The organism is Shewanella sp. KJ2020 (assembly GCF_024197625.1).
In the GTDB taxonomy this organism is placed as follows: Bacteria; Pseudomonadota; Gammaproteobacteria; order Enterobacterales; family Shewanellaceae; genus Shewanella.
In genome coordinates this window covers 115,344-173,014 of sequence record NZ_JAKUKD010000015.1, presented here as the reverse complement: position 1 = coordinate 173,014, position 57,671 = coordinate 115,344, and the positions used below count along the sequence as shown (strand labels likewise).

The window sequence follows — 57,671 nt, the reverse complement described above, 5'->3', positions numbered from 1 at the left end:
CAGTTTGAGGAACGCCCTTAAACAAAATGAATTTAAAGTTTATTACCAAGCCCAAGTGGATTCTCAAACCCATCAGATGGTGGGGATGGAAGCGCTAATCCGCTGGCTGCATCCTGTCGATGGCCTGATTTCTCCTGAGCAGTTTCTGCCCATTGCCGAAGAGATTGGCTTAATGGAGGACATAGATGATTGGGTATTGATTGAGGCCTGTAGGCAAGCGCAGGAATGGTTAACTCAGTTACAACCCCTCGGATACCAGTTCACTATTGCCGTTAATTTATCGGCTGCACAAATAGGCCATATTGATTTATATCAGAAAATTGTTAATGCACTTGAGGTGACCCATTTACCGGCAACGGCGCTGGAATTAGAAATTACCGAAAATTGCTTAATTGAAGAACCCCACGAGCATGCAAAAGTACTAGATCAAATCGCCGCCTTAGGAGTACGTTTTGCGCTCGATGATTTTGGGACAGGCTTTTCCTCCCTAGAGCACATAAAGCTATTTCCTATCAGTGTATTGAAGATAGATAAAAGCTTTGTGGCCTCCTATGATAAGGATGAGAAAGATGCCAGGTTACTTGCCGCTTTATTAAATTTTGCTTACGGTTTTAATGTGATATCCGTGGCCGAAGGTGTTGAAACCCTTGAACAGGCTGAGTTTTGTACTACGCGAAACTGTAATGTACTACAAGGGTACCTGTTTTCCCGTCCTTTAGAGGCGAGAGACTTCGAAACAAAATACATTGCCCCTTTACTCGCACAATTGTGAACATTATCTTACCCTCAATACAGGCAGTGGTTTTCATCTGGTGAGGAGTTTTTTCTTGCTTTACACTGAGCAATAGACAAATATCTGCCCTCCCTTCTCTGGTGTGTTTTTTACCTCAGAATTCCCATTCACAGTGCTTAATTTGGTCAGTTCGTAATGAAAATAGGTATCTTATCTCAGTATCCCCAGTTGTATTCGACACAACGTCTTGTCGCCGCCTGTGAGGCGCGTGGCCATGAAGCGGTCGTGATCAATACCTTAAACTGTTATATGAATATCAATTCCATTAAACCCAGCATTCATTATGAGGGGGAGGAGTTGGTGGGGTTTGATGCGATTATTCCGCGGATCCATGCGAGTGTGACTTTTTACGGCTGTGCGGTTGTGCGTCAATTCGAAATGATGGGCGTATTTGTGGCCAATGACTCGATTTCGATAGCCCGATCCCGTGATAAGTTAAGGGCATTGCAGTTGCTTTCTCGTAAAGGGATTGGTATGCCAATTACGGGGTTTGCGAATAAACCTAACGATATTCCAGACCTTATTAATATGGTCGGTGGCGCCCCTTTAGTGATTAAGCTGCTTGAGGGAACACAAGGTATTGGCGTGGTGTTAGCCGAGACGAAAACGGCTGCCGAGAGCGTTATCGAGGCATTTTTAGGGCTAAAGGCCAATATATTGGTCCAAGAATATATTAAAGAATCCAATGGCAGCGATATCCGTTGTTTTGTGGTGGGCGATAAAGTGGTTGCCTCAATGAAGCGCCAAGGTCCCGAGGGCGATTTTCGCTCAAACCTGCATTTGGGGGGCTGTGGTGAAAAAATCAAAATTACCCCAGAAGAACGTAAAATGGCGGTCGCCGCCGTTAAGGCGATGGGACTGGTTGTCGCTGGGGTGGATATACTGCGCTCCCATCGTGGTCCATTGATCCTTGAGGTTAATTCTGCTCCTGGTATTGAGGGCATTGAACAAACAACGGGGATTTCAGTCACCGAGCCTATTGTTGAATATATTGAGAAAATGGTGGCAGCACGTAAATCGAATCGTCCGATTATTGCTTAGCCTTGAATTTAAAATATTAGGCTTGAATTTAAAGACAAAACGCCACTTAAAGTGGCGTTTTTACGGGGGCTGCAGAATGGCTGTTAAAGGTCAAAGCTGTAGGAGTAACCTAAGGTAATTTTAGCGTCATCTTGGGTTAAATCTGTATCTGACACCATAAAAGAGACTGTGCCCATACTCGTATCTGCGCTGAGTGTTACATTGTAGTCAGCATAGTTTTCCTCACCAAACCAAGCTTCTACAACGTCACCGCTTGAGTAACCATAATGCACAGATAAGTTGAGTTTCTCTGTCAGCGGCACAGAAACGGTTGCGGCAAGGTAGCTTAAATCTTTATTGTCTAAAGGGTCTGCGGCTACATCGTCACCGGCATTGACGACCTGTGAATAGCTCACCTCAAGCCATTTCCATGTGATTGCCCCATGGAGTTCACCAAAGTCGATACTGCCTTCGGCGTCGGGATAAGCATAGTAGAGGTAACCTAGGTCATAGCTGATGTCCTCGGTAATGCTGCCACCATAGCCCGCATAGAGATCCAGCTCGTAACTGGTATCGTCACCAAAGTCTACATTCGATGCCCAAGTGCCCGCATAGAATCCAGAATCGTGGCTGTAGTCGATACCACCTTGGATAGCGACGGCGTCGTTAGTTTGGGTAACGCCACGCCATAGGTAGTTTGAAGTACCACCAATATTGCCCGACACGGCCGCAAAGGCATTTGATGTCAGCAACAGCCCCGTCGATAATGCCAAAACGCTGTACAGTGATTTTTTCATGTTCATCCCCTCGATTGACTTATTTATCGATTCACTCATGTCCCCATTTGGGGTGGTGACATTGGTGCATCTTGGTTTTTTCTGAAGAGGGAATTGCTAATCACATGCCATTATTTCAATCTTTTAAAAAACAGTTAGTTATAATTTTCTGTGTTAATAATTTGTTTAAATGTGCTAGAAAATAGAGCAGTGACGCACTGTTGTTGTGCAAAAAACAGCCTTTATAGATTTGATTTTAAGCAAAAAAAACGCCCCACAATGGAGGCGTTTTATCGAAATTTAGCTTAGCTGTGACTTAGTTTACGCTATCACGCAGAGTCTTACCGGCTTTAAACTTAGGCACAGTTGCCTCGGCAATTTGGATTTCTTTACCTGTTTGTGGGTTACGTCCCGTACGTGCTGCACGAGTCGTAGTTTCGAAAGAGCCAAATCCGACGATGGAAATTTTGTCACCGTTTTTCATTGATTCGGTAATAGCCGCTTCGAAAGATTTTAATGCGCGCGCTGCTTCAACTTTAGTTAGATCGGCATTTTCGGCAATCTTGGCGATAAGTTCAGTTTTATTCATCTTTGTTGTCTCTTCTTTCCATAGATTTATTAAGTAAGCGTGCCTAACATGCCATAAGGTTTAACCATTGGAAAGTCTTTTGCTGCAAGCTTTCCCAATCAAAGTGGCAGAATTGGAGAATATTTGTGCGGTTCGTGACTTAGGTTTTATTCTTCCAATAGTTGATAAAGGAGTTGTTTAACTAATTTAGGTTCAAAGGGCTTATCGCACAGCGCATTTACGCCGGCCTGTGACACATTGCTTAAGTGGGTATCATTGGCTTCGGAGGAAACCATAAGAATCGGGATGTGGGATTGTTGGCTCTCATTACGAATAAATTGTGTTAACGCTAGCCCATCGACACTGGGCATATTGTAATCGGTGATCACAAGATCGAACATGTTATGTCGCATTAACTCAATCGCTTGGGCACCATCTTCGGCTTCGGTGATCAACTTAATCCCTAAATTGCCTATGGTACGTTTAATGACGTTTCTTGCCATCCGGCTATCATCGACCACTAAGACGCGCACATCGTGTACATCAAAATGACTTAAATCGAGTTCATCGTGGCTCAATAAATCGATAGTCGCATTGAGGGCTTTACCTAAGTGCTCGGCATTAAAGGGTTTAGGTAATATGGCGACCACACCCGATTGGCGAAATATTTCTAATTGCTCACGGCGACATTCGCTCGATACCAACATAAATTGAATGTCGCGGCAGTCGCTATTGTTGCGTAAATAACTGAGCAAGTCGTTGGCTGTGCCATCGTCAAAGTGCATGGCGCTGACGATCAAGTCCGGTTTATGCCGTGTAATCACCTCTTTTGAATCCGCAAGGTTGGCCGCGGTTTGGATGCTGACAATCCCTTCCTGCTGTAAACGCTGGATAATGATCCTGCGTTGGGTTTCAGAAGGTTCCACTAGCAGGATGGAAAGTTCGCTGGGCGATAAATGGCTCATAATCTCTGTCAGTCTTGGCTATGGGTATTTTATGGGGTCGTTAAGCTACGCTATAAGTAACAGCTTAGCAACAAATCGACTATGACTGTGTTTTTCCACTCAAATAGTGATAAGTCACCTTAGAAAACGCGACCCAATATTGCACTAATAAAAGGCTAATAACACTAATAACAAGGGGTTGCATGGGAATGTTATGGCCAGCAAAGACGACTTTAACGTCCTCTGGTGTAATCCGATAGGCGATAATGGCCGTGATCCCAAGCGCCGAAAAGCCTAAGGTTTGCATACCAAGATAGATTTTTAGCACTAGGCTAGACCAAGGTGCACGCATAATGATCCCCGCCAGCACAGGTAATACTCCTAAGGTAAATAAATCAAAGGATTGAGTCGCTATGGCGCGCCATAAAGCGGCGATGCTGATAAGACAATAAAGCACGACCAATAGGATAAGACGTTTAGGCATAGAGTCGATTCTATTTAGGTGATGTGGGAGATGAGCAAGTGTAGGAAAAGCCCAGATCTGAGTCCAGCATAACCTGATTATCGTGTAGAATATTGCCTTTGCTCAGGCACAATGAATAGGTTTAGGTTATGACAGAAGTTGAATTTTGGGACTTAGTGACACGTACAGAAGCGACGCAATCACAGGAGTCGCTCGCGCAGTCACTAAAGCAAAAACTGACCGAATTGAGCCATGATGAGTTGAAGGCCTTCGACAAAATCTTTGGTCAACAGATGCGCCGCAGTTACCTATGGTCGGTTTGGGGCGCGGCTTATATCATCACTGGTTGTGATTCTGAGTATGCATTTGCGGAATTTAGATGTTTTCTCATCTCTCTTGGTAAAACCACTTACGAAGCGGTTATCACTCATCCAGACAGCCTAGCGCAATTACCAGCGTGGCCGGAGAAGGACGGTTATGCCTATCCATTTGTGGACGAGTATGATTTGATTGCAGGGCAGTTGTACGAAGATAGAACGGGCGAAGAGTTACCCTTTATGCCATCGGGCAAGGCGACACCTGTTGGCAAGAAATTTAGCACTAAGCCCAAGGAACTCAAGCAACAATATCCTGAGCTTAGCGCACGTTTTCCCTTTTAACGCTCTGGGCGATTAAGGGCGTAAACAGGCATTGGTTCTTGTATCGAACGTCATACCATACTTAGGGCAAGTTTGGCGCATTAATCGATATTCTTCTTCGGTGAGTTTCTGGCTAAACTCGCGATCGAGCTGCTCTGTCATGCGCTTTTCCGCGGCATATTGCGACTGGGCTAGCTTATTGAAATGTGAGTTTACCACTTGCTGTTGTTTTGTCGACAGCTGGGCCGCATGGCTAGGGAGACTGAGTGCCGCTCCCACAGTGACGATGACGGCGGCTAAAGCAAGCTTGCGTGAATACAGACCCGATAGGGCGAAAGTTGTTAAGTTCATAGATAAGCTCCAAATTAAAAAATCACGTTCAATACGTCAGTTTCTAAAGCGTGCATCCTTGACAAACAAAACCTGTGGTACTGATGAAGCCGCTAGCATACGGGGGGCAACTTGAACCTTTGCTGAACCATTTGCTTAAGGTTCGTTACGCATTTCTTGGCATTGGAAACCTTGCTTACGGGCATCAAACGCACAGTTTGAGCCGCATTCCCACGGTACATCATCGTAGAAAGATGATTGTTCTCGGGCAAAGTCTTTGCAGGAGTCATAGTTGTTAAAATTGTCTGTTTTCTTATATTTACCAGAATCATAGCCATGGGTATAAATAAAAGCAGACCAAGTTTCTGGCTGATTTTGTTTATCTTTGGGGGAAATGAACCAAATTGCACTCACAAAACAAGTCAACAGGATTAAAACGAACACAGGTACAACGGGGAATTTCATTTTTTTTTCGTAGTCGTAAAACATTGGGCGAAGGATAACGCGTTTTTAATCGAGATGCGCGCTAAATGATCACAAATTAATAACTCAGTGCTTACTTTACACACCATTGATACAAAATGATGCGTTTGAGTTTGGGTTGTTATTGTTATTTACCTTTTTATACAGAAGCTTACCTAGGCTGATCTATACTTATTTCAGTTTTGCATTAAGCTTTAGTTCAGGTTAGATTTTGTACGGTATAGCGTAGAGATGATTAGGCCTAGGAGGCAAGCATGAAAGTTAAGTTCCTTTTACTCGCAGGTGTTCTCAGTTGCAGTGCAGTGTGGGCCGCAGATGAAGTGAAAACCGATCCTGTTACTGAAGATGGCATAGTTAAAATCCTCTGGCAGAGTCCAAAGGATTTTCGTGATATTGAATCATCGGGGGAAATCCAATCCCGTTACGAGACGCGATTATTTGATACCTTAACCAAAAATATCAATAAAGAAGCCTCGAAAATTTTAAAACCAAATCAAAAGCTTGAGATGACTGTCACCGATGTTGATCTCGCTGGTGATATGCGCCCTACCTTTGGGGCAACCGCCGATGATTTGCGTGTGGTTAAAGACATTTATCCACCGCGTATGACCTTCAGTTATCAAGTGCTTGAGAGCGGTAAAGTGATTATCGCCGGGGATGAGAAACTCTCTGATATGGGGTTTTTATCTGGTATCCAATCGCAAACCGACAAACCATTTATGTACGAGACCCAAATGCTGACCGATTGGTTGAAAAAAGCCATCGCACCTCAGCTTTAGCGTAATTTAATATTCCACATCAATGAGTTGAAGTTTCAGTATTAAGCGATTAATGCCTGTGGATTAAGTTGGGGCTCTTCTAACAGGCAAAGTCCGTTGTGTGCGGACTTTGCCTGTTTTTTTGCCTTTGCGCTCAGGGTCGAAAGGCTATGTTCGTTACAGTTAAAGGTGTGTGCCGGTGTCAGTAAGCCAACACATAGGCTGATGAGTTTGTGGTAGCAGGCTTGACCTTGCCTATCATCTGCTAGCATTTCCTGCGCTTGCCAATGTTCAGCACTATAGAATAATTGTTTATGGGCTTCAAAATCGGCCAAAATCCGCTGGCAGCGGCCAATAATCTGCTCGCAGGTGCTGATAATCACAAAGTCATCGCCGCCGACATGGCCAATAAAACAGTTATCACTCTTATATTTCACCAATAGATTGGCCACTTCACAGATCACTTCATCCCCACGGCAAAATCCATAGATATCATTGTATGGCTTAAAGTGACACAGGTCGAAGTAGGCTAAATAAAAGGGCTTTTGTTGTAGCCGAAGTCGCTTAAGTTCTTCTTGTATTGGTACATTTCCCGGTAAATCCGTAAGAGGATTGGCATGGCGCGCCATTTTAATCCTGTGTTCGGTAATACGTTGCAATAAGTCTTTTGTGTGGCCAATGCCAAGGAGTTTGCCACGGCGTAAGATAATAAATTGCTGCGCGACCGTGTTGGCGCTTTCCGAGGTCAGCAATTGGCTCACTATCGACAGCGGTTCATTGGCTTCAATCTGTAAGACTTGTGGATCCATTACCTCTGACACCGCATGATTTTCATGCAGGGCGCGGCCGTAGGGGGTGCTAAAAAGTTCGAGCAAGGTCGCGCGGCTGATGATGCCTAGGGGAATGTGATCTTCAACGACTACCACTGCTTGTAACGCTGGCTGGGAACTGAAAGTATCGCTGAGATGCTTAAGTTTTAGGGTTGGAACCACAGTGATAGCGCTGCTGCAAAGGCTCTCTGCCGATTCGCTGTACCTTGGCTGGACTTGAGTATTATTGGGGACTAAGGTCGCTTTCATCGCTCGGCAGGGTTGAGCTTCTGGGCGGCCGAGTAAGTAACCCTGACAATAAACGATACCGAGTTGTTTGAGTACTGCGAGTTCTTCTTGGGTTTCAATACCTTCGGCAATTACTTTGCAGGTCAGGCTTTGGCAGAGTTCGACAATCGAGCGCACAAACTCTTGTTTTACTGGGGTTGAATCAATTTGGTGAATAAAGTGGCGATCAATTTTCACATAGTCAGGGGCCAGTTCTGACCAAAGCCTTAGGCCTGAATAGCCTGCGCCTAAGTCGTCTATCGCCGTCATAAATCCTTGGCTACGGTAATGATTTAAACAGGATTTTAGCAGGTCTATATCATCCGCTGGGTATTGCTCCGACAGCTCAATCACCACCTGGGAGGGGGAGATCCCCAGTTGTTGCAATAATTGCAGTGTCATCCCTTTTGGGTGGGCGGGATCTAACAGTGCCTTGGGCGAGATATTGATAAACAGCCTGCCCTGAAATTGCCGCAGTTTAAATTGCTCTAATGAGATGCGCCTACACAGGGTTTCGAGTTCGCTTAATTTTCCTTGGTGTTCTGCAGTTTGGAACAGGGGCACGGGCGAATAGAGGGGGCTGTGTTCTGGGCCACGGCTTAGGGCTTCAAAACCATGGATTTTATGTTCTAATATATTGAAAATAGGCTGAAAAAGTGGGTGTATCGCCCCTTTTGAAATTATCTTATCAAGCTCTTTTGCCAGATCTAAACTTGTCATTACTTCAGCCCCTTCATCAATGATTGCGGAGTCTATGACTTAGAAATGACAAAATGATGACACTTTATTGTTGGCCGGAGGGAATAAATGCAGTGCCATTAGGGGGAATAAACGCTGAAATATTATTCACTTCAGCGTTTAGGCAGATCAGCTTTGTTTCTTAAAGGCTTGCAGGGTTTTTAGTAAGGTTGCGAGTTGGCGCACATAGGTTTCAAGCGCAACGGGATCTAGGCTTGCCTGATCTTGTAGCTTAGTTAAATCATCAACGAGTTCTTGCACATAGGGCAAAAAACGATTGCTTGAAACGATAAAGCCCTGTTCGGCTGTGAAAATGCTAGTGAATTTTCCAAGGCCCGCTTTTTTCAATTCATCTAACTTAGCGTCTGCATCTATAGCTTGGCGATAGGCGGTTTGAAGGTTTTCTTTCAGTTGCTCTATAACCTTAGTGTGTGGCATAACAGCGTCTCATTGCAAAATTTGCAGGAATTATAAGGGGCAAAGGATATGGCAACAAGCCAATGGCGACTAATAGTCTCAATCTGTTGTGCCGCGATGTTTGGCAGCGCAGCAAGTTGGGCGGCTGTGGATGATAAGCCGCCATTTTATCGGCTAGAGTGGCAGGGTAAGAGCGCCTATTTACTGGGTTCTATTCATATTGGCAATGCCGATTTTTATCCTTTGCCCAGCCAAATTGAAGCGGCGTTCGACCGTGCGAAGGCGTTAGTGGTCGAAGTCGATATGAATAAAGTCGATAGCCGCGCCTTGTTACAAAAATATGGCATGGCAGATAAAGCAAGGGGTTTAGATTGGCAGAGCCGTGATCAGCAAACGGTCGCCGCTATGGTGCCCTATTGTGAGGCTCAAGTGAATTTATGCCAATCTATACAATCATTTGCCCCATGGTTGCAGGCATCTCAACTTAATCTCCTGCGTTATAATGACTTAGGCTATAGCACGGATTATGGCGTGGATATGCAACTACTTGGGCGCAGTACAAGGCGAACTGTGTTTGAGTTAGAAACGGCGGAGTCGCAGTTTCAATTATTGGCCTCATTCGATAGCCAGACTCAATGGTCCATGGTGCGCGAAGCCATTAGTGTTCCCGATGCCGAATTGTTGTCACTCATTACGGCTTGGCGCACGGGGGATGAAGCTGGCCTAGATAGGCTGATGCAGGAGCAGATGGGGGGCGAGGGGGAGACTCAAATGCTGGAAAAAATCCTCTGGCAGCGTAACCGTACTATGGCCGAGGGTATTATCAAGTTGATGAATGCCGATGGATCACCGGCGCCCTTATTTGTGGTGATAGGTGCTGGCCATGTGGTGGGCGATAGGAGTGTGGTGCAGCTTCTGAGGCAGGCGGGGGCGAAAGTCACCCCCTGTTGGCGTGAGGTGTGCCAGTAAGTTGGCCAGTAGGTAACTTGGCTAAACAGTGGTACCTAGTCGGCCCAATAGCTTGGGCCGTGGTTGATTCGGTGGTATTTCAAGTGGGTATTTGAGATAGGTGTTTACCTATCGGCCTTTTGTTGCAGGGCCTTGCCCTAAAAAATGTACGTAGCGGCCGAGTGAAATATAGGGCTCGCGCTGTGAGTATTGGAGTTCCATGGTGAGTAGCTTTTGATAATCAAAATCCGCCGCTTGGCTCTTTTTCAAATAGTCGTGGATCACCCGCACCCCAGATTGAGTCACTAGTGCCATATCCCACTCGCTAAACCACTGTTTAACCTCATGGATATAAAGTGGATGGGTGGGGGTTAGGCGCACTTTTTTCTTCACTTTGAGCTCGGCGGCCACATAGTCAAAATTCCCCGAGACTAAGGCGTGAAAACGCATGGCTTCCTTATTGTAAAACATCAACGAGAACAGACCATTAGGTCTGAGCATTGTCAATAGACCTTCCATTGTGGCTTTAGCATCGGCAAGCCATTCGACAACGGCATGGCAGAGGATAAGGTCGAATTCCCCATATTGTTCCATCGACAAATCTTGGATCGGGGCATGGACTAAGGTGATATTTAAGGGAAGGGTTGAGGCCGATATTTGCTCCTGTGCCTGCGCAAGCATTTCGGCGGAGATATCGCATAACACGACCTCATGGCCAAGGCGTGCCAGCTTTTGACTAAAGTAACCAAAGCCGCCGCCCGCATCTAATATGCGCAGTTTTTTATCACCCAATTGGGCCAAGGCGGGGGAGAGGTCGCGCCATAATACGGCGGCACGGATTTCTCCCTTAGGAGTACCGTATATATTTTTCGCGAATTTTTGCGCGAGCTTATCAAAATTCTTATCTTGCACGTTTGAACTAAGTTAAAGAGTGTGGGGCGATAGTGTGGCACAGGCGTAAAAATTTCGCACATTTGGAGGAGGGAACCTCAAAATAATTTCGGTATTTTTGTATCGTTAAATTATAACTAATTGATTTTATTGATGGTAAATAATCCTACTAAACTTAGGGATACACAGAACTGAGTGCTCTGGGGTATAATCTCGCCGTTTTCGACAAACCTGACTCTTTAATTGTCCATTCGGAGAGTCAGCATCAGCCCTTTTTAAGACGTAGTTTTGCCTGTTTTATACTCGTAATCAGTTTGATTTATCAGATGTTAGTCATCTGCGCGGGGTATTTCTGGCTATCGGCGCCGAGGGATAGTTAATTAAAAGGTACTCAGACTTGAATAATGCATATTGTGTTGAATTGAACGCGATGCCGTCGCTGTTTTCTCTTTATCGCAAGATCTTCTTTGGACGCAAACCCGGTTGGGACCAACAGCCTCTGCCCCATATTAAGGTCACTGCGTCTAATGTGACAGTGTCTGAAGCGAGCGTCAGCCAATACGCCCAAGTTTGCGGCTTTCAGTTTGATGGAAAAGTCCTACCGCCGACTTACCTTTATATCATGGCCTTTCGTCTACATGCGGTCATTTTTACCCACGATGGCATTACCTTTCCATTGCTGGGCATGATCCACCTTAAAAACCGCATCCAAGTGTATCGCCCTACGACAGTCGACGAGCAGTTTTCCTTAGAATGCGCACTCACAACGAGCCGTGAGACTGACTCAGGATTGGAATTTGAGTTTGTTTCAAAGGTATTTGTCGGGGAAGAGTTAGTGTGGGAATCGCTCTCGACCTATTTATATCGTATCGAAACCGCGGGTCGTAGAGTGCGTCCACCTAAGGCGCTTGAAATGGCGTGGGATGCACCACAGTGCTGGGAACTCAGTGAAGATCTTGGTCGCCGATATGCCAAAGCCTCCGGTGACTATAACCTGATCCATTTACACTCGGTACTTTCCAAACGCTTTGGTTTCGATCGCGTGCTGGCCCATGGCATGTGGTCTAAGGCTCGTTGCTTAGCTGAATTAATGCCCGAGATTGGCGAGCGTCCATTCGTTGTCGATGTGGCTTTTAAGTTGCCACTTTTAATGCCGGCCGAAGTGGGATTTGCCTATGAAAAGGGGGCCGATCGCTGGGTCTTTGAACTGCGGGATAGCAAAGGCCGTCGCCCCCATTTAAGTGGTGATGTGCAGTTTTAAACTTCCGCGGGTCCCGCATCTTAGGATCACTAGATATAACAATCACGGCGTAGTGAACGGCGTGATTGTTCCCTCGTATAGTTCAACCTAATCCCATTGAAACCCTGTTAAGGTACGCTGTGGCCCGTTGCAGCTTGCCAGATGCTAAACCATTGTTGGCTAATGTCTTGGGCATTCACTTCGTCGGCAATGACGGCTAATGTTTGATGCAGATTAAGGAATCGCTCATTAACCCCTACTATCGCTTTCTCATCACCTAATATTTGTGGTATTCAATCGGCCTATGTCGATATTGAACATTCATACTAACCCAGAATACCTTCGAGGGAGAAATCACCCATGCTGACCGATATGGCTATCTCAGGCCGTGCAAGTTTAAAAAACATCGCAGAATTGGGTGTCGAGTTTGGGCTATTACCCGAAGAAATGACCTTAGTTGGCAACACGAAAGCTAAGGTCGATTTAGGTGTGCAGCGGCGGCTAGCTGGGCAGAGTAAGGGTAAGCTGATTATCGTTACGGCCGTCACTCCTACGCCCTATGGTGAAGGTAAAACCGTGACCAGTATTGGCTTAACTCAATCGCTTAAGGCCATAGGCAAAAGGGCCTGCGCTTGTATTCGCCAGCCGAGTATGGGGCCGGTATTTGGGGTGAAAGGCGGTGCAGCCGGTGGTGGTTACGCACAAGTAGTGCCAATGCAGGAACTGAATTTACACCTCACCGGGGACATTCATGCAGTAGGGAGTGCCCACAATCTAGGTGCTGCGGCTATTGCTGCACGGCTGTTTCACGAGTCGCGCTTAGACAAAACCGAATTTGAGGCACAGTCTGGGCTGACATTTTTGGATATCGATCCCAGTGAGATCCGCTGGCATAGGGTGGTCGATCATAATGATCGCTGTCTGCGGCAAATCCAGGTGGGATTGGGTGAAAACAATGGGCCCGAATATGCATCACGCTTTGACATTAGCGCCGCCTCCGAGTTGATGGCTATTCTGGCCCTTAGTCAAAACTTAGCGGATATGCGTGCTCGTATCGGTCGCTTAGTATTGGCGCTCAATCGGCAGGGGGAAGTGATCAGCGCCGATGATTTAGGTGTTGCGGGTGCTATGGCGGCGATTATGGCCGATGCCATTAAACCGACTCTAATGCAGACTCTCAATGGGGCACCATGTCTTATCCACGCGGGGCCATTTGCCAATATTGCCCATGGCAATTCATCGATTATTGCCGATGATATCGCCTTAAAACTGGCCGATTTTGTGGTTACCGAAGGCGGGTTCGGTTCCGATATGGGCTTTGAGAAATTCTGTAATATCAAAGTGCGTCAGTCGTGGCAGGTGCCGAGTGCGGCGGTGTTAGTCACCACTCTAAAGGCTCTCAAAGCCAACAGCGGTGTGGAGTCTGATATGGATATCAATGCGCCCGATCAAACTCGTCTCGAGGCGGGATTTACTAATTTAAACTGGCATATCAACAATGTGGTTCGATATGGTATTCCGGTAGTGGTGGCCATTAACCGTTTTGCTACCGATACGGATGCCGAGCTGCAGTGGTTGACTGAGGCCGTGAGTCGTACTCAGGCCTTTGGTTGCGAGATAAGCGATGCCTTTACCAAGGGCGAGGCTGGCGCTATTGCTCTAGCGCAAACTGTGGTCCAAGCCGCTGAAACTGAAAGCCAGTTCAAGCTGTTATATTCAGATGAAGTCTCATTGGAAGCTAAATTATCCACTATAGCCGAGGTCGGTTATGGCGCGGCGAGCGTTAGCCTTTCTATCGAGGCCAAGCAGCAGCTGCAGCAACTGAATGCATTGGGTTATGGGCATTTGCCGATATGCATTGCCAAAACACCACTGTCGATCAGCCATGATCCTATGCTAAAAGGGGTGCCAAAGGGCTTTATCGTGCCTATTCGAGCCTTAAGTTTGAATGCGGGGGCGGGATTTATTACGGCACTGGTGGGCAATGTGATGACTATGCCAGGACTTGGGATCACGCCGGGTTATTTAAAGATCGATATCGATGAAGACGGCGAGATTATTGGATTAGGTTAACGGCTTTTACTGCGCTGTCGCTAAGCTCACATTCAGCACAGGCTAGCGCGCTATCCTACCTGGCATTATTTTACCGCAGTATGGATATGCACATCACGCTGAGGGAACGGGGTGCTAATGCCCTTAAGTGTGTTTATCGACATTTTTAGCTGTTGAGATCAATTTGGACCTTTGGGCTGCGCTGGGATCTGGTAAACTTGGGCCCCTTTATTTAGGAATCCTAGTGTTATGTTGTGCTCCCATTGCAACCAGTATATTAAAGTGAGTGAAATCAGCCATCAGCGGGGGAAGGGTTTCCATGCACAAGTTCAATGTCCCCATTGTGCTGCTTGGCTTGGGCGTAGTCCTACGCTCGCTAAACTTAAATTACTTGGATTTTATTTGAGCCTCTTCACTGGGCTTTACAGCTACTTTGATGCATCGGTCAGGCACTTTTTAATTCCTGTGATGATTTTTTCTTTAATGCTGTTGTTTGTAAGTCACTTTATGGATCAAGTGATTACGATAGAAGCGCCGGAAAAGGTCGATGATAGTGAGCAGCGGCAGAAATACCGTTAGGCACTTTAAAGTAGAGCCCAAGGACATGGGCTCTGTGGGCAGGCAAAGAGTGGTTATTGCACGACTTGCTCTTGGCTCTCTAATGAATGTTCAACATAATAAATACCGCCCAAAATCAAGGCGCCGAAAATCACTATACCTAAGATTAGCCCTAAGTTTTCACGAAAAAATGCTAGCATTTGGGTTACCTTTTGATAGATGGACAGGGGAATAATGCCAAGCGAATCTTGTGGATCTTCGCCTGCATAAAGACTCAGCACACTATAGTTATCCTGACTTAAGCTAATCTTAAATCCTCTTTTTAGCTAGCCTACGCTTTGTTTTTCATCTGTTTTATCTATAACAGCATCAAAGGTAAACATCTTGTAACCTATTGCGGGATCATTACCTTATTGCAACTTGCCTGGGGCCTGGCATAAACTTATGTACTTTTTTAACTATGGGAACGACTAGGTGAGACTTCAAAGTCACATAAGACGCACTCTCTCAATATGGCTCGCTGCCGTATTGGTCGTGCTGTCTTTTGCCGCCTCAGCCCATAGTGTGACCCACCTTGACGATGGTGTGCAGACCCACTGTACGCTCTGCTTTCATCAGCACCAACTCAACAAGATTTTATTGACTCAACCGCTGACGCTCAATTTAGCTGTGCAGCAGTTCGATGTGGTCGAATTTAATTTACCTTCCTTTATTTCAAAACACTTTAGTGTTTATCGCAGTCGTGCGCCTCCTTTTAGCCTCTAAATCAACTTAAATATTTTAACTTATTGTATTTCTTGATGGCTTAATATCAGCCATCGAGTGCTAGTTGTATTTTGGAGATATCATGACTGTGTTAAATACCCGAATTTCTTTGGTGGCTTTGGCGTGCGCTTTAGTTTCGCCGACACTCTTAGCGGAAGATTCGAGCCTGACTAATCCTGCGATCAGTGCCGTATTAAATGGCTATTATCAAACGGGCGAGCGTCCCTTGGCCGAGACCACCGATGGTTTTGGTTTAGGCGAAACCGAGCTGGCGCTGAGCGCCAACATTGACGATATGTTCTATGGCAAAGTCACCGCAGTGGTTGAGAGCCATGACGGTGAAACCGAGCTGAATCTTGAGGAAGCCTTTATTCAAACTATGGCGATGCCAGCGGGTTTTTCTATCCGTGGTGGCCGTTTTCTATCGGATATTGGTTACTTAAATAATCAACATTTACATACCGATGCCTTTACCGATCGTCCTATCGCCTACCGAGCGTTTCTAGGCGGCCATTACTTTGATGATGGGGTGCGTTTAAATTATGTTGCCCCAACGGATCTCTATTGGACCATGGGCATCGAAGCCTTTAAGGGCGACAGTTTACGTGCGGCCGATGAACATGGTGAGCGTGAATTTGAGACGGTTGGGGTTTATACCTTATATTCAAAAATCGGCGGTGATATCGGCGATAACAGTTCATGGCAGGCGGGCCTAAGTTACCTACGTAACGAAAATGGCCAAGTGACGGCCCATGAAGAGGGCGAAGATCACGAAGAAGAAGCCGCGGAGGAAGGCCATGATCATAGCCACGCGGCATCTTATACGGGTAAAAATACCTATGGTGCCGATTTTGTTTATAAGTGGGCGCCCAATGGTAATTATAAGTATCAAAATTTAACCCTGAGCGGTGAATATTTCCGTGTCAGTGATTTTACTCCCACTGAATTACATCCCGAGGATGCGCCGAGTAAAGATTATCACCAGGGTTGGTATTTGAGCGGTGTGTATCAATTTACCCCGAGTTGGTCCGCTGGGGTGCGTTATGGTGAGGTCGATACCCAGGAACTCCATGGAGATCATTTCCATGGGCAAAAGTTGAAGGAATCAGAGGCCACTCTGGCATGGCATTCTAGCCATTTCTCGACGGTTCGTTTCCAGTATACCCATCAAAAGGGTACTAACTTCGATGGAATAGAAGACGATAACATCTTTACTATCCAATACATTATGTCTCTGGGGGCCCACGGTGCGCATCAATTCTAATTTAGCTAAATTGGCCGCAGTGGCCTTATCTGTCGCTTATACCGGTTTGGCCCATGCCGAACTCAATGTATTTGCCTGTGAACCTGAATATGCGGCATTAACGAAGGAACTTGCTCCTACGGCTAGCATCTATTCGGCAACCACAGCCTTGCAGGACCCACACCAAGTGCAGGCGCGACCCAGTTTGATTGCTAAAATGCGTCAGGCGGATCTTGTGGTCTGCGCTGGCGCCGATCTTGAAGTGGGTTGGCTACCTATGCTGCAGATGAAGTCGGCGAATGCTAACGTGCGCTCGACCGAGAAGGGCTTATTTTTCGCTGCCGATCAAATTGACACCTTAGACAAACTGGCCAGTGTCGATCGCAGCATGGGTGATGTGCATGCTAAGGGGAATCCGCATCTGCATTTCGATCCGACCCGACTGCTTCAGGTCGCGACAGCGTTAACGGCTAAGATGGTCCAGCTTGACCCTGCGGGAGCGGCCGATTATCAAAAATCATTAGCCGACTTTAGTGCCCGTTGGCAAGCGGCAATTCCCCGCTGGGAGGAGCAAGCCAAAGGGTTACAGGGTAAAAAAGTGATCGCCTACCATTCTAGTTTTAAATATCTATTCAATTGGATTGGTATTGAGCAAGTCGCGGATTTAGAACCTAAGCCAGGGCTTGCTCCTACCAGCAGTCACTTAGCGAGTCTGTTGAGCCGAGCCGAACAGGGCGATATTTTGGCGGTTATCGTTGCCTCCTATCAGGATGAGCGCGGCGCCAAATGGCTCGGTGAAAAGGCAAACTTACCCGTTGTGATGTTGCCTATGTCCGTTGGAGGCAATGACAGTAGCCAAGATCTTTTTAGCCTATACGACAGCGTTATTTCCCTCTTAAATGGAGTGAAATAACGCCTATGTTTGATCTGGAGCTGATGTCGATTCTCTTGCCTGCACTGGCGGCGGGGATCTTAGTGTTGTCGACACATATTGTGCTGGGTAGGCAAGTGCTTAAGCGTGGCATTATCTTTATCGATTTAGCCATAGCGCAGGTTGCTGCCCTAGGTGCCATCGTTGCCCATATGGACCACAGATTAGAAGATATGCCATTTTCCCATGTGTGGATGCCAGCCCTGTTTGCCCTTGGGGGAGCGGGGTTTATCGCTTGGTTATCTAAGCGAATGGCGGGTGAGTTGGAGGCGATGATCGGCTGCTTTTATGTGCTGTCGGCGGTGGCAGCTATGCTGCTATTGGCGAACGATCCACACGGCGCTGAGCTGCTAAAGCAATTGATGTCGGGCCAGATCCTCTGGGTGAGTTGGTCGCAATTGGTGTTGCCAACACTGGTGTATTCGGCGGTGCTATTGGCGATATTTCTGCGGCCCAACATTCTCGATGGGGCTGGGTTCTATCTGCTATTTGCCTTGGTCATTACCCTGTCGGTTGAATTAGTGGGTGTTTATCTGGTGTTCAGTACCTTGATATTGCCCGCTTTGGCGCTGAACAAGTACCGCGGTAAAGGTCGGTTATTTTACGCTTACCTCGTTGGTTTACTTGGCTATGTTTTAGGGTTGATTCTATCGGCGACGTTAGATTTGCCTAGCGGCGCGGCGATTGTCGCCACGTTGGCCGTGAGCGCCTTAGTCTTCCGCTTGGTGTTAAGCCGAGTATTACCCCAAGCTGCTGAGACTGACGTTTTACCTAAACAGCACGTCTAGTTGGAGTATATATCCATATAACAGCCCATCGATATGCTGGAGGTTTAGCGTATCGGTGGGCTTTTTATTGGCTGTGTTTGAACTTTTTGTTGGCAGTGTTAGTCAGTCAGCTTACAGATGTAAACAATATATTGAGTCCCTAGGCCATGGTGGCTATACTGTCGCCACTTTTATCGTCGGAGTATGCCGTGCTGTTAATCGTCAGATCTATGTTGTTGGCGGTGTCATTGTTGCTTGCCTTTATTTTTGGTGGCTTAGTGTGCTTGTTGAAGCCGCGTCATCGTGACAATGTACATATGTTCGCCAAGATCTTCTCATCCGTTGCCCCGATCCTAGGGATTAAAGTCATAGTACGTCGCCATAAAGACGTACAGGACGGCCCTTATATTTTCCTTGCAAATCATCAAAATAACTTCGATCTTTTCACCCATACCAAGGCTGTGCCTAAGGGAACAGTGAGCTTAGGTAAGAAGAGTCTGGCGTGGATGCCCTTGTTTGGCCAAATTTATTGGCTATCGGGTAATATTTTGATCGATCGTAAAAATCGCCATAGCGCCTTCGATACTATGGCTAAGACGGTCGAAAAAATTAAGCAAAAAAGTTTATCTGTGTGGATTTTCCCCGAAGGCACGCGTTCACGTGGGCGAGGATTGTTACCCTTTAAAGCGGGCGCCTTTCATACGGCCTTTGCGGCAGGGGTGCCTGTGGTACCTGTGCTTGCCTCCTGCCAGAGCCATATTAATTTAAACCGTTGGGATAACGGGGTCGTTATCATTGAGATGATGGCGCCAGTACCTACGGCTGGGCTAGATAAGGCAGATGTGAAGGCCTTTTCGGCGCAAATCCATGCCAGCATGTCGGAAAAATTCGCTGAGATAAATCGAGAAGCGGCAACATTAATGGGTAAAACTCTTACGGATGATGACGTATAATACCCTCAATTTGAGCCAGATTTACCTTAACGGAGACAAATCCATGTCTATTGAAAGTCAGTTAAAAGCCCAACTTGCCGAGAATCGTGATATAGTGCAAGCCCTGCTTGACGATGGCTCAGAGCCAGATGCGGAATACATTATTGAGCATCATTTTTCATCCACTAATTTTGACCGTCTCGAAAAAGCGGCTGTGGATGCATTTAAACTCGGTTTCGAAGTCAATGATGCAGAGGAAATGGAGCTCGAAGATGGCTCAGTGATCTTCTGTTTCGATGCGATTGCCCACCATAAGCTGGATGTAGCACTGTTGGATAAAGCCGCCGAGCAATTACTGCAACTGGCCGCAAAACAAAAAGTGGATTACGACGGTTGGGGAACCTACTTCGTTGGTGATGATATGGACGACGAAGATGAGGATGAAGACGACGAAGATGACGGATTTCCGCATTAATCCGTGTTCAGTCTCTTGATTGTTGTTACGACAGGATTTTAATAAAAATGCCCATTTATATGGGCATTTTTATTGGGTTTATCTTTTTATAAATCACTCACTCGGGGCGCTGTGTAACACACTACAATTGCGGCCTTTTTGTTTAGCTTCATATAGCGCCTTATCCGAGCAGGAGATCCAAGCTGAGCTACTGCTGATATGTTTGCCTATCTCACACACGCCTAAACTGACGGTCACTTTGATTTTGAGCCCATCGTACACTACGGTTGAATCGGCAATTTTTTCCCGCAAACGCTCGGTAAAGTGCAGGGCATCTACTCCGCTAGTTTTAGGCATGACCACAGCAAACTCTTCGCCGCCATAACGGCCGACACAATCGGTTTCCCGTAGGGACTGGCTGAGCAGATGGGCGATATGTTGGATCACTTTATCCCCAGCGATGTGGCCATAAGTATCATTGATATTTTTAAAGTGGTCTATGTCTATCATGACTAAACTAGCCATCCCCGAATAACGGGCATATAAATCAAATTCATGCTCTAAGCATTGTTGCCAGTGGCGTCGATTATGCAGTTGGGTTAAGCCATCGGTTTGACTGAGGTGCTCAAGTTGTTCGTTTGCCGCCTTAAGTTGCAATTTGTTAACCGCAATATCGGTAACGTCATACACAATCACGCTGATATGGGTGATTTGCCCGGTTAAGGAGGCGAGCGGTAGCAGGGTCACGTTTTGATACATGAAGTCGGCGCGACCAGTGATAGGGCGGTAGTTTTTGAATTGGAACACATAGGGCCTTTGTTCCCAACTGATAAAGGCACGATTTTTAAGCATAAAAACCGATTCCATTTTCTGCTTTAACCAAGTCGCGGGCAGATCGGGAAAGCGAGTAAATAGATTTTGGCCCTTGATCGAATTAGGGGAAACGCCGCTATGGTTCTCCATAAAACCGTTCCACAGTTGGATATTGTAATGGCGATCTAGCACGACTAACCCTACTTCTATGGTTTGCACCATATCGATAAGCCAGTGTAGTTCGTTCATTGCGCTTTGGTCGTTTGACATAAAGTAAAATCCAACTGGTTAATCGAGCAAATAGCCGAGCTTATAGCTCAGAGTGGGGATGGAATCCTCGGTGAAAAGCAATAATAGATCACATTGAATATTATGGTTTTCAATCCGATAGTTGATCTCCATCGCCAAGGTTCGTTGCCATTTTTCCGAGTTATCGTGGATGAGATCGTTGACTGTGCAGTGGCGGCCAAGCACCACGGGATGTGCTTGGCTAAATTTCATATCGAGCTGCTCGGATATGCCATTGAGGAAAGCGCCAATCAGCACGTTTCCAGTATCGATCAGGACTTCAATCTCAGTATTTTTATCTTCTGGATTGGCGAGCCCCATGAGCTTGGCCATATCTTGAAAGCTAGAGTCATGGAATAGCAGCAAGGCTTCACCCGCGATCCCAGCCCCAATAAAACCTTGGCAAAGTGCTGAAACTGTTGAGCTTTCTTCCGTCGCTTTGAGCGCCATAGTCAATTCACTGACCTCAAGCACATTCACATTAGGGATGGGAAGCAGGACAAACACATCGAGTAACTTTGCCAATAAATCGGCCGCTCGCCCCATGGCAACGTTGGCTATCTCCTGGCAGGCGTCGCGCATATCGACTTTGATCATCGGCACTTCATCGGCCAGATCTTTTTGCGCTAGGGTGAGTATGCCGTATTCCTGCAAAATATTGCTGATGGCATCGGCACTGACGGGCTTTTGGATAAAGTCTAGGGCGCCTAATGCTTTGACGCGTTCATGGGCTTTGATTTGAATATCGCCGGAAACCACAATTATCAGCGCAGGCAGGTCGTTTTGCTGCACTGTTTGCAGCACTTCATAACCGTCCATCACGGGCATATTAAGATCGAGAAACACCACTTCACCTTTACCCGCGCGAATGGCATCTAATCCTTCGGCACCGTTGGTCGCGTAGGTAATGTCGACATCCCACTCTTTGGGCAGGGTGCGGGCCATTTGCTTGCGCGCCATGGCGGAATCGTCACAGATGAGTACAGATATTGTCATGCTGACTGGTGATCCTTAATTTGCCCATTTATTGAAGATAACACTAATTTTTTAAGTCTGACTGACGAATTGTGAGCTTCGGGCAAGTCTGATTTATCTTTTCTACGTGTAAACTGCAGATTTTATGTTGTTAAATTCCTTGCAGATACGATTTGATGTTGGTGTTATGGAACTCACGTTGCTTCACCAATTTTTGAACTCGAACGGCTTATCTTGCTGAAAGAGCTATTAATATTCTTAAGCTTAATCGTCACAGCCTAACATAGTTACCCTGTAATGTTTGGCTGTAATGACAATATTTTGACCAAAGTCAAAATTCGCGCTCATGTTATATCTTTTAGTTAATTATGCCAAATGTGTTAACATTTAATCTGGACTGACCAGTAACGGAATATTTCATGAGTGACCAATGTGTGCAAGTGACAATTGACGATGGCATTGCCTATGTGCTGCTTAATCGTCCAGAAAAGATGAATGCAATTAACTATTTAATGTTTAGTCAGTTGGATAGGGCCATTAAAAGTATTAAAAAAAATCGCCGTATCCGTGCGGTTATTCTTTCGGGTGCTGGTGGCAATTTTAGCGCGGGGCTGGATGTTAAAAGTGTGATGTCGGCACCGATGCAAGCGGTCAAACTGCTTTTTAAGTGGTTACCGGGCAATGCCAATCTTGCACAACGTGTTTCCCTCGGCTGGCAGCGTTTACCTGTGCCTGTTATTGCAGTGCTCGATGGTTGCTGTTTTGGGGGAGGAATGCAAATCGCCCTCGGCGCAGATATACGTATTGCCAACCGTGACAGTCAGTTATCGATTATGGAGGCCAAGTGGGGGCTGGTACCCGATATGGCGGGATTAGTGACCCTGAGGCAAATTATGCCCAAGGATCAGGCCATGTTATTGACCCTGACGGCTAAAGTGCTGGGCGGCGAAGAGGCCTTATCCCTTGGACTCGTTACGCAATTAAGTGAACAGCCTATGCTTGCTGCTAAAGAATTAGCCGCACAGTTATGTAAGACTTCCCCCGATGCGGCAGCGGCGATCAAGCTCAGTATTAACGCGAGTTGGACCGCGCCGCTACGTAGCCTATTAAGCCGTGAATCCTTAAGCCAAATTAAGCTGTTGCTGGGTAAAAACCGTACTATTGCCGCGGTGCGGCAGCTAAAAGATCCCGATAAACCCTATCACAATAGGCAATCGGGTTGGTGATAAGCATTAGCGTAAACTATAGATTTAAAAGGAATAAGTAACGCTCTTTGGGACAAAAAGCTAAGTAGCCATTTTATCTGCTCAGGGAGTTTATTGTTTCCCCAACGACACGCCGTGAATATGTCCTTATAGGCTCGACGGCGACATCTGTAGCACATGGAAGTGTAAATACCGCGTTCACATTGTTGCTCATTCATATCTGACCCATAGGGATATGAGAAATGTCACTATGATGTCTAGAACATTATTGGCCATGTGATCGCGATATTCGTACATCCTTTTACATCAGATGTCGTCGAGCCTGTAGGGGCACTTCTTGTGAAATAATTTTTTAAGTTACCACTACCAGTCACCAGTCATTTAATTACCTGTGCTCATGCGGGCGGCGAAGCCCTTGATGGTATTTAAACAATTCTGCCATGCGCTCTCATTATCTAAATTAAGCAGCAATTGGGATTGGCGGTAGTTTGGCGTCTCTAGGGTGACGGCCAAGGTCCTACGCTGCTCTGCGGTGCTGAGCGATGCGGGATGACCATCCGGCGATTGAATATCCAGAATGGGCATAGTGAGTTTGGCCAGTTTTTCGGCCAAGGCTTGATTGCGTTCTTCGTCCTCGCTGTAGGGATTGATCACTATCAGCACATCGGGGTTGGCAATTTTCTTTTGGCTTAAAAGGCTGATTAATAACTCGGCACTTTGGTCGGCGGTAATTAACACTCTCTTACCGGGATAATCGGCCCCAACTGTCTCTAGCTGAGACAGGCTTTTGATGAGAAAGTCCTCCTGTTCGAGCAAATGTTTATAGCTGTTTTCAGGGAGAATTTTGGGGCTGGGTTTATTGGATGGCGTGCTGAGTTGTGCTGCCCCTGGGGAGGCGACTTCCTCTGCTGCGGTGGCAAAGTTTGGGGCTGGTGGCTCAGTGGGGGGCGTGAGGCTCAGACTTGCCCAACCCGCGGGGTTAATATTACGCCGTACAAAGGCCATCAGCCCCGGCGAATCCGCCGTGCCATTAGTGGCGGGTAAAATAATGCTAGCACCCAATTTTTTTCTACCCTCCCATGGACGAACTAGGAGCTCAAAGGGTTGGTTGTCTATGGTGATTTGTTTGATTTCTTGGCTGGGTAAATAGCTTCTATTGGGTTTTACGGTAGGCGTTTCTGGCGCCGTTGCTGGTTTTGTATCTGGTTCTGTCTTTGGTTCAGTCCCAGGTTCTGCACTGAGGCAGGGTAAAGTGATAAGGCTAAGAGAAAGACCAAATACAATAAGGAAGATGTGCGCCATAGAATAGGTAACCACCTGTGTAGTCTTATAAATTCACTTAGGCTGAGTATAATCTTTTAGTTAAGTAAACGCCCAGTCTATTAGCTGGGCGTTTGGTAGAGCATCGAAGGGGCGATCCGCGTTATACGTGGCTCACTAATACCATTCGAATCGCATCGAGTTGTAGCTGAGTATCGTCGAGGTAGTTAGTGAGTTCCTGTATTTGGTTGCGCAGGTAGGCTAACTCTTCCTCTCGGATATTGGGGTTTACCGCCTTAAGGGACTCTAAACGATCTAACTCGCCCGTTAATTGTGTGGTCATTTTCTCACGGGCCTGGCTAATCAGATCATCCACCGCAAGCTGGGCATATTCCTCGCCCTTAGCAAATAATGGGTGCAGGATTGGCTGTGATGCCGTGACTAACTTACTGCCAATATGGCGATTCACTGCGCTCAGCTGTTTATCAAAGCTGGCGTAATCCACCTTAGCGGATAAGTCATTGCCATTTTTATCCAGCAAGATGCGCACGGGTGTCGGCGGCAAGTAACGGTATAACTGGCTCGATTTTGGCGCCGACGCATCGGCCATGTAGATGAGTTCTAAGAATAAGGTGCCCGCTGGCAGGGCTTTATTCTTCAGAATCGCCACGCTAGTGGTGCCGGTTTCTGAGCCTGTGATCAAATCTAAGCCCGTTTGCACCAGTGGGTGCTCTTGGGTGATCAGCGCAATATCATCGCGCGATAAAGCGGTGTCACGGTCAAAGGTCACAGTCACGCCATCTTCTGGCAAACCTGGGTAGGTGGGGAACATCATGTGTTCACTCGGACGCAGAATAATCGAGTTTTCGCCTCTATCTTCTTGATCGACACCGATAATATCCCATAAACGAATCACCGAACCTATCAGTTGGGTATCCTGATCACTCTGGGCTAAACGCTCGACAATAGCCTTGGCCTTCTCGCCGCCGTGGGAGTTGATTTCCAGCAGCTTATCGCGGCCTTGTTCCATGGCATGCTTGAGTTCTTTATAGCGGGTTTGGGTATGGTTGAGCAGGTTGGTCAGCTCGTCACTGTCGTCACCCACAAGCACGTTTAACAGATCTTCGGCAAATTCACTGTAAAGCACATGGCCGCTTGGGCAGGTCAGTTCAAAGGCATTTAGCCCTTGGTGATACCACTGCATTAGACGCTCTTGGGCCGTATCTACCAGATAAGGCAAGTGAATTTGAATATCATTTTTTTGGCCGATACGGTCTAAACGACCGATACGCTGCTCCAATAGATCTGGGTTTAATGGCAGATCGAACAGCACTAAGTGGCTGGCAAATTGGAAGTTACGTCCTTCAGAACCAATTTCAGAGCAGATTAGCGCCTGGGCGCCGCCTTCCTCTTGGGCGAAGTAAGCGCCGGCTTTATCGCGCTCGATAATCGACATGCCTTCGTGGAATACGGTCGCTTGAATCCCTTCGCGGGTGCGCAGTGCTTCCTCTAGGCTCAGTGCGGTTTCTGCGCCGCTGGCAATGATCAGCACTTTTTTGCTGCGGTGGGATTTTAAGAACTCGATCAACCAATCCACACGGGGATCGAAGCGCCACCAACTGGCACTGTTATCCTCAAACTCTTGATAGAGTTTTTCAGGGCTCAGGGCCTGGGCGGCTTTGGCTTCTAGGGTTTTATGGCCACCCATCATACCGCTCACGCGCATGGCGGTGAGGTATTGTTCTGGCATGGTCTGGGGATGCGGATTAAAGAAACGCTGTGGAAAACCTTTTACCGAGGCGCGGCTATTACGGTAAAGCACACGGCCAGTGCCGTGGCGGTCGAGTAATTCCTGCAGCAATTCACTGCGGGCGGCCTGCTGGGTCTCGCTGTCTATACCGTCGGCTTGGATTAAACGGATACTCGGCGCTATATCTTTCTCGCTGAGCAATTCGGTTAAGCTGTTGATGGCCGCATCGGGCAATTTTGCCTCGCCCGCTAAGGCTTCGGCGGCAAGTGCCACCTCTTTGTAGCTGTGTTCTTCGGTTAAGAAGGCATCGTAATCGTAGAAACGATCCGGATCGAGCAGGCGTAAGCGGGCGAAGTGGCTCTCATGGCCCAGTTGGTCCGGCGTTGCGGTTAATAGCAATACACCGGGGACAACTTCACTTAAGGCTTCAACCACTTGATAGGCGCGGCTCGGCGCCTCTTCGGTCCATTCTAAGTGGTGGGCTTCATCGACGACTAACAGATCCCAGTCGGCGTCTATGGCTTGATCTAGGCGTTTTTTCTTACGCAGTAATTCGAGTGAACAAATCACTAATTGCTCTGTGTAGAACGGGTTGTCATTGTCGGCGTAGGCCTCGACGCAGCGGTCTTCATCGAATACCGAGAAGCGCAGGTTAAAGCGGCGCAGCATTTCTACTAGCCACTGATGGCGTAGGGTGTCTGGGACTATGATCAGCACTCGCTCGGCGCGGCCAGTTAGCAGTTGCTGGTGAATAATCAGGCCGGCTTCAATGGTTTTACCTAAGCCGACTTCATCGGCCAGCAGTACCCGCGGCGCATAACGGCGGCCGACTTCATGGGCTATCCACATTTGATGTGGAATAAGCCCAACGCGAGGACCTTGCAGACCCAGTAAATCCGAAGTCGCCAGTTTGTGGCGCAGCATTTGGCATTGATAACGCACACCAAAACGGTCGAGGCGGTCAATTTGGCCTGCGAATAAACGGTCTTGGGGTTTATTGAAACGAATATTGTGGTTCAGCAGGGTTTCACGCAGGGTAGCTGGCTCGCCCGTTTCGCTATGGATGCCGTGGTAAATCACTATGCCGTCTTTTTCGGTCAATTCACTAACCGCAAGGCTCCAGCCTTCATGGCTTTCAACCGTATCGCCGGGATTGTATATAACGCGTGTCAGAGGGGCTTCTGCTCGGGAGAACATGCGGTTCTCACCGGTGGCAGGGAATAACACAGTGACCATACGGCCTTCTACTTGAACCACAGTTCCTAAACCAAGCTCTGACTCGGTATCACTTATCCAACGTTGACCTAAGGCGAACGGCATCTTAAATTCTCATTTCTAGGCGGACTCTAACAAAGGGCGCGTATGTTATACCAATACTAGGGATATTTAAATCGCCCTCTCACCCGTTAGAGCCTAATTCCCCGAGTGGTAGATTACAAATTGAACGACTAAGAAAATTGTTGAACCTGTGATAAGTCGCCTGTCATGCTAGTGTCATATTGGGGGCGATACACTGCCTTGGGTCTGGGAGGTAAACATAGGTTGCTGTATTGTTATCTATTGAGTTTAGTGCCAATATCAACTTAAGGTTAAAGTGTGAGTAAAGAGCTATCGACTTGAACCTTATGATCATTCTTTGCCATATTCTCAGCCAATAATAGGAGCCGTGTTACTTTTATCGAGACTCAAAAGTGTGTTTAAACTTTACTGAAGCACTCTGGAGGCGCCATGGAACAAGACGACAGAAAGTTGTTTGTACTGGATACCAATGTGTTATTACATGAACCTTTGGCGATCTATTCGTTTAAGGAGCACGACGTAGTCATTCCAATGACAGTGCTCGAAGAGTTAGACCAGATTAAAGATCGAAAGAGTGATGTGAGTCGGGATGCTAGGGTCGCCATTCGGGCATTGGAAGATACCCTAGGCGGTGATACCACACCGGAACAGATTATCAACGGTGTACCTTTGCCCAGCCGAGAGGGGCATGCCGATGCGATCGGTTCGCTCTCTATCTTCCCCGATCACCTCGTCGATTTTACCCTAGGCGCCCTGCCGGGGGATGGCAACGACAACCGCATTATCAACACTGCACTGCATCTACAAAACCTGCATCATCCACGGACCGTGGTATTAGTCACCAAAGATATCAATATGCGCCTCAAGGCCAAGGGCGCGGGCATTCAACTGGTTGAGGATTATCGCACCGACCAATTAATTGATGATATTCGCTTCCTCAGTAAAGGTTTTTATCAGTTTGAGGGTAATTTTTGGGAGCATTTAAACAAAGTGTCCACCGAGCGCCACGGCAGACATACTATCCATGAAGTGCCAATTAAAGACTTAGATAACGATCAATTTTATATTAACCAATATCTTATCGATACGGAGTCGGATTTTTGTGGTCGCGTTACCGAACGCAGTGACACTCATCTACATATTTTAGATTTAGGCCGCGAGCGGATGAAAAACCTCGAGGCATGGGGGGTTAAGCCTAAGAATGTTTACCAAGGGATGGCGCTGCAAGCCTTGCTCGATCCCGATATCGATTTGGTGATCTTAACTGGGCCTGCTGGTTGCGGTAAAACCTTACTCGCCATGGCCGCTGCGTTGGAATTGGTGGTTGAGCGTAACCGCTACGACAAAGTAATTGTTACCCGTAATACCCCTGAAATCGCCGAATCAATCGGTTTCTTGCCCGGCACCGAAGAAGAGAAAATGATGCCTTGGCTTGCGGCCATTACCGACACCTTAGAAGTGCTGCATAAGAATGATGTGAATCCCACGGGCAGCCTCAATTACATCATGGAGAAAGCCAACATTCAGTTTAAGTCGATTAACTTTATGCGCGGACGCTCGATCCAAAACTCCATCGTCCTATTGGATGAGTGTCAAAACCTCACCGCCTCGCAGATCAAAACCATGATCACCCGTATGGGCGAGGGTACAAAACTGATTTGTTGCGGTAACTTAGCACAGATTGACTCTAACTACCTGACCGCCGTGACTTCGGGGTTGACCTATATAGTCGAACGCTTTAAAGACTTTGAAGGCAGCGCCAATCTGTACCTCAACGGTGTCGTGCGTTCACGCCTCGCCGAATACGCCGAAGAGCACTTATAAGCCTATCGGTAAGCTTGTTACAAAAGGTCTCATCTTTGAGGCCTTTGTTTTTCGTCCTGCTTTTCTTTTTTAATCGACTTATCATGGGCATGGATGGCATTCGGCCAATAATTATTTGATGTGATTGAGGGTTTCTTCCTGCTAGTATATTAGCCCAATAGTTTTTGCCGCCGATGGCTAAAATCAAGCGCTGCAAGCAAGGGTAGTGGATGAAATCGAGTGAGCCGGATCTCCAACTAAAATCGCCGATCCAGAAGAATTACAACCGTGCCGTTTTTTATACGTACATTGGCGTTATTGTCATGTCGTTATTAACCGCATGGATGTTTTTCGATCGTCAGAAAACCCAACAAATGGAACAGCGTGAGGAACAGGTTGAGCGCCATGTGCTGCAAATTGACTTGTTACTCGAGTCGAGTATTCGGGCGGTAAAGAGTTTACGGGACGTTGCCGTCGATCATTTACGTTTAGGTGAGTTAGTCCGTAAAGATCGCTTACCTCAATATGGCAAATTTAACGAGAGTGGCCAGTATTTTACCTTAGAACCTAGCTACGCTAAGGGCGGCAAGCCTTTTACCAATATGGGGCGGATCACCGGCGCTGGGTCCCTCGATGGTCGCAGTGATAAGTTCTACCAAGAGCTTGAAATGCTGTTCGAGCTATCTTTGTCTTTCCCCGTCGCGAAGGAAGCTGCCCCCAAGGCCTCGGCGATTTACTATCTTTCCAGACAAAGGATAATGTCCTATTTCCCTTGGACCAATGACGATCAACGCTTTAGGGATGAGTTACTCAATAAGAAGCAGTTCCAATATGCCACTCCGGCAATGAACCCGCAGCGCAGTGTATTCTGGAGTGAGGCCTATGTGGACTCCACGGGCAAGGGGCTGCTGACAACCTTAGGTGTGCCCGTTTACCTTGAAGATGAATTTATGGGGTCAATCAATTTAGATATGACCTTGGCCTCGCTGGCGCGGCAAATTCGAGTCTATTTTAAGATGCCGGGCACTGTGATCTTGCTCGATCAGCAGAACAATATTTTATCCCATAGTGATTTTGATAATTCCGACATCAATCGGGTCTATCACATCAGTCAACGTATTCCCTCCGAACTGCATTCTTTGCCCGAGTCTGAATTATTCGATGCCCATGAAGGTATTAGCCGCAATGGCTACTATATCCACTCTGTTGCCCTGCATAACGCGCCGTGGCGTTTGCTGTACCTGCAGGATGAGGACGATTTATTCCAAGACTCGTGGGAAAAGTTACAGCTGACCTTTATTTTGGTGGTGATCGCCCTTTCAGTGCTAGTGACCATAGTGCATTGGCAGACTCGTCGCTCCTTTGTGAGCCCAGCATCGCGCCTGTTATCCCACCTTGAGGGCTGCTCCCAAGAGCCCCGTAAGCCTCCCGAGAAAATTACCCATGGCTGGGAACCTTGGTTCCTATTGGTCAGTCGGATCTTTGAAGAAAACAAACAATATACCCACCATCTGGCGGAGCAAAATAAGCGCCTCGATAAGTTAGTGGCGCGGCGTACCGAGCGTTTAAAAGAAACCACAGAGCGGCGTGAACGTGAGTATGCATTACTGCGCTCTCTACTCGATTCAATCCCTGAAGCGATTGTCTTTAAAGATAAAGAAGGCAATTACTTAGGTTGTAACAAGGCGGCGGAGCGCATGCTGGGTTACACCGAGAGCGAGATGATAGGCCTGTCTTCGGAGGATTTAACGTCGCCTGAAATGGGGATACGGATCCGCGCCGAGGATGAGCAAGTGCTCAAGGATCGTACACCGCTGCGCTATCAGGAAAAGGTCGAACTGGCGGGCAAGCCCCTGCTGCTCGATACCTTAAAACTGCCATTCTATAACCGCCGCGGTGAGCTGCAGGGCTTGATTGCCGTATGGCGTGATGTGACGCGGGAATACGAATCCGCCGAGCAATTACGACTCTCGGAGGAGCGTTATCACTTAGCCATGGACGCGGTGGAAGATGGTCTATGGGACTGGTATTTAGATTCGGAACAGATCATCTGTAACCCAGCCTATTACTCAATGCTGGGGTATAAAACCAATGAATTCCCAGCCCTATTATCGGCAATTGATCAATTAACCCATCCGGATGACCGTATTCGGGTGGAGGAATACCGTAATCAATACCTGCAAAATCCTGTCGATGCCTATGAAATTGAGTTTCGGATACTGGGTAAAAATGGCAGTTATCATTGGGTGCTTTCCCGCGGCCGAGTGGTTGAGTTTACCGCCGATGGTCAACCTAAGCGGATGTTGGGGACACATAAAGATATTACCCGTCAAAAGAGTAACGAGGTGGCCTTGCTTGAGGCTAAGCAAGATGCCGAGTTAGCCAACCTCTACAAGAGTGAATTCCTGGCGAATATGAGCCATGAGATCCGCACGCCGATGAACGCCATTATTGGTATGTTGCAGCTCGCCCAGCGCACTTCGTTAACGGCGCAGCAAAAGGATTACCTTGAAAAGGCGGGATTCTCGGCGCAATCCCTGCTGCGGATTATTAACGATATTCTCGACTTCTCTAAGATTGAAGCGGGTAAGCTAGAACTTGAGCGGGTGCCATTCCCGCTGGATAAAGTGCTCGACCATGCACTCGATCTCAATGCGCTCAAGGCACAGGAGCAGGGCGTTGAACTGTTACTCTATGCCCCCGTTACCGCCGGGCTTATCCTCAAGGGCGATCCGCTGCGTTTAGGCCAAGTACTGATTAACTTACTCTCAAATGCGGTCAAATTTACCCAATCCGGTGAGATTGAACTGGGCTGCGAAGATGTGGGCGAGCGGGATCACCGCATTACCCTGAAATTCTGGGTACGTGATACAGGCATTGGTATTAGCAAAGATCAGCAGGAGAAACTGTTCGATGCTTTTGCCCAGGCCGATGGCTCGACGACCCGTAAGTATGGCGGCACAGGTTTAGGCCTGTCGATCAGTAAGCATCTAGTGTCTATGATGGGCGGCAAGATGCAGGTACAGAGCGAGCTTGGGGTGGGCAGTACCTTCAGCTTTACCATCAGTTTTGAAATTGCCGAAGAAGCGAAAATTACGCCGCTAGTGGTGCCTGAAAAACTCAATAATTTACGCACCTTAGTGGTTGATGATAACCCAACTGCCCTGCAAATTTATTCCGCTGTGATGCGGGATTTCCACTTCGAAGTCGATACCGCCGCTAGCGGTGCCGAGGCCCTGTATAAGCTGTCACGGGATCCCATAGATCTATTGCTACTCGATTGGATGATGCCTGAAATGGATGGCGGTGATGTGATCAGCGCCATCGATACTATGGTGGCCGAGGGGCGTATCCATAAACGGCCCATCATTATTATGATGACGGCCTATGCGGCAGAACCTTTGCAGTATGAGGTGGATAGTGCCAATGTGTTTGCCGTGTTGCAAAAGCCCTTTAAGGCCTCGAGCCTGTTCGATGAAATCATCGCAGCCTTTGCCGATGAACCTAGATTAAACGTGGTGCAACCTATGGCAGAAATTGAGTCGGAAGTAGGTGAACACACGGGATTAGTGCTATTGGTGGAGGATAACTTTATCAACCAGCAAGTGGCGACCGAACTGTTAAAGAGTGCGGGCTATGAAGTGGTGCTGGCGGATAACGGCCAGATTGCCCTCGATATTATTGATTCGCGCCCCTTCGATGCGGTATTGATGGACATTCAAATGCCTGTGATGGATGGCTTAACGGCGGCAAGGGCGCTGCGGGAGCGTTATAGTGCCGACGAGCTGCCTATTATTGCCATGACGGCCCATGCCATGTCGGGCGACAGGGAAAAGAGTTTAGCGGCGGGTATGAATGCCCATATTACTAAACCCATAGTACTTAATGAGTTATTTGAAACCTTAAACCACTGGATCAAACACAAACATCAGCATAGTTAATCTGAGCTTGGGGCCAGTGATGGCCCCGCGTTATTTAACTGCGCTACAGAGTATCGCGATTGCCAGTCGCCTATAGCGTCAATAATGCAGCCAGCCGAATAGGAGGAAAGATGAAACCCCAACGTTTAGCCTTAGCCTTATCCATAGCGCTATTAGGATTTCCTACCCTTACCGTCGCAGCTACCGTGCCTAGCGCCAAGATTATTAAGCAAAGCCAAGAGGCGAAAGGCTTTCTTAATCTTTATTACGAGGAGTCTCAGGGGGAGTTATACCTTGAGGTCAACCGCCTTAATCAGCCTTTTCTATTGGTGACTAGCTTACCCGAAGGGGTTGGGTCGAACGATATTGGTCTCGACCGTGGTCAACTTGGGCAAACACGTATGGTGCAGTTTGAACGCCAAGGCCCCTATGTGCAGTTAAAGCAACTCAATACTCAATACCGTGCCAATACTGATGATCCCGCCGAGAAAAGGGCCGTTGAGGAGGCATTTGCCGACTCTGTGCTATGGCAGGGCAAAGTGCTTGAGGGTAAGCCGGATCTGGTGGCGATTAACGATCTGGTACTCAATGATTTACACGGGGTCGCTGCCGCATTACAACGCACGGCACAGGGGGATTATCGCCTCGATGTGAGTCGCTCTAGCCTCTTGCCCGCAAGAGTTAAATCCTTTGCGAAAAATGCCGATGTCGATGTGCAGCTGACTTTCAAAGGCGATACCGTCGGGGAAGAAGTGGCTAAGGTGACGCCCGATGGCTCCCTAGTGTCGGTGCGGATGCGTTATTCCTTCGTTGAGCTTCCTGACGATGGTTATCAGCCCCGGGCCTATCATCCTATGAGCGGTTATTTATCCGATGAATACCGCGACTATGCCACACCCTTTGACCAACCTTTAGTGCAGCGTTTTCTCCTGCGCCATCGCTTACAGAAGATAAATCCCGGCCCTGCGCCGAGTAAAGTGGTTGAGCCTATTATCTATTATCTGGATCCGGGAGTTCCTGAGCCGATCCGCTCGGCGCTGCTCGACGGGGCGCGTTGGTGGGAGAGTGCTTTTACCCAAGCGGGTTTTATCGACGGCTTTAAAGTCGAACTCCTCCCCTTAGATGCCGATCCCCAGGATATACGCTACAACATGATCCAATGGGTACACAGGGCAACTCGGGGCTGGTCCTATGGCGCAGCGCTGACCGATCCGCGTACCGGTGAAATCATTAAGGGCCATGTCACCCTTGGCAGTTTGCGTGTGCGTCAGGATTATTTGATTGCTAAGGGGCTCACCGCGGGTTGGCAGGATAGAGCTGCGGCAGAAAAAGCCGCAACTGAGCTGTCTTTAGCCCGTATTCGCCAGCTTGCCGCCCATGAAGTCGGCCATACCTTAGGGTTAGATCATAACTTTGCCGCCTCGACTAATCAGGACGCTTCTGTGATGGATTATCCCCATCCTAAAATCCAATTAAAGGGTAATGATATTGATATTTCAGCCCCCTATACCGCCAGTGTTGGCCCTTGGGATAATTTTACGATCGCCTATGGTTACAGCGACGAAGGGGATAAAGATGCACAGAAAACTCTTCAAACTCAGCTGCTTGCCGAGGTTGCGCGCAAGGGCTTGCGCTATATAGGCGAGGCCGATTCCCGCCAAAAGGATGGCAGCCATGCCTATGCGAGTCTGTGGGATAGCGGTGATGATCCTATTGCACAACTAACACTGCTCGATAGGATCCGCACTAAAGCGATTGATGGTTTCTCCAGCACGGCGTTATTAGCCGATGAGCCACTCGGGGAATTGGCCGATGCATTTGCCCCGATTTACTTGCTCACCCGCTATCAAATCGATGCCGTTGCTAAGTTTATCGGTGGCACTGACTATAACTATCAGTCGATTGGCGAAGGTAGTCGCTGGAGCTATATTGCGCCGCAGTTGCAGTTTACGGGTTTAGATGCCTTGCTCAAAACCTTGGATGCGGCGAGTTTAACCGTACCGCAAACCTTACTCGATAGTTTAGTGCCAAAGGCGGGGAATTATCAGGCATCACGGGAATCCTTTGACTCAGGTTTAGGGGTGCAAACGGATCCCTTAGGGATGGCCGAAGTCTTTAGTAGCCATACCATTAGCCTGTTATTGATGCCTAAGCGTTTGAATCGTGTGAGCCAAGCGTCGATGGCGGATAATGAGCAGTTATCCGTGACCGTCTTACTCGATAAGTTATTTGCCGCCACTTTATATCAAGAGGATAAGCTTGGGCTGGTTGAAGGCGTGTGGATGCGGGTCAATGCGGTAGTAATTGATGAACTGCTTGCGACGCTGCACCATCCAGAGACTTCACCAGAGGTCAAAGCCATGATTAACGATCGGGCTCAATTTGTGATTAAGCAATTAAAAGCGAAGGCAAATCGGGCCGATGCAGCCCGGGCTGCACATTACACTTGGCTGCTACAAGGACTCAGTGCAGGGCTTGGGGATCCTAAGGCAAGGCTGATAGCTCAGCCCCTTACTCTGCCACCGGGTTCGCCGATTTAGCCATAAATAACATAGGCGCAATAGACGTAGCTGAAATCGCAACGGCTAAGCGCCTATTTCTTTTGGATTTTTGGGGTAGAAATAGTCGGCCTTACGTTCTAAGTGGTTAAAACGACGAGTATTTTTGTAGGGCAATTTCATAAAGCCTGATACGCCATGACCTTGGATTTTGCCGACATAATGCAAGATACGATCGAGACTGGCACGAAACGCCGCCTGTTTGCGGGGGTTGAGTAATTTCAGATAGCTGTGGATCTTTAAGTGATTCGGCAGCGCCTCAAAAATGATGCAGCCCGTGTGGTGGATTTGGTTGATGCGCGCCAATTCCTCCATGATTTCACTCGGTAATTCGAGGTTTTCATCGGGATCTTTGCCGTCTTCAAAGTAGGAATGTAACCGCGATTTATCCTCGAGCGTGGGCACATCGCCGACTTCGAAAGGCAGTTGTAAATCGGCACTGGCGACAAAGGGTTCGTGTGTATTTTCCCGCTCGATATGCAGTGTGTCCCTCGCGTTAAAGAAACAGGCCTTAAACACCCCGATACGTTTAATGCCCCGTGCCAGCGTGACCATATTATTGACCGCAATAATTAAGGCGCTTTTTTGTTTGGCATCGTAAATCGCAAGATTGGAATCGATAAACACGCCAGTTTCCTGCCAATGGATAGCGAGTCCACCGACGATAGGGTATTGCGCTAACCGGCCCACGGCGGCAATAAAGCCTTTTTCGGTATCACCCATGCCCGCGAGGAAGTTGCGATAGTATTTCTCGAGCTGAATATCATCCATTTTTGCGATCGGATCTTGGGCGTTGTGTTCCTTCAAAAAGGATTTCCGCGAGCTGTAGCTAACGGTTTCAACGTCTTTGTCACGGGATTGTACCCACACAGGGATCTCACCCTGTAGTTCAGCTTTCGGCAGTTCGGGTAGGTGTAATCTGTGGCTGTGGCGCATGCTTTTTAAAAAGTAATCGCCGGCAATGTTACGTTGTTTGGCATCGCTACTGAGCATGCCTTCTAAGGTGCGGGCAAGCTCCATAGGTAACCCTATGCTGGTGGGAGGAATGACCTGCGCCCCGAAACGGCTCGCTTGCCCAGAGGCGAGGGCATATAAGGTTGCCGCAACCCCTTGTTCATCGAAACGTGGGCTGGAGAGTGCCCCATTTAGCTGCTCCTCACCGATAAAATACACATCGCCCATACGGGCATTTGTATGCTGCTGGTCGCTCGACATTAACGCCATCACGTTATCTTCGACGGGCTTGTTATATTCGTCGCGCTGGGCGAATACCGCCGAGCCCCAATCGATCAATGACAAGTGTTGGCTTTGGGTATCATAGACTAAATTTGAAGGCTTAATATCGCCATGAACCAATGGCTTACCCGTACGTAGGTAATACAAAATATCGGCCAATTGCCGGGCAATACTCATCACCATGGCCACGGGCAGAGCGCCTAAACGGCGACAAAGCTGCTCAAGATCTTCTCCCTTAGCGCGTTCCATCACGAGTATCCCTTGCTTGCCGACCCGCTCAAATTTGATGGCGGCGGGCACATTGGGGTGCTTGAGCAAGGACAACATAAAGGCTTCTTCTTCTAGCCTGTCCTGAATATGTTGCGGTAGATTAATCCGTGAAAATTTAAAGACATGGGCATCACCCGCAAGATTGACTCCCGCAAAAACGAAGCCATAGGCTCCCTTGCCGATAAATTCGATATCGGTATAGCCCAATTTACTCAGCTGTTGTTTACAGAGACGGATCCAAGCCTTGTGCTTACGGGCATCATTGGCCTTAAGCAAATAGATGGATTGCTCTTCAGAAATGTAAAAATGCTGTAGCTGGGGTGTTTGCAAAATCGTGCTCCTTGTTTTGTTCATTTAACCAGTAAGCGGGGGAAATAATCAAATAAGGGCAATATTTATTTTTACCTATTTATGTATAAGGCTAAGAGTTAGCGTGATTGTCGGCTTACCTATCCCATCATTTCGTCGCTGACTTTGACTTATATCAAATTAAATTGGGTCAACTATAGGTAATCTTTGGCGTAATGGATGGGATAACGTTTTGTTAAATAACCCGCAGGCAAAATGTAGTTGAAGGAGGGCATATGCCCGCCCAATATAAAGCGTTACTGATTGAACTATTAGAATATCCGCGTAAACGAATCCTACAGTCAATGGAGGTGACCCATTGTCCCCACGCGGTATTTTTTAATGACAGTGATGAGCAGTGTTTAACCTGTCACCAAGGTATGGAATGCATTTGGATGAACCAGAACGATGAACTCGTTGCGGTAGAGAAAAAATCCATTGCCGAATTGAAGCAGCAATTGTTGATTGCGGTGGATTTTATTGACTCCTCCCTGAGTCCACATCACTTATCTCGCCGCCAATGCCAATGTGAGAATTGTGTTTGGCTTCGTAAAGTTCAGGCTGCGCTAGATCAGTGAGTGAGTCTTTACATCCCTATGATTAACTTGCTATATCAGAGTTTTTGCATCCATAGAGAAATGCCATTAGAGTAAGGGTCATTTTAGTGATTTGAGATATAGCTATGGAACCCGGTTTTTGGCATGACAAGTGGCATCAGCAGCAAATAGGTTTTCATCAACAGGATATCAATCCTTTCCTCGTTAAATATTGGCAGAAGCTTGCATTGCCCGCCGCTGCCAAAGTCTTTGTTCCCCTGTGTGGTAAGTCATTGGATATGTGCTTTTTGGCCGAACAGGGTCATCAAGTGATAGGCTGTGAGTTGAATGAACTCGCCGTGCAGCAATTTTTCAGTGATAACCAGCTCGAGATGACAAAAACGGTAGTGGGCGAGCACCAGCACTATCAAACCGAGCAGATCAGTTTATACCAAGGCGATATCTTCACTTTACCAAATGAGCTTACGCAGGATGTGACGGCATTTTATGACCGTGCGGCCTTGATCGCTTGGCCCGAAAGTATGCGTGCCCAATATGCTAAGCAATTAGCGAGTTTATTACCCAGTGGCAGCCTAGGTTTGCTAGTGACCTTAGATTATCCGCAGGAGGCATTAAACGGCCCACCGTTTGCGGTATCACCGACTTGGGTTGAGGCATATTTAACCGAGGATTTTGAAATTCAAGTGCTGGATTGCCAAGACGTTCTCGCCGATAACCCGCGATTTATAAAGAAAGAAGTGCCTTGGTTGAATGAGGCCGCTTATCTTTTAAAACGTAAATAGCAAAAATGTTGTAATACCGCTGCCGCTCTTCATTTTGCTGGCTCGCTTAATGGAGGGAACTGAATGGGCTCAGAATCGAGCGGTACTTAATGTGGGCACCATCAATAAACCGAACCGCAGGTGCGGTTTTACTCACTTGCACAAATGTGCCCATGGCCGACAAGGGCGAAATCTAGCCTGGCTAGTGATTAGGTCGATTCGAAATAGATCAATTAAATAGAGGGAAGATCGTCAAGGAGACGTTTTGGCTGTAGAGGGATACGCAAAGGTCGAACGAAAGCTGCAGGGCTTAAGCGACCTCGTAATAATTCGGCTCAAGCTCTAATTGATTCTGAATGATTTGCACGGCCATTCTGGCACATTTACCACACTGATTGGCAACACCTAAGCGCTTTTTAACGTCAGCGAGTGAGCTGTCGCCCTGGCTTACAGCGTTTTTAATTTGCGTGTCAGTGATTGCATGGCAAAGACAAACGTACATTTTTTCGTCTCCAATATGAATTGTGCTAATTCTAAATGAAAACGCTTATCAAATGCAATCGTGGTTGTTATTTTAGTTTAAGACTTTACTTATTTTGTTAAGCAGTGCGCATTTTCTAGGGTATGTTCTGCTTTCTGCCTGCATCTTAACCATAGAGTGGAAATTTTAGCCGTAACTTATTAGAAATAAATATTCAAGTAAGGCTACTCATGGAAGGGAATTGTAAAAAACCGTTGCGCCAATAGTGATCACTATTTAAATGCAGCGATTGAAGCGGCGAGGGCCACAGAACAAGGACGAGGTTTTGCCGTCGTTGCCGATGAAGTTAGGGCGTTGGCGCAGCGCACCCACAATGCAACCACGGGAATCCAGAGCATGATTAATCTATTGCAGCAGGGGAGGTGAACTTCTGCAGCCAGTGTGTGGGCTGTCAATCCTGAAAGAGTTTTGCCTCCCCTCTTTCGGGCTTTAGCGTGCTTGAGTGCTATCTTAAATTGTATTATGTTATTGTTTTACAAAGGATGGCCGAGTTTGTTAGGGATAAAATATTTTATTGGCAGCCATATAGCGCAGACTTAATTCAAGGAAGAAACTCTAATGCTAACTTATTATAAATATAGCTTTTTTATCTGTCTCTTAATCCAATCCCCCCTATTAGCCGCCACCATAGAGACCACAGAACTTCCGCCAATACTCAATTACATGCCATCATGCTCGCCGAATATATTAAAGCATGTGCAAATTACTCGTACATTAGCTAAATACGATGCCAATATCCCATTGGAAGAAGATCCTGATTTCACTCAAGCTCTCTTGGATTTGAGGTTAGATGCCAAGCGTCAACAAGCAGATGCTGTCATATTAACGAATATCCATAATGTTATGCGCCCTAAAACTAACAATTTGGCCAGTACCAAGAACAGTCATTTTAGTGCCGATTTTATTCGTTACTGTAAAGGTAATTCCCAATTATCTGAACAGCTTACACCATATAACGATAAGGGGATCCATGTTGTCGCGACGATCAGTTATAGCTTTCAACTTGCAGAGGCTCCCTCGTTAGCGGAGGTTGCCAATTCTATTCAAGTACCTTTAGCTAATATATCTCTAGACACTGGTGCTTTTGGCATTCCATTGGGTGCTAAGGTTGCAACGCTGACAACACAGTTAGGGCCCGCAAGTATTGAGATAATGTTAGCTTCATCAGAACAAGCCTTAGGCTATGGTCGCGGTATATGGTTTATCATCCGAGATGGAATGGTTGACAGCATAAGATCCGGCAATTTGTTTATGAGTGGCTATGGTAAAAATCTCATTGGATATCGTGAAGGCTTCGACTCTGTACCTTGGGCTCTTGCAGGCGGTGTGCAGCAAAATAACAGTTTAGAAGAGGTTAAGTTACAGCTAGGATCACAGCTTAAAAATTCTGCTTCAGAATACCAGTTGAGTAATAGGGAAGCGCAACTGAGGCTATTATTCGAATCCTTTAACCCTGTCAGCAAAGAGCAATCTATTGAAAAGTTAACCGGGTTTGTACTAGAAAATAAAAACAATGCTAGTACGCTTTCTTCCCCTAAATTGGCGACCGCAACTCAAGTTAAAGACACTGTTGAGTTAATTAATCCGTTTAATTTAAAGCAGAAACCTAAGCTTGAAACGCTTCTCGACAGCATTGGAAGTTACCATAAATTGAATCTATCCGATTCAGGAATTTGGTGGTTGTTAGGGAATCATTTACAGGTTCAGTATGAGCAGGGTGAATTGCGGCGCGCCCAAATAGCCCAAGAATTGTTCAACAAGCCCAGTCCAAATCTCGATATGCGTTATATTGTCAAACAGCTAGCACTCCCATATACCAAAGCTGAAATCTTAACCCAATATCCAAACGCAACCGATAACTTTGACCAAGTGCAAATCCGTTTTGAGAACTTTGAGTTGGAAGCTAAATTTGAGACAGAAGCGGATGATGCGGCTATGTATCAACTCAATATCGAGTATTTTTAAGTTTTGAGTATCGCTAGATTTGCGGCCTTATGGCCGAGGTAAGTCAAAGTCGTGGGTCTTCACCCCTCAATCAATTGTGATGATTTGATTGGAGTTACACTAATAAAGTTATGGCAGCTATTAATTGCAGCCTAACGGCTGAGGTGAATCAAAGTCGTGGGTCTTCAACCCACACCCGACCAAAAGGGGAAAAGCGCCTGTTCCCCTTTTGGAAATCCCCCGGCGTCCCTAGCGAAGTTACATGCATTGGTTAGTGGCTTCGTGCTTATTCGAAAATAGCTAACGCTTCCGATGGTACATCCTGTACCTCGAAAGCTAACTCGGCATCCATGCCTCGCTCACGCGATTTTCTTCAACGCCCTTCAGCAACTTCGCAGGGGGAAGGTGAACTTCTGTGGTCTAAGTGTTGGCTGTTAATCCTAAAAGAGTTGTGCCTGCCCCATCTTTCGCTTTTAATCTGGGAGTTTGATCAACCGATTTATATCACGGCACCAATAGGCTGATCTGCTCTCAGAGACTATTGTAAAGTTCAGCCTTGATATACCGTCAGCGGAAGTCATATCAAACGGAGAATCTTCTGGCAGCAAGACAATACTTGGATTGATAGGTACAAAATGAAAGGCCGGTACATCTGGAAGTGCTATTTCCAAGTCAGATAAGCGGTGAACCACCCATCGTATGTTCTTTAACTCCAATCTGACAAATTCATAATCACACCATACTCTGTGGCTATTAACTTCATGATCTTCTAAGGTAGGCCCCGATAATCGGCTTCCATTTATTTCTAAATGTTCTCGGATATATTGAGGTATATCCTCCTCCCGTTGGCCAGTTTTTAAAATCCACTCTGAGATAATTTCCGGAGGAATTTGAGGTTCTGGTATGCCATTAATTCTGTGAGCTTTTTTGCTACTGTGGAGATAATTAGAGCGAACTTTCCAAGAGGCTAGAAAATTTGAAATCGCAATACAGTTATCTTTAGATAAATGATCAACTCCAGACGCGATACTCTCACGAACCGCATAAAAATCTGTCTCTATAGCGGTAAATATGTTTTCCATTCTGGTATTCCATGCGCGGAGAGAAATTGCGTAATCGTCGTTCCTTTCATATTTTATCAACTCAACATGTGCATTAGGTTTAATTATTCTGTATATCTTGTTTTCTTTAGTTGAAAAATGCGTCATCAAGCCATTTGGTAAAAAATGTTGCCTGAAGGTTATCCTAAAAGGATTGCCTTTAATTATTCCAAAATCATGAGCTTTTTTCTTTCGCATTATATATCTCTCTTTAATTTAAGACAGTTATTATATTTTTTTGAAATCAATAGTATTCTCTTTATGAATATAGTTAATCCAAAACTTAAAAGCTTCATCGAGAACATCTTCATGCTCCTTGATTGGCCAAGGGAAATTGAAACCTACTGATGTTGTAATTTCAGTCAGATTTATAGAAACGTCAATCTGAGGATTTTGTAGATCTTTTGCCCACAGCTGGCCTATTTGTTTGACTTGCTTATGTTCTCTAACACAATGTTTGTATGCGTTTGCAATCTCAGCAACTTTTTTTAATATTGGGTATTTTCTCCAGACAGCTTGCTTAAATTTTTTTAGATTTTCATAGGAAATTTCATCTTCAAATTCATAATAAAAATAGTCGAGAATATTATTGAATGATTCTATCGTATTAAGAAAATAACGCATTTCCTTAAACCTGTCTGGTGTCTTATCCTTTCCATTTTCTCTGTTCAGCCCACAAAGCCTTGTGTAATCCGAGCAATTATCAAGTGCAATGTAAGATATGAAATTAGTATGGCTGCCGAGAGGCCCTTTGAAAACACTCATAGATTTTTACCTACTTTTGGTTATAACTCTTATTCAATAGCAGCACGATAACGCTCCTAGCTACTCAATTATGGTCCAAAAAACATCATCGATAAGCTTATTTTTAAAATAAATATTTTGGTAATCATATAATAATGCATCTTTATTGGCGAGGTCTATACAACGATTTTAATATTTCTTAGGAGGTTAATATGCATAGGTTTCTTCATATATCATAAAATTATTGATGCGTAGAAAGTTCATTTTGTGCAACCTTTGACGTCAAAGTTCTCTGAGTTTTTAGAAAATCAGTTATAACTGTATAGGCAATTGAGGAAAGAGCTGATATATATGGTAACCTCGGGTTAGTAAGGGTAATTTTCTATGTTTTTCAAACTAATTTTTGCTAATCGATAATTCACCTAACAGGGTATCGGTCGTTAATTTTTTCGTGGTTTTGCGACACGAAATATGGAACACGCACGAATCTCTGTTTATTCTATTTTCATCGGTAACCTTTATTGAAGCTATGCAACTTAGAACGAATATTAGCCTGCTTAAATCACCTGTGAGCTATGGCTGCAATCTTGGCAGGTTAGGGTATAGTTCTGGCTGCGTTTTTGTATTTTGATATTTTTACTATTGCACTCTGGGCATGCTTGTTTCGTTGGTGTGTTTTTGGTGCATTGATTGCATTTTATGTAGTAACCAAATTTACCGTACATTGGGGTGTAGTTTGTTGATTCTCCGCAATGTTTGCAGCGAAGGATGCTGTTTGTTGTGGGTTGCGCTATTGGTTGGTTTTTTACTTCTGCCACTTTGTTAACGTCAAAGGAGGCAACAGGCTCTTTGATTTGTTGTGACTGTGCGGGTGGTATTTCAGTCGTTGCTTGATATGGATCTATATGCCGCTCGATTAAGAAGTTTGCAATGGAATTGAGTTCTTGTTGATTAAAGTCGGGACGGGTGTCGCTTACATTTATAATGCGCATGAACTTACTTTTAAGATTCATAATCTTTTCAAGTTTATCGACTAAAAACTCTGTTTTAACTAACTGCTCAGAAATGGCCGTTGGCATAGTATTTCTGTTTATCACGGCATCGCTTGAGATCGCGCACAAATGATCCCAACACCGCATACCAAAGCCTTGCTGTCTTATCCCGAGTAACTTACCGAGAATTTCACTTCGATGCTGTTTTAACATCTCTTTAAGCAGTGATTGTTGTAGTTCAACCTGTTTGATTGGTGATGGCATACCAAACCAGTGATTGCCGTGGCTGCGAGTCCACTCGCCATGTTGGTTCACATCCACATGACCTTTTATGCTCTTAGACTCAATCAAAACAAAGCCGTAGGGATAAATAATTAAGTGATCAATTTGTGCGGTTTCGCCGTTAAAGGTGAATCGAAAGTCATTGATAACGAGTACTTCGGGGTGATCTTTGAAGGCGCGGCGTAGATAGAAGGCAACATCCTGTTCTTGTTTTTGTCCTGCAATAGCCTGCGGTGTTTGGGTATTTAGAGGTGATTTGGTTTTTAAAATCATTTATCAACAGCATCCATTCATAACTTGATAAGAATCAGCCTCATAATACCCACTTTGCCGTTCAAAGATAAAGACAAAAATAGTTAGGTGTTAACGCTATGGCGGTCATTATTGACTATCAGATATACACAGAGTCTAGCTGGATTAAGCGCTGTCATGTAAGTGACCGTCCGTGGCATGGATGCCACGGTCGAGCATACAGGATGTACTTGCTGCGTGTCACTGGAATGGCGGTGCTTAATCAAATGATAGATTTATTGTTTATTCACCTATCGTGTATCGTTTTGAATATAAAATAAAAAGCCACTGTAATCAGTGGCCTTTCTCGTAAAAATCAAAATCTAAGCGATTCAGCTTACTCTAAATCAGGTTCTTCACTGTAATCGATACCATGGTAGCTTAGGCAAGCGTCCACTTCATTGGCGCTACCTAAAATCACTGCAACCCGTTGGTGAATTTGCGTTGGTTGAATATCTAAAATGGTTTCATAACCCGTAGAAGCTTTACCGCCTGCTTGTTCGACTAAGAAAGCCATTGGATTGGCTTCGTACATTAAGCGCAGTTTGTAAGGCTTTTTCGGATCTTTATTGTCGGTTGGGTAGGTGAAAATACCGCCGCGGGATAGCACGCGGTGTACATCGCCAACCATGGCCGCAATCCAACGCATATTGAATGATTTTTCGCGGGGGCCAATTTTACCGAGCAGTAAATCTGCTATATAGGTTTGCATTGGCGCTTCCCAAAAACGTTGGTTCGACATGTTAATGGCGAATTCTTGGGTGTCAGGGCTAATGCTCATAGCGGCGTTAGTCAGTAAAAACTCATTGGTTTCTGGGTGCAAAGTAAAGAGTTGCACACCTTGGCCCGTGGTTAATGCCAGCATAGTCGATGGACCATAAAGTACATAACCTGCGGCTAGTTGCGCGCGGCCAGATTGCAGGAAACTCGCTTCACTTAACTCGCCCTGTGGTGCTGGCAGAACCGAGAAAATCGTGCCGACTAATGAGTTGATATCGATATTAGATGAGCCATCGAGCGGATCGAAACACACTAAATATTGACCATTGGCGCTGACTTCCACCACATGATCTTCTTCTTCCGATGCTAAACCACGCACTGTGCCGTCAGCTTTTAATGCATCTTTGAGCATATCGTTGGTGATGATATCCAGTTTCTTCTGGGTTTCACCTTGGACGTTTTCTTGCTCAGTCGCGCCCAACACGCCTGCAAGCGCACCGTGACGTACTGCATGGCTAATGGCTTTTGAGGTATCGGCTAAGGTTAAAATCAAGTGGGAGAGGGAGTCGTTCACTGCCTGTGAGGTCAAGTGCTGGGCCAGAGTCTGCATGTTATGTCCTTTAGGGGTTCAACAATGAGGTCAATTTCGTTATTTGCCGCGAATGATAACTCAGTTAGTCGACAATTTCAGCGATGTTGCTGATGCTTTTAGCGAATATTAGGGCTTTTAGGGATTATTTGGATCCAACTTAGTGAATGGTCCAAATTTGTATCGGCATATTGCATGCGCTTTCTATTTATAGCGCGCCTCTGGCACAATGGCGGCAGTTTTTTACTCGCCAGCCTAAGGCGAATATGCTTCCAAGGAATAATAATGACTAAAAATGGGTTAACTTGGTTCCCCGGGCGCTCGCTTAAGGTGCGCGCCGTTCCCCTACTGATAGCGAGCCAAATTGCCATGATTTCGACAGCTATGATTGCAACTATCCCAGCTTATGCCCTTGAGGGCGGCAAGCAACCCCTGACGATTGAGCGAATGAATGCCTCGCCTGCCTTAGCGGGCACCAGTCCCCGCGGGTTGAAATTATCCCCCGATGGCCAGCGGGTGACTTATCTTGCGGGCCGTAAAGACAATCAAAACTTTTACGATCTGTGGCAGATGGATGTAAAGACGGGCGAATCTAGCCTGTTGCTCAATGCCGATAAGCTGGCAAGCAATGAACTATCCGATGAAGAAAAAGCCCGCCGCGAGCGCCAACGTATTTATGGAGAAGGCATTATGGAGTACTTCTGGGCCGATGATAGCCAAGCGCTATTAATTCCCGCTGCTGGCAATCTGTATTACTTTTCCCTTGCCGACAATAGCGTGATCCAATTGCCGATTGGTGAAGGGTTTGCCACCGATGCACGGCTATCGCCTAAGGGCAATTTTGTGTCTTTTGTGCGGGATCAAAACCTGTATGTGTTAGATCTGGCGAGCAAAAAACTTGAGGCTATGACAACCGATGGCGGCGGGGCGATTAAAAATGCCATGGCCGAGTTTGTCGCTCAGGAAGAAATGGATCGCATGACAGGTTATTGGTGGGCGCCCGATGAATCGGCCATCGCCTTTACCCGTATCGATGAGTCCGCGGTCGAGCAAGTAACCCGTAACGAGATCTATGCCGATGGCATAAAGCTTACCGAGCAGCGTTATCCCTATGCCGGCAAAAACAATGTAGACATCGCATTAGCTGTGGTCACGCTAAAAGATAAGGCCATTAATTGGGTAACCTTAAGTGATGATAAAAATAAGGATATTTACCTGCCGCGGGTCGATTGGTTGCCGGGTAGCAAGCATTTGTCGTTTCAGTGGCAGAGCCGCGATCAACATCAGCTCGATTTGCAGTTAGTGGCATTAGATGCGCCGACTAAACCAAAAACCTTAGTGAAAGAACACAGCGATGCTTGGGTAAACCTCAATAATGATCTGCACTTTTTAAAGCAGCAGTCAGCCTTTATTTGGGCGTCTGAGCGTGATGGTTTTAATCATCTGTATCTTTTTGACTTAAAAGGCAAACTCAAAACACAATTGACTAAGGGCGAGTGGGCTGTCGATGCGTTGGAATACATAGATGAAACCGCAGGCTGGGTATATTTCACCGGCCGCAAAGACACGCCAATCGAGAAACAGCTTTATCGCGTACCGTTAGCGGGCGGTAAGGTTGAGCGGGTGAGCACACTGGCTGGGATGCATGATCCGGTATTTGCCGATAATCAAAGTGTGTATCTCGATTATTTCAACAGTTTATCTCAGCCACCGCAGATTAGTTTACACGGTGATAAGGGCCAACAACTGGCTTGGGTCGAGCAAAATGCGGTTAAACAAGGTCATCCTCTATATGACTATGCCGGACTCTGGCAACTGCCTGAGTTTAAAGAGCTTAAAGCCGAAGACGGTCAAATATTGCAAACTCGCTTATTTAAACCTGTGCCCTTCGATGCCAGCAAAAAATACCCCGTTGTTGTGCGGGTTTATGGCGGCCCACATGCCCAATTAGTGACCAATAGTTGGAGCGAGCAGGATTACTTTACCCAATACTTAGTCCAGCAAGGCTATGTGGTATTCCAATTAGATAACCGCGGCAGTGCCCACAGGGGCACCAAGTTTGAGCAAGTGATTTACCGTCACTTGGGTGAAGCGGAAGTGAATGATCAAAAAGTGGGTGTAGATTATTTGCGAAGTCTGCCCTTTGTCGATGCTGACAATGTCGCAATTTATGGCCATAGCTACGGTGGTTACATGGCTCTGATGAGTTTATTTAAGGCGCCGGATTACTTTAAAGCCGCGATTTCGGGCGCACCTGTGACCGACTGGCGCTTATATGATACCCATTATACCGAGCGTTATTTAGCTCATCCCGAGGGTAATGAAAAGGGTTATGAAGCCAGCAGTGTATTCCCCTATGTGAAAAACTACCAATCGGGTCTGCTGATGTACCACGGTATGGCCGATGATAATGTCTTGTTTGAAAACAGCACTCGCGTCTATAAGGCGTTGCAGGACGAGGGCAAATTGTTCCAGATGATCGATTATCCAGGTTCTAAACATTCGATGCGCGGCGAGAAAGTGCGGAATCACTTATACCGCTCGTTGGCGGATTTCCTCGATCGACAGCTTAAGCACGGCAAATAGCAGGCATAAAAAAACCAGATCCTAGGATCTGGTTTTTATTGCATGGGATCGGGTAATAGAAGATTAGTCTTCTAAGTTACCGCAGAAACGATAGCCTTCACCGTGGATAGTCGCGATGATTTCTGGCGTATCTGGCAAGCTTTCGAAATGCTTACGGATGCGACGGATAGTCACGTCAACAGTACGATCGTGTGGCTTTAACTCACGGCCAGTCATTTTCATCAGTAGATCGGCACGAGTTAGGATTTTGCCTGGGTTTTCAACAAAGTGCAGCATAGCGCGGAATTCGCTACGTGGCAGTTTGTAGGATTCACCCTGTGGGCTCACCAGTGAACGGCTGTTGATCTCTAGGCTCCAATCGTTGAAACGGTAGTATTCGACAGAGCTCTTTTCTTCGACTTCGTTGCCAGCGCTATTGACGCGAGTCAGAAGGTTGCGAGCACGGATCGTCAATTCACGTGGGTTGAACGGCTTGGTAATATAATCGTCCGCGCCAATTTCAAGTCCAAGAATTTTGTCGACTTCGTTGTCACGGCCTGTCAGGAAGATAAGACCGATGTTGTTGATTTCACGTAGTTCACGTGCCAACAACAGACCGTTTTTACCTGGTAAGTTAATATCCATAACCACCAAGTTAATTTTGTTTTCCTGCATAGCCTTATGCATTTCTGCGCCATCATTGGCCTCAGTGACCACATACCCTTCTGCCTCGAAAATACTTCTCAGCGTGTTACGGGTAACGGCTTCATCTTCAACGATCAGAATGTGCGGATTTTGCATGTTATTTACCTAAATTTTAACCAATTTTATTCTAACCATAAGCATCACTTACATCGGACGCTTATATTCATAAAAATGTTGATACTTCCTTGGACTGCTCTGTGCTTCTAAAGGAAAGATCTTTACGGCGACATGTCAGGATGTATATATAAAGTGCACGTTTAAAGTGTAATGCGATTAAACGTAACCAGTATCAACTTCGATAAGCAATAGTTAGAAATAGTTCCTTAACTATTGTTTTTTTTAAATGTTTAAATGATAAATCAAATGTAGAACACATTTTAAACAGATGTCTGGCCAGCCTATGTTATCTCTGCAGATAAATGTAACAAACTGTATTGAACGCTAAGCATCTTGGCTTATGGCTCAACTCGGCCAGTGACTTCATTGTACTCGTTTTAGGCATTTGTTAACAAATGAAATGTTAACAAAATTCAGGCTGAAGCCAAGATTTACCATGATATTTACTTTAGTCATTGATTAGTATAACTAATGTATTTTTGATTCTTGTGAGCTAGTTCACGCCTATTTGGTTTTTATTCTCACTCTGCTACACTAACGCGGGTTCATTTTTCGATTAGACAACCAATGGACAATACGACTCAAGATTTGTGGCAGTGTTATCAAACGCCGTTGTTTTTGCTTACTCAAGCATTATCCTGTGATTTTCCCTTTGCTGTTATTACCGCCCATAATCCCGCTTCAAAACTCCTCAGTCCCAGCCAAAACCGTTTACTCGATCGCCAACTTCTCCGTGAGATTGAATTATTGGGCAGTCCATACCGTGCCTTAGTGGGCGCTGCTGCAGATTTATCCCATATGGAAAAAAGTTGGGCCGTATTTATCGATAGAACGATGGCGCTGCAACTGGGTAAGAAATTTAATCAGTATGCCATTTATATGGTGGAGCAAGGTGAAGTGAGCTTAGTGCCTTGTACTCTGGTAGAGCAGGATGAGGTTTGTTTAGGTAAATTCAGTGATTATGTGCAGCTTGTGTATGAATTACCGGATTTAGACGCATAATCATCTATTTTTAATCGTTTTTATTTAAATTGTTCATTAGTTGTGAAATTAGCATTGACTTCATTAGGGGTTTATTGCTACTTTTTTCGTCCCTTTCCTAGGAAAGGAACAGAAGAGGAGCGTTAACTAGGTAGTCGGTCAGAGGAGCACAAACTCCAGCGATGATTGATGAGGGAGATTAACGCCGAGGCATAGATATGGTTGCTGCATATTTATGTCGGTCGCTTAGGCTGAATCCTAACGATTGTCACCTGTAATTGGTGGAGAGCTTCTGGTGACGATTGCTGTTTCCCTTCTATTGGGGTGCGTTATCATTGAGCACCAGGCTCTTCGAACGAAGTTAGTTCGGAGTGTGATCATGTTAGTTAATCAATATCTTATTCAATCTGTGTTTATTCCTTGCCCTACGTGTTTCACGGAGGTGCGCTAATGTCCCTCGTTGTCGCAAAATTTGGTGGAACCTCGGTTGCCGATTACGGTGCAATGAATCGCTGCGCCGAGATTGTACTGGGCAATTCCGCTTGCCGTTTAGTGGTCGTTAGCGCCTCGAGCGGCGTGACTAATCTCTTGGTTGAATTAACCCAAGAGTCGATTAACGACGATGGTCGTTTGCAGCGATTAAAACAAATTGCCCAAATTCAATACGCTATCTTAGATAAGCTCGGCTGCCCCAACGATGTGGCCGCCGCATTAGATAAATTATTGAGCCGCATGGCGGTATTGAGTGAAGCATTAGCCTCACAACGCAGCAAAGCCACTATGGATGAATTATTGTCCCTCGGTGAGCAATGTTCTTCGGTGTTATTTGCGGCGGTACTGCGTGAAAAAGGCGCGAATTCGAGCGCATTTGATGTACGCCGCGTGCTGCGTACCGATAGCCACTTTGGCCGCGCCGAGCCACAGGTTGAGCAAATTGCTTTGCTTTCCCGTGAGCACTTATTACCACTTTTATCTGAACAAGTGATTGTGACCCAAGGTTTTATTGGTGCAGATGAGGCCGGGCAAACCACTACGCTTGGCCGCGGTGGTAGCGACTATTCTGCAGCGCTGTTAGCCGAAGCCCTGCGAGCATCGGCGGTTGAGATTTGGACCGATGTGGCAGGTATTTATACGACAGATCCTCGTCTTGCGCCTAATGCTCATCCTATTGCCGAAATCAGTTTTAACGAAGCCGCCGAGATGGCGACCTTTGGTGCCAAAGTGTTGCATCCTGCGACGATCCTGCCTGCCGTTCGCCAGCAAATTCAAGTGTTTGTAGGTTCAAGCAAGGAGCCTGAAAAGGGTGGCACTTGGATCCGCCATCAAGTGGAAGATGCTCCCGTGTTCCGCGCCGTGGCGCTGCGCCGTGATCAAACCCTGTTAAATCTTCATAGCCTGCAAATGCTACATGCCCAGGGCTTTTTGGCCGAAACCTTTGCGACCTTAGCAAGGCATAAGATCAGTGTGGATTTAATTACCACCTCGGAAGTGAACGTGTCACTCACCCTCGATAAAACTGGGTCTGACTCTAGCGGTCAAGGCCTGTTGAGTGAAGCTTTGCTGCAAGAATTATCACAGCATTGCCGTGTGCGTGTTGAAGATGGTTTAGCCCTAGTGGCGATTATTGGCAACCGTATTGCGACCACCCCGGGCATTTGTCGTCGGGTGTTTGAGGTGCTAGAGCCCCACAATGTACGGATGATTTGCCAAGGCGCCAGCCCACATAATTTATGTGTGTTAGTGGCTGAAGCGGAAGCGGCACAGGTGGTTAAAGCATTGCACGAAAATCTGTTTGAAGGCGTCTAATATGCTGCCGACAAAATCGTCTTTGCAAATCGGTGAGCTTGCCGCTGGGCAAGCACTCACTTTGCCTATCTACCATTTTAAGCCGAGCGACGCTAAGGCGACTGGCCCTAAAGTGTATATTCAGGCCAATGTTCACGGCGCCGAAGTGCAAGGTAATGCGGTGATTTATCAGTTGATGAAGCAGCTTGAACACTGTGACATCCGCGGCGAAATCACCTTAGTGCCACTCGCCAATCCATTAGGTATCAATCAAAAAAGTGGTGAATTTACCCTAGGGCGTTTCGATCCTATCACTGGGGTAAACTGGAACCGTGAATATCTGAATCACAGCATCGACTTACCTACTTGGTATAGAGAACATGCCCACCTGAGTGATGTCGAGCTTGTTCAAGCCTATCGCAGCACTCTGGTTGAGGCTTGTCAGCAGAAATTGCGCACTGAATGGGGGATAACGACGGGACATAGGCTCGCGGTTAATCTACAGGCTATGGCCCACCAAGCCGATATAGTGCTGGATCTACACACTGGCCCTAAGTCCTGTAAGCATTTGTATTGCCCAGAATATGACTTGGCCGCAGCGCAATTTTTCTCTATCCCTTATACCTTAGTTATTCCCAATAGTTTTGGTGGCGCTATGGATGAGGCGGCGTTTTGTCCTTGGTGGCAGTTGAGTGATGTTGCAAAAGCCCAGGGGCGCGATCTAGCCGTTGCAGTGTCAGCATTAACTTTGGAATTGGCGAGTCAAGAGCGAGTCTGTCTTGAGGATGCGCTGGTTGATGCCCAAGGGATTTTGGCGTATTTAAGCCACCGAGGCGTAATTGCTGAAACCGTTGCGCCCGCTAAAATGTCGCGCTTTGGTTGTTACCTTAAAGACTACAAAAAGTATCACGCGCCGAGTTCTGGTTTAGTGGAGTACCTTGCGCCCGTAGGTGAGCCATTAGCCGCGGGACAGCCCTTAGTGAATTTACTGCGACTGGATTTATACGGCACGGCGGATGAGCTTAAAACTTTAACTCTACCGCTTGATTGCGTGCCGATTTTGCACTTTGCTTCGGCTTCGGTGCACCAAGGGACTGAACTCTATAAGGTGATGACAAATCTGTTTGAGTTGCCGATATCGAATCGCCAGCCGAGCTAATAAAAATTAGCTCGTAAGCATTCGCCCATAACAAATTGCTTATAGGGCTGAGAGAAAACAACGCCAATCCTAATCGATTGGCTTTGTTATTTTTAGGGAGGTTATAACCACTTAAATCGATAAAACAGCGTCATTTGCAGGGCAACGAGAGAGATTAATATGCCGCAGAAGGTGGCAAAGGCCCAAGTGTTGTCAGCCCCTGGTATGCCGCCAATATTGACCCCGAGTAAGCCCGTTAAAAAGCCTAATGGTAAGAAAATAGCAGATACTAAGGATAGGAAATATAAGCGTTTATTGAGCTGCTCCGACTGTTGGCTAAGCAATTCCTCTTGGGTCACATTCGCCCTATCGCGCAGGGCATCGAGATCTTCGAGGGTCCGCACCAGTTTGTCTGTGGTTTCCCGCATTTTTAGCCGCTCCGGATCGTTAAACAGAATAAACTGATCGCTGAGGAGCTTAGAGAAGGCTTCTTTTTGTGGTGCTAAATAGCGGCGCAGCGTGACCGCTTGGCGACGTAATTCGGCGATATCAGTCCTCAAGTCTTTAAGATTGCCAGAGACAACTAACTCTTCTAATTCATATAGTTGTTCTTCTAACTTATCGATAAACTCCACTTTGTGTGTGGTCAACTTTTCACATATAGTCGCGATAAAATCCCCACTGGTTCTTGGCCCTGTGCCCTCTACTATGAGTTCTGCCACGTCTTTGGCGGATTGTAACTCGCGATCACAGGTCGAAATAATCCGCTGCTTATCGGCATAAATACGGATAGCGACCATGTCTTCGGGGGCGGAGTTAGGGTTGAGGTTGACTCCGCGCAGTGCCAGTAATACTCCTTCACCGGCGATGACGGCCCTCGGGCGAGTATCTTGGGCGAGGAGGGCGTCGGTTTCGACTTTATTTAGGCCGCTATTGAGTACCCAATGACGGGCTTTTTTATGGCGATAACGTAGGTGTACCCAGAGCAAACCGTTATTGGGATCCCAGCTGTCAATTTGCTCAGAGCTTAAGACAGAGCCCGCTTGATCGCCACTTAGCACTAAGCTATAGATAAATCCATCGTGCATTATTGTGTTCCACTCTCTTACTCAACTATGCATTCAAGCTAACTGATTTTTCTATGGAAATGAAGCCTACTGCAGAGGATAGTGATCCTCGTAGTTGCTGAATAAGTGTCGAGTGTGTGAGTGGCAAGCCGAGCAACTTACGCTGTGATAGGTTAAAATTAGTTTCAAGTCGTGACGTATAGAGAACACAAAATGGAATATGAATTTAGGCGTAACAGTTTGACTGGCACTTATTTAGCCACTTTTAGCATGGATCATGAAGTGCTAGGCCAGTGGTTTTCTGAGGAGTTAGGACCAGAGTTAGCCAAAGTTCAGCAAGTGTTGGATGTAATAAAAGATATTCAGGCCGACAAACTCACCTCGTGGCGCCTCGTTGGCAATGATTTCACCTTAGAGCTAGAGCGCGAGCAGGCGCGAGTCTTTGCTAATACCTTAGGTTTTGAACAAGAGTTTGAACTTGAAGAGGCGATGTCGCTCTATGATGCGGAGTCTGAGGCCTATTGTGGCCTAGAGGATTTCGAGCAAGCCCTATTAAGTTGGTACGAGTTTGTACAAAAAGGCTGTTAGGTGAGCCACTGTATTTTCCTTCATCGACTCTGAAATAATAAAGGCAATCATTTGATTGCCTTTATTATTTTAGCCGTACTCTAGGATTAATGATTGAGATATCTTACCGCCATTTCGGTTCTCGACTTGGCATTTGCCTTACGCAGTAGGTTTTTCACATGTACTTTAACCGTGCCTTCACTGATATGTAAGTGCTCTGAAATCATTCGGTTGCTTAGTCCTTCTGCCAACTGTTGCAGAATTTGTAACTCCCTTGGGGTGAGGCTCGACAGCCATTCTTGCTCGTCGGCCGCGTCTTTGAGTTCATAGAGATATTCTTCGACTTCATCGCTGATGACTCTATGGCCTAACATGGCATTTTTGAGTTTATCCAGCAGTAAATCTGGCTCGGTATCTTTAAGTAAATAACCGTCGGCTCCCGCACGTAGTAGGCGGATAACGTCCTGTTTTGCATCGGAAACGGTAAGGATCACTATGCGCGAGGTCACACCCTCTTGGCGCATGGCGTTGAGGGTATCTAGGCCTGTCATGCCTTTCATATTCAGATCGAGCAAGATGATATCGGGTTCATCCGTAGCCACAGCGCTCAGGGCATCTAGGCCACTGCCCGCTTCACCGAAGAGGCTAAAATCAGGATCTGAGGCGATTAGTTGGCATATGCCCTTGCGTAAAAGAGGATGATCATCGACCACCAGGACGGAATAAGGTTTACCCATTTGCAGGCTCCTGTTGAGAAGGGAAAATCAGCGTGACCTTTGTTCCTTGTGGAAGGCTCTGTTCGCTGTCTATTGTGGTCGTGAGAGTACCACTTTGTGTTTGCTGTGTTTGCTGTGTCACCTCTGTCTGGCCATCGACAGGGGACTTACTATTACTACTAAATACAACGTAACCCGCTAACTTACTGGCTCGTTCGTGCATGATCCCTATACCAAAGTGCTGATCGCGCTCTTTTAAGTACCCTATCCCAATTCCGTTATCGCTGACACTGATATTGACCATTCCCTTGTCATCCTTATAACAGCGGATATTAATGATGCTGGCATTAGCATGTTTAATGGCATTAAGCGTCGCTTCACGGGTGATTTGCAGAATATGGATATGTTGTTTAGCTTCAAGCCATTGGGGGGCTAGTTTGTAATCTAGGTTGATTTGTATGTCTGTTTTGGTCCTGAGCTGCTCTAGCATGGCTTCGAGTGCATTTTTCAAATTCGGTTCTTTAATCGTTAATCTAAAGGTCGAGAGCAGTTCCCTTAACTGCACATATGCAGTGCTTACACCTTCATTGATTTCCGTTAATTGATTTTCAACCGCGGGGCTACGGCAACTGTAATCTAAGTTTTTGCGCAATAAGCTAATTTGAATTTTAAGGAAGGACAATACTTGTCCCAGGGAATCGTGCAATTCCCGCGCTATGACTCCGCGCTCCTCCATCAGTGCCAGTTGCTGTCTCTGCTCCGTTGCATTGTGGATCACTATGGAGCGGGTGAGCATGATGGCGAAATTGTTAAACAGCGCAGTATTGGGTTCCTGCGCCGAGATCAGTTCTAAGTAGCCCAGATCTGCTTGCTCAAATTGTAACTGAAAGCGGGTACTCGCTACGGGGTCACTCGGCCAACCCCCATCAGCTTGAATAATCTCTAGTTCCTGCTCAGGGTATTGGATAATAAGCCTAAGATAATCGAGCGACTCATAGTTTTTTAATTGATTTAATACTGCTTTTAATGCCTTGTAGTCGAGTTTATTTGCGTTTAATGTCAATAGGTTATCATATAAAAAAGCCAGCTCGTTATTTGCTCGTGTCAGCGCTAAGGTTTTTTCAGTGACCTGGGACTCTAAGTTACCGTATAGGGTTGCCAACTCCTTGGCCGTTTTTTGCAGTGCATGGGTGAGTGCGGTGAGTTCTATATACTCGGTCTCGGGCATTTCAATCTCGAAGTTGCCCTTAGAAATCGTGTTGGCCGATTCCATTAATTGCTGTAACGGCACAACCACTTTACGTTTGGTAAAACGCACGGCCAGAAAAGCGATGAAGAGCATCAGCCCTAATCCAAAAATCTGGCTGGCAGCGAGCAGCCGCAGCTTAAAGGCGGCATGGTGTTCCATCTCTAGCACCAATAAATCTATGGTATCGACAAAATCCTTGAGGGAAGCGGCATAGTCGCGGGAGTTTTCCTGCTCTATGTAGTATTTCATCACCAGCCATTTATCTATGACGAGTTGATATTGGTCGGTTATTTTTTGGGGGCTAAGCCAGCCTGTGGAGGGTTGTAGTGCCTCTGAGTGCAGTGTTGCTTCAAATTCGACGATTTTTTCCTGTGCGTCTTCACTACCTGAGTTAGCATAAAACATCAGCCGATAACTTTGCATCCGCAGGGAGCCCGAGGCATTAATGGCCCTAGCATCGCCTAAACTGTAAGACAAATTGATGATTGCGAAGATGGCAAGGCTGCTAGAAAGCAAAATCAATACTAACATTACCCCTAGTATTTTAGAGGTGAGACTGCCTTGTTTCATGTGTCTACTATCCAGTTGATTAATATTTACGGATGGCACTTTAGCTGTGTTTTTTACATTAGAAAATAATGTACTACATTAACAAAAACATAAAAGTGTGAACAACAACACTATTACATTTTGATCTAGCGCAAATTTCACGCTAGATACCCCCTAAGA

50 protein-coding genes, 1 pseudogene and 1 riboswitch (1 of these 52 only partly in view) are annotated in these 57,671 nt (G+C 46.4%); of the genes and pseudogenes, 27 read left to right on the top strand and 24 right to left on the bottom strand.

What is annotated here, in order from left to right; genetic code table 11:
• Both MJO46_RS09795 and rimK read left to right on the top strand, forming a co-directional pair.
• On the top strand, positions 1–772 hold the 3' portion of the coding sequence (locus MJO46_RS09795; protein WP_253989141.1) for a bifunctional diguanylate cyclase/phosphodiesterase. It extends 950 nt beyond the left edge of the window; the window shows 772 of its 1,722 coding nt (coding positions 951–1,722); its start codon lies off the left edge, out of view; it ends in the stop codon at positions 770–772.
• A gap of 156 nt (positions 773–928) precedes the next feature.
• Positions 929–1,834, top strand: coding sequence for a 30S ribosomal protein S6--L-glutamate ligase (gene rimK / locus MJO46_RS09790; RefSeq protein WP_253989140.1), 906 nt, complete (start codon positions 929–931; stop codon positions 1,832–1,834).
• 83 nt (positions 1,835–1,917) lie between these two features.
• Here rimK and MJO46_RS09785 read toward each other — a convergent pair whose 3' ends face one another.
• The 4 genes from MJO46_RS09785 to MJO46_RS09770 form a co-directional block, all read right to left on the bottom strand.
• Positions 1,918–2,610 (bottom strand): TorF family putative porin, encoded by a 693-nt coding sequence (locus MJO46_RS09785; RefSeq protein WP_253989139.1) that lies wholly within the window; start codon positions 2,608–2,610, stop codon positions 1,918–1,920.
• Positions 2,611–2,905: 295 nt separating this feature from the next.
• Complete coding sequence (locus MJO46_RS09780; RefSeq protein ID WP_007650853.1) at positions 2,906–3,178, bottom strand: HU family DNA-binding protein; 273 nt, start codon at positions 3,176–3,178, stop codon at positions 2,906–2,908.
• Positions 3,179–3,324: 146 nt separating this feature from the next.
• Positions 3,325–4,122, bottom strand: coding sequence for a response regulator (locus tag MJO46_RS09775; RefSeq protein ID WP_198782222.1), 798 nt, complete (start codon positions 4,120–4,122; stop codon positions 3,325–3,327).
• A 79-nt stretch (positions 4,123–4,201) separates the two neighbouring features.
• Positions 4,202–4,585: a hypothetical protein gene (locus MJO46_RS09770; protein ID WP_253989138.1), complete on the bottom strand. Its 384-nt coding sequence runs from the start codon at positions 4,583–4,585 to the stop codon at positions 4,202–4,204.
• A 128-nt stretch (positions 4,586–4,713) separates the two neighbouring features.
• Between MJO46_RS09770 and MJO46_RS09765 the strand changes: the two genes are divergently transcribed.
• Positions 4,714–5,223, top strand: coding sequence for a DUF4240 domain-containing protein (locus MJO46_RS09765; protein WP_198782224.1), 510 nt, complete (start codon positions 4,714–4,716; stop codon positions 5,221–5,223).
• 12 nt (positions 5,224–5,235) lie between these two features.
• On the opposite strand, the gene MJO46_RS09760 is transcribed toward MJO46_RS09765, so the two are convergent.
• Both MJO46_RS09760 and MJO46_RS09755 read right to left on the bottom strand, forming a co-directional pair.
• Positions 5,236–5,553: a hypothetical protein gene (locus MJO46_RS09760; protein WP_253989137.1), complete on the bottom strand. Its 318-nt coding sequence runs from the start codon at positions 5,551–5,553 to the stop codon at positions 5,236–5,238.
• Between the two features lie 135 nt (positions 5,554–5,688).
• A complete protein-coding gene (locus MJO46_RS09755) occupies positions 5,689–5,997 on the bottom strand; it encodes a hypothetical protein (protein WP_253989136.1) in 309 nt (102 codons plus the stop codon).
• 272 nt (positions 5,998–6,269) lie between these two features.
• Here MJO46_RS09755 and MJO46_RS09750 point away from each other — a divergent pair, with 272 nt between their 5' ends.
• Positions 6,270–6,794, top strand: a complete 525-nt coding sequence (locus MJO46_RS09750) for a DUF3016 domain-containing protein (protein WP_253989135.1) — start codon at positions 6,270–6,272, stop codon at positions 6,792–6,794.
• A 41-nt stretch (positions 6,795–6,835) separates the two neighbouring features.
• Here the strand turns inward: MJO46_RS09750 and MJO46_RS09745 are convergent, their stop codons facing one another.
• The gene (locus MJO46_RS09745) at positions 6,836–8,590 is read right to left on the bottom strand and encodes a GGDEF domain-containing protein (protein ID WP_253989134.1); all 1,755 of its coding nucleotides are present in this window, start codon (positions 8,588–8,590) and stop codon (positions 6,836–6,838) included.
• A 147-nt stretch (positions 8,591–8,737) separates the two neighbouring features.
• Positions 8,738–9,046, bottom strand: a complete 309-nt coding sequence (locus MJO46_RS09740) for a prephenate dehydrogenase (protein ID WP_198782229.1) — start codon at positions 9,044–9,046, stop codon at positions 8,738–8,740.
• 48 nt (positions 9,047–9,094) lie between these two features.
• Here MJO46_RS09740 and MJO46_RS09735 point away from each other — a divergent pair, with 48 nt between their 5' ends.
• The gene (locus tag MJO46_RS09735) at positions 9,095–9,994 is read left to right on the top strand and encodes a TraB/GumN family protein (protein ID WP_253989133.1); all 900 of its coding nucleotides are present in this window, start codon (positions 9,095–9,097) and stop codon (positions 9,992–9,994) included.
• Between the two features lie 108 nt (positions 9,995–10,102).
• Here MJO46_RS09735 and MJO46_RS09730 read toward each other — a convergent pair whose 3' ends face one another.
• Positions 10,103–10,885 (bottom strand): methyltransferase domain-containing protein, encoded by a 783-nt coding sequence (locus MJO46_RS09730; RefSeq protein ID WP_253989132.1) that lies wholly within the window; start codon positions 10,883–10,885, stop codon positions 10,103–10,105.
• Between the two features lie 409 nt (positions 10,886–11,294).
• Between MJO46_RS09730 and MJO46_RS09725 the strand changes: the two genes are divergently transcribed.
• The 3 genes from MJO46_RS09725 (at position 11,295) to MJO46_RS09715 (ending at position 14,735) form a co-directional block, all read left to right on the top strand.
• Positions 11,295–12,125, top strand: coding sequence for a MaoC/PaaZ C-terminal domain-containing protein (locus tag MJO46_RS09725; RefSeq protein WP_253989289.1), 831 nt, complete (start codon positions 11,295–11,297; stop codon positions 12,123–12,125).
• 339 nt (positions 12,126–12,464) lie between these two features.
• The gene (locus tag MJO46_RS09720; protein ID WP_253989131.1) at positions 12,465–14,177 is read left to right on the top strand and encodes a formate--tetrahydrofolate ligase; all 1,713 of its coding nucleotides are present in this window, start codon (positions 12,465–12,467) and stop codon (positions 14,175–14,177) included.
• A gap of 228 nt (positions 14,178–14,405) precedes the next feature.
• On the top strand, positions 14,406–14,735 hold the full coding sequence (locus MJO46_RS09715) for a hypothetical protein (RefSeq protein ID WP_198782235.1): 330 nt from the start codon (positions 14,406–14,408) through the stop codon (positions 14,733–14,735).
• 53 nt (positions 14,736–14,788) lie between these two features.
• On the opposite strand, the gene MJO46_RS19890 is transcribed toward MJO46_RS09715, so the two are convergent.
• Positions 14,789–14,914, bottom strand: coding sequence for a hypothetical protein (locus MJO46_RS19890; RefSeq protein ID WP_293633663.1), 126 nt, complete (start codon positions 14,912–14,914; stop codon positions 14,789–14,791).
• Positions 14,915–15,188: 274 nt separating this feature from the next.
• Here MJO46_RS19890 and MJO46_RS09710 point away from each other — a divergent pair, with 274 nt between their 5' ends.
• From MJO46_RS09710 to rraB, 6 genes are all read left to right on the top strand, one after another.
• On the top strand, positions 15,189–15,479 hold the full coding sequence (locus MJO46_RS09710; RefSeq protein WP_253989130.1) for an ABC-type zinc uptake system zinc chaperone: 291 nt from the start codon (positions 15,189–15,191) through the stop codon (positions 15,477–15,479).
• 82 nt (positions 15,480–15,561) lie between these two features.
• Positions 15,562–16,743, top strand: coding sequence for a hypothetical protein (locus MJO46_RS09705; protein ID WP_253989129.1), 1,182 nt, complete (start codon positions 15,562–15,564; stop codon positions 16,741–16,743).
• Positions 16,727–17,635, top strand: coding sequence for a metal ABC transporter solute-binding protein, Zn/Mn family (locus MJO46_RS09700; RefSeq protein ID WP_253989128.1), 909 nt, complete (start codon positions 16,727–16,729; stop codon positions 17,633–17,635). The genes MJO46_RS09705 and MJO46_RS09700 overlap by 17 nt, the downstream gene beginning before the upstream one ends.
• A 5-nt stretch (positions 17,636–17,640) precedes the next feature.
• Entirely contained in the window at positions 17,641–18,441 is an 801-nt protein-coding gene (locus MJO46_RS09695) for a metal ABC transporter permease (RefSeq protein WP_253989127.1), read from the top strand.
• Between the two features lie 188 nt (positions 18,442–18,629).
• Positions 18,630–19,373 carry a 1-acylglycerol-3-phosphate O-acyltransferase gene (locus tag MJO46_RS09690; RefSeq protein ID WP_253989126.1) on the top strand — a complete coding sequence of 248 codons (744 nt, stop codon included), beginning with the start codon at positions 18,630–18,632 and terminating at the stop codon, positions 19,371–19,373.
• A 43-nt stretch (positions 19,374–19,416) separates the two neighbouring features.
• On the top strand, positions 19,417–19,827 hold the full coding sequence (gene rraB / locus MJO46_RS09685) for a ribonuclease E inhibitor RraB (protein ID WP_007650816.1): 411 nt from the start codon (positions 19,417–19,419) through the stop codon (positions 19,825–19,827).
• Positions 19,828–19,920: 93 nt separating this feature from the next.
• Here rraB and MJO46_RS09680 read toward each other — a convergent pair whose 3' ends face one another.
• Positions 19,921–20,889, bottom strand: coding sequence for a sensor domain-containing diguanylate cyclase (locus MJO46_RS09680; protein WP_253989125.1), 969 nt, complete (start codon positions 20,887–20,889; stop codon positions 19,921–19,923).
• 18 nt (positions 20,890–20,907) lie between these two features.
• Positions 20,908–21,903: a response regulator gene (locus tag MJO46_RS09675; protein WP_198782243.1), complete on the bottom strand. Its 996-nt coding sequence runs from the start codon at positions 21,901–21,903 to the stop codon at positions 20,908–20,910.
• 398 nt (positions 21,904–22,301) lie between these two features.
• Here MJO46_RS09675 and MJO46_RS09670 point away from each other — a divergent pair, with 398 nt between their 5' ends.
• Positions 22,302–23,108, top strand: a complete 807-nt coding sequence (locus MJO46_RS09670; protein ID WP_253989124.1) for a crotonase/enoyl-CoA hydratase family protein — start codon at positions 22,302–22,304, stop codon at positions 23,106–23,108.
• A gap of 360 nt (positions 23,109–23,468) precedes the next feature.
• Here the strand turns inward: MJO46_RS09670 and MJO46_RS09665 are convergent, their stop codons facing one another.
• On the bottom strand, positions 23,469–24,389 hold the full coding sequence (locus tag MJO46_RS09665) for a DUF3530 family protein (RefSeq protein WP_253989123.1): 921 nt from the start codon (positions 24,387–24,389) through the stop codon (positions 23,469–23,471).
• A 121-nt stretch (positions 24,390–24,510) separates the two neighbouring features.
• Positions 24,511–27,417, bottom strand: a complete 2,907-nt coding sequence (gene rapA, locus MJO46_RS09660; protein ID WP_253989122.1) for an RNA polymerase-associated protein RapA — start codon at positions 27,415–27,417, stop codon at positions 24,511–24,513.
• A 408-nt stretch (positions 27,418–27,825) separates the two neighbouring features.
• Between rapA and MJO46_RS09655 the strand changes: the two genes are divergently transcribed.
• From MJO46_RS09655 to MJO46_RS09645, 3 genes are all read left to right on the top strand, one after another.
• Positions 27,826–29,220 carry a PhoH family protein gene (locus MJO46_RS09655; RefSeq protein WP_253989121.1) on the top strand — a complete coding sequence of 465 codons (1,395 nt, stop codon included), beginning with the start codon at positions 27,826–27,828 and terminating at the stop codon, positions 29,218–29,220.
• A 209-nt stretch (positions 29,221–29,429) separates the two neighbouring features.
• On the top strand, positions 29,430–33,140 hold the full coding sequence (locus MJO46_RS09650; RefSeq protein ID WP_253989120.1) for a response regulator: 3,711 nt from the start codon (positions 29,430–29,432) through the stop codon (positions 33,138–33,140).
• 110 nt (positions 33,141–33,250) lie between these two features.
• Positions 33,251–35,659, top strand: coding sequence for a zinc-dependent metalloprotease (locus MJO46_RS09645; protein WP_253989119.1), 2,409 nt, complete (start codon positions 33,251–33,253; stop codon positions 35,657–35,659).
• A gap of 45 nt (positions 35,660–35,704) precedes the next feature.
• On the opposite strand, the gene MJO46_RS09640 is transcribed toward MJO46_RS09645, so the two are convergent.
• Complete coding sequence (locus tag MJO46_RS09640) at positions 35,705–37,513, bottom strand: protein kinase (protein WP_253989118.1); 1,809 nt, start codon at positions 37,511–37,513, stop codon at positions 35,705–35,707.
• Between the two features lie 254 nt (positions 37,514–37,767).
• Here MJO46_RS09640 and MJO46_RS09635 point away from each other — a divergent pair, with 254 nt between their 5' ends.
• Positions 37,768–38,109 (top strand): hypothetical protein, encoded by a 342-nt coding sequence (locus MJO46_RS09635; RefSeq protein WP_253989117.1) that lies wholly within the window; start codon positions 37,768–37,770, stop codon positions 38,107–38,109.
• A gap of 104 nt (positions 38,110–38,213) precedes the next feature.
• The gene (locus MJO46_RS09630) at positions 38,214–38,870 is read left to right on the top strand and encodes a thiopurine S-methyltransferase (protein WP_253989116.1); all 657 of its coding nucleotides are present in this window, start codon (positions 38,214–38,216) and stop codon (positions 38,868–38,870) included.
• A 289-nt stretch (positions 38,871–39,159) separates the two neighbouring features.
• On the opposite strand, the gene MJO46_RS09625 is transcribed toward MJO46_RS09630, so the two are convergent.
• Positions 39,160–39,351 (bottom strand): bacterioferritin-associated ferredoxin, encoded by a 192-nt coding sequence (locus MJO46_RS09625; RefSeq protein ID WP_007644598.1) that lies wholly within the window; start codon positions 39,349–39,351, stop codon positions 39,160–39,162.
• A gap of 255 nt (positions 39,352–39,606) precedes the next feature.
• Between MJO46_RS09625 and MJO46_RS09620 the strand changes: the two are divergent.
• Positions 39,607–39,750: pseudogene (locus MJO46_RS09620) on the top strand (methyl-accepting chemotaxis protein); the annotation flags it as partial.
• Positions 39,751–39,948: 198 nt separating this feature from the next.
• Complete coding sequence (locus tag MJO46_RS09615; protein WP_253989115.1) at positions 39,949–41,355, top strand: hypothetical protein; 1,407 nt, start codon at positions 39,949–39,951, stop codon at positions 41,353–41,355.
• A 452-nt stretch (positions 41,356–41,807) separates the two neighbouring features.
• On the opposite strand, the gene MJO46_RS09610 is transcribed toward MJO46_RS09615, so the two are convergent.
• From MJO46_RS09610 to MJO46_RS09595, 4 genes are all read right to left on the bottom strand, one after another.
• Positions 41,808–42,632: a hypothetical protein gene (locus MJO46_RS09610; RefSeq protein WP_253989114.1), complete on the bottom strand. Its 825-nt coding sequence runs from the start codon at positions 42,630–42,632 to the stop codon at positions 41,808–41,810.
• A 30-nt stretch (positions 42,633–42,662) separates the two neighbouring features.
• Positions 42,663–43,199 carry a hypothetical protein gene (locus MJO46_RS09605; protein WP_253989113.1) on the bottom strand — a complete coding sequence of 179 codons (537 nt, stop codon included), beginning with the start codon at positions 43,197–43,199 and terminating at the stop codon, positions 42,663–42,665.
• Positions 43,200–43,735: 536 nt separating this feature from the next.
• The gene (locus tag MJO46_RS09600) at positions 43,736–44,725 is read right to left on the bottom strand and encodes a nuclease-related domain-containing protein (RefSeq protein ID WP_253989112.1); all 990 of its coding nucleotides are present in this window, start codon (positions 44,723–44,725) and stop codon (positions 43,736–43,738) included.
• A 355-nt stretch (positions 44,726–45,080) separates the two neighbouring features.
• Positions 45,081–46,073, bottom strand: a complete 993-nt coding sequence (locus MJO46_RS09595; protein WP_253989111.1) for a class 1 fructose-bisphosphatase — start codon at positions 46,071–46,073, stop codon at positions 45,081–45,083.
• A gap of 264 nt (positions 46,074–46,337) precedes the next feature.
• Between MJO46_RS09595 and MJO46_RS09590 the strand changes: the two genes are divergently transcribed.
• On the top strand, positions 46,338–48,638 hold the full coding sequence (locus MJO46_RS09590; protein WP_253989110.1) for a S9 family peptidase: 2,301 nt from the start codon (positions 46,338–46,340) through the stop codon (positions 48,636–48,638).
• A gap of 63 nt (positions 48,639–48,701) precedes the next feature.
• Here the strand turns inward: MJO46_RS09590 and arcA are convergent, their stop codons facing one another.
• A complete protein-coding gene (gene arcA, locus MJO46_RS09585) occupies positions 48,702–49,418 on the bottom strand; it encodes a two-component system response regulator ArcA (RefSeq protein ID WP_007644695.1) in 717 nt (238 codons plus the stop codon).
• Between the two features lie 588 nt (positions 49,419–50,006).
• Here arcA and MJO46_RS09580 point away from each other — a divergent pair.
• From MJO46_RS09580 to MJO46_RS09570, 3 genes are all read left to right on the top strand, one after another.
• Positions 50,007–50,441, top strand: a complete 435-nt coding sequence (locus MJO46_RS09580; RefSeq protein ID WP_253989109.1) for a DUF3293 domain-containing protein — start codon at positions 50,007–50,009, stop codon at positions 50,439–50,441.
• Positions 50,442–50,545: 104 nt separating this feature from the next.
• Positions 50,546–50,720: riboswitch (Lysine riboswitch) on the top strand.
• Between the two features lie 150 nt (positions 50,721–50,870).
• Positions 50,871–52,226, top strand: coding sequence for a lysine-sensitive aspartokinase 3 (lysC, locus tag MJO46_RS09575; RefSeq protein ID WP_253989108.1), 1,356 nt, complete (start codon positions 50,871–50,873; stop codon positions 52,224–52,226).
• A 1-nt stretch (position 52,227) separates the two neighbouring features.
• The gene (locus tag MJO46_RS09570) at positions 52,228–53,364 is read left to right on the top strand and encodes a succinylglutamate desuccinylase/aspartoacylase family protein (RefSeq protein ID WP_253989107.1); all 1,137 of its coding nucleotides are present in this window, start codon (positions 52,228–52,230) and stop codon (positions 53,362–53,364) included.
• 101 nt (positions 53,365–53,465) lie between these two features.
• Here the strand turns inward: MJO46_RS09570 and MJO46_RS09565 are convergent, their stop codons facing one another.
• Positions 53,466–54,431: a zinc transporter ZntB gene (locus MJO46_RS09565; protein ID WP_253989106.1), complete on the bottom strand. Its 966-nt coding sequence runs from the start codon at positions 54,429–54,431 to the stop codon at positions 53,466–53,468.
• A 192-nt stretch (positions 54,432–54,623) separates the two neighbouring features.
• On the opposite strand from MJO46_RS09565, the gene MJO46_RS09560 reads away from it, so the two are divergent.
• Positions 54,624–54,998 carry a YacL family protein gene (locus tag MJO46_RS09560; protein WP_198781073.1) on the top strand — a complete coding sequence of 125 codons (375 nt, stop codon included), beginning with the start codon at positions 54,624–54,626 and terminating at the stop codon, positions 54,996–54,998.
• A gap of 86 nt (positions 54,999–55,084) precedes the next feature.
• Here MJO46_RS09560 and MJO46_RS09555 read toward each other — a convergent pair whose 3' ends face one another.
• Together MJO46_RS09555 and narQ are read right to left on the bottom strand one after the other, a co-directional pair.
• Entirely contained in the window at positions 55,085–55,714 is a 630-nt protein-coding gene (locus MJO46_RS09555) for a response regulator (RefSeq protein ID WP_198781072.1), read from the bottom strand.
• Positions 55,707–57,512, bottom strand: coding sequence for a nitrate/nitrite two-component system sensor histidine kinase NarQ (gene narQ / locus MJO46_RS09550; RefSeq protein WP_253989105.1), 1,806 nt, complete (start codon positions 57,510–57,512; stop codon positions 55,707–55,709). Before narQ ends, MJO46_RS09555 begins: the two co-directional genes overlap by 8 nt.
• Positions 57,513–57,671: the final 159 nt, after the last annotated feature.

Excerpts from the sequence above, each read along its gene's own strand:
- rimK (WP_253989140.1), top strand. The coding sequence starts at position 929 with ATGAAAATAGGTATCTTATCTCAGTATCCCCAGTTGTATTCGACACAA.
- MJO46_RS09785 (WP_253989139.1), bottom strand. The coding sequence starts at position 2,610 with ATGAAAAAATCACTGTACAGCGTTTTGGCATTATCGACGGGGCTGTTG.
- MJO46_RS09780 (WP_007650853.1), bottom strand. The coding sequence starts at position 3,178 with ATGAATAAAACTGAACTTATCGCCAAGATTGCCGAAAATGCCGATCTA.
- MJO46_RS09775 (WP_198782222.1), bottom strand. The coding sequence starts at position 4,122 with ATGAGCCATTTATCGCCCAGCGAACTTTCCATCCTGCTAGTGGAACCT.
- MJO46_RS09770 (WP_253989138.1), bottom strand. The coding sequence starts at position 4,585 with ATGCCTAAACGTCTTATCCTATTGGTCGTGCTTTATTGTCTTATCAGC.
- MJO46_RS09765 (WP_198782224.1), top strand. The coding sequence starts at position 4,714 with ATGACAGAAGTTGAATTTTGGGACTTAGTGACACGTACAGAAGCGACG.
- MJO46_RS09760 (WP_253989137.1), bottom strand. The coding sequence starts at position 5,553 with ATGAACTTAACAACTTTCGCCCTATCGGGTCTGTATTCACGCAAGCTT.
- MJO46_RS09755 (WP_253989136.1), bottom strand. The coding sequence starts at position 5,997 with ATGAAATTCCCCGTTGTACCTGTGTTCGTTTTAATCCTGTTGACTTGT.
- MJO46_RS09750 (WP_253989135.1), top strand. The coding sequence starts at position 6,270 with ATGAAAGTTAAGTTCCTTTTACTCGCAGGTGTTCTCAGTTGCAGTGCA.
- MJO46_RS09745 (WP_253989134.1), bottom strand. The coding sequence starts at position 8,590 with ATGACAAGTTTAGATCTGGCAAAAGAGCTTGATAAGATAATTTCAAAA.
- MJO46_RS09740 (WP_198782229.1), bottom strand. The coding sequence starts at position 9,046 with ATGCCACACACTAAGGTTATAGAGCAACTGAAAGAAAACCTTCAAACC.
- MJO46_RS09735 (WP_253989133.1), top strand. The coding sequence starts at position 9,095 with ATGGCAACAAGCCAATGGCGACTAATAGTCTCAATCTGTTGTGCCGCG.
- MJO46_RS09725 (WP_253989289.1), top strand. The coding sequence starts at position 11,295 with ATGCCGTCGCTGTTTTCTCTTTATCGCAAGATCTTCTTTGGACGCAAA.
- MJO46_RS09720 (WP_253989131.1), top strand. The coding sequence starts at position 12,465 with ATGCTGACCGATATGGCTATCTCAGGCCGTGCAAGTTTAAAAAACATC.
- MJO46_RS09715 (WP_198782235.1), top strand. The coding sequence starts at position 14,406 with ATGTTGTGCTCCCATTGCAACCAGTATATTAAAGTGAGTGAAATCAGC.
- MJO46_RS19890 (WP_293633663.1), bottom strand. The coding sequence starts at position 14,914 with ATGCTAGCATTTTTTCGTGAAAACTTAGGGCTAATCTTAGGTATAGTG.
- MJO46_RS09705 (WP_253989129.1), top strand. The coding sequence starts at position 15,562 with ATGACTGTGTTAAATACCCGAATTTCTTTGGTGGCTTTGGCGTGCGCT.
- MJO46_RS09695 (WP_253989127.1), top strand. The coding sequence starts at position 17,641 with ATGTTTGATCTGGAGCTGATGTCGATTCTCTTGCCTGCACTGGCGGCG.
- rraB (WP_007650816.1), top strand. The coding sequence starts at position 19,417 with ATGTCTATTGAAAGTCAGTTAAAAGCCCAACTTGCCGAGAATCGTGAT.
- MJO46_RS09680 (WP_253989125.1), bottom strand. The coding sequence starts at position 20,889 with ATGTCAAACGACCAAAGCGCAATGAACGAACTACACTGGCTTATCGAT.
- MJO46_RS09675 (WP_198782243.1), bottom strand. The coding sequence starts at position 21,903 with ATGACAATATCTGTACTCATCTGTGACGATTCCGCCATGGCGCGCAAG.
- MJO46_RS09670 (WP_253989124.1), top strand. The coding sequence starts at position 22,302 with ATGAGTGACCAATGTGTGCAAGTGACAATTGACGATGGCATTGCCTAT.
- MJO46_RS09665 (WP_253989123.1), bottom strand. The coding sequence starts at position 24,389 with ATGGCGCACATCTTCCTTATTGTATTTGGTCTTTCTCTTAGCCTTATC.
- rapA (WP_253989122.1), bottom strand. The coding sequence starts at position 27,417 with ATGCCGTTCGCCTTAGGTCAACGTTGGATAAGTGATACCGAGTCAGAG.
- MJO46_RS09655 (WP_253989121.1), top strand. The coding sequence starts at position 27,826 with ATGGAACAAGACGACAGAAAGTTGTTTGTACTGGATACCAATGTGTTA.
- MJO46_RS09650 (WP_253989120.1), top strand. The coding sequence starts at position 29,430 with ATGAAATCGAGTGAGCCGGATCTCCAACTAAAATCGCCGATCCAGAAG.
- MJO46_RS09645 (WP_253989119.1), top strand. The coding sequence starts at position 33,251 with ATGAAACCCCAACGTTTAGCCTTAGCCTTATCCATAGCGCTATTAGGA.
- MJO46_RS09635 (WP_253989117.1), top strand. The coding sequence starts at position 37,768 with ATGCCCGCCCAATATAAAGCGTTACTGATTGAACTATTAGAATATCCG.
- MJO46_RS09630 (WP_253989116.1), top strand. The coding sequence starts at position 38,214 with ATGGAACCCGGTTTTTGGCATGACAAGTGGCATCAGCAGCAAATAGGT.
- MJO46_RS09625 (WP_007644598.1), bottom strand. The coding sequence starts at position 39,351 with ATGTACGTTTGTCTTTGCCATGCAATCACTGACACGCAAATTAAAAAC.
- MJO46_RS09615 (WP_253989115.1), top strand. The coding sequence starts at position 39,949 with ATGCTAACTTATTATAAATATAGCTTTTTTATCTGTCTCTTAATCCAA.
- MJO46_RS09610 (WP_253989114.1), bottom strand. The coding sequence starts at position 42,632 with ATGCGAAAGAAAAAAGCTCATGATTTTGGAATAATTAAAGGCAATCCT.
- MJO46_RS09605 (WP_253989113.1), bottom strand. The coding sequence starts at position 43,199 with ATGAGTGTTTTCAAAGGGCCTCTCGGCAGCCATACTAATTTCATATCT.
- MJO46_RS09600 (WP_253989112.1), bottom strand. The coding sequence starts at position 44,725 with ATGATTTTAAAAACCAAATCACCTCTAAATACCCAAACACCGCAGGCT.
- MJO46_RS09595 (WP_253989111.1), bottom strand. The coding sequence starts at position 46,073 with ATGCAGACTCTGGCCCAGCACTTGACCTCACAGGCAGTGAACGACTCC.
- MJO46_RS09590 (WP_253989110.1), top strand. The coding sequence starts at position 46,338 with ATGACTAAAAATGGGTTAACTTGGTTCCCCGGGCGCTCGCTTAAGGTG.
- arcA (WP_007644695.1), bottom strand. The coding sequence starts at position 49,418 with ATGCAAAATCCGCACATTCTGATCGTTGAAGATGAAGCCGTTACCCGT.
- MJO46_RS09580 (WP_253989109.1), top strand. The coding sequence starts at position 50,007 with ATGGACAATACGACTCAAGATTTGTGGCAGTGTTATCAAACGCCGTTG.
- lysC (WP_253989108.1), top strand. The coding sequence starts at position 50,871 with ATGTCCCTCGTTGTCGCAAAATTTGGTGGAACCTCGGTTGCCGATTAC.
- MJO46_RS09570 (WP_253989107.1), top strand. The coding sequence starts at position 52,228 with ATGCTGCCGACAAAATCGTCTTTGCAAATCGGTGAGCTTGCCGCTGGG.
- MJO46_RS09565 (WP_253989106.1), bottom strand. The coding sequence starts at position 54,431 with ATGCACGATGGATTTATCTATAGCTTAGTGCTAAGTGGCGATCAAGCG.
- MJO46_RS09560 (WP_198781073.1), top strand. The coding sequence starts at position 54,624 with ATGGAATATGAATTTAGGCGTAACAGTTTGACTGGCACTTATTTAGCC.
- MJO46_RS09555 (WP_198781072.1), bottom strand. The coding sequence starts at position 55,714 with ATGGGTAAACCTTATTCCGTCCTGGTGGTCGATGATCATCCTCTTTTA.
- narQ (WP_253989105.1), bottom strand. The coding sequence starts at position 57,512 with ATGAAACAAGGCAGTCTCACCTCTAAAATACTAGGGGTAATGTTAGTA.